We start from the raw sequence: 56,944 nt of genomic DNA on the forward strand, positions 1-56,944 counted from the left end.
GAGACGTACGCCGTACGGTGATCATCGTACGGCGTACGAGCTGTCGCTGCCGCCCGGCACCCGGATCGCCCGGCCACCCGGTCGCCCCGGCGGGCCCGCCGCCGGACGGGCCGGCTCACGGGGGAATCCGGCGCGATACCGTGGCCGGGTGGACAACAGGGAAGCAATCGGGTCATGGCTGTCCGGACCGCGGGCCGCCGCGGAGGAGATGGGCGCCGATTTCGGCCACCGCGGCAAGCGGCTCGGGCTCCCAGCCGAAGGCCCCGGCTCGATCGCGCCGGTCGGGCGGAGGGTCGGTGCGCTCTTCATCGACTGGGCGCTCTCGGCTCTCGTCGCGTTCGGGCTGCTCGCGGGACGCCGCCTGGAGGCCACCAACAACTGGGCGCTCGTCGTCTTCCTCGTCATGAGCCTGCTGACCGTCGGCACGGTCGGCGCCACCCCCGGGAAGCGGCTGCTGGGGCTGCGTGTGGTCGCGCTGGACGGGCTGGAGAGGCTGCCGGTGTGGCGGGCCGCGGTACGCACCGTGCTGCTCGGCCTCGCCCTGCCCGCGCTCGTCTGGGACCGCGACAACCGCGGACTGCACGACCGCCTCTCGGGCTCGGTCCAGGTGCGGGCCTGATCATCCGTCCGTGCCCGTCCGCGGGCCGGGCGTGAGGCCCGCGTCTCTCCTCGTCGCAGCGGGCATGAGGAGGGGGCGGAGCCCCTCCCCGGAGCCCCGCCCCTGCCGCTGCCTCTTCGCTCGCCGTCCCCGTGCGAGTGCGCGGAACGCCGCTAGCGGCCCTGCGGGCCCTTGGGGAGCTTCATGCCCTTGGGCATCGGGCCCTTCGGGATGGGCATGTTGCTCATGAGGTCGCCGAGCGCGCGGAGGCGGTCGTTGATCTGGGTGACCTCGGAGCCCTGGAGCGTGCGGGGCAGCTTCATGATCCTGACCCGGAGCTTCTTCAGCTCGACCTGGCCCTCGTCGTTGCCGACGACGAGGGTGTGGACCGGTACGTCGCCGACGACGCGGCTCATCTTCTTCTTCTCGGACGCCAGCAGGCCACGCAGCCGGTTCGGGTTCCCCTCGCCGACCAGGACGATGCCCGCCTTGCCGACCGCGCGGTGGACCACGTCCTGGCTGCGGTTCATCGCCACGGCCGGGGTGACCTGCCAGCCGCGGCCGATGTTCTCCAGTACGGCGGCCGCCGCTCCCGGCTGGCCCTCCATCTGTCCGAACGCGGCCCGCTCAGCGCGGCGCCCGAAGATGATCGCGCAGGCCAGCAGGCCCAGCAGCACGCCGACGATCCCCAGGTAGACCGGGTGACCGATCAGAAAGCCGACCGCGAGGAGTACACCGAAGGTGACAAGCCCCACGCCGGCCAGGATCCAACCGATCTTCCGGTCCACGCGCCGGGTCATCTTGTACGTCTGGGCGATCTGCTTGAGCCGCCCAGGATTCTCGGTGTTGTCCTTCCTCGCCATGCGGGGAAGTTTACGTGGGAGGGACGGCGAGGTGCTGCGCGGCCGGGGCTACCGGGTCCGGTCGCCGGGACCGGCCCGGTCAGAGCCCGGACGAGAGGCCCGGTCCGCCCCGCGCGGGCCGGCCGCCGCCGGGACGAACCCGCAGGCCGGGACCGCCGGGGCGCATCCGCCGGCCGGCATCGGTGGCCGACCGGGCGAGGCTCAGCCCCGGGACGTCAGCAGTGCCCGGCGGTCCGAGGCCGCCTCCAGCACGGTCTCCGCCTCGTGCCGGGCCCGGGCCCGGCGACGGTCCTCCAGGACCGCCGTCCATGCGTTGCGCCGGGCGACGCGCTGCCCGTTGCCGAAGAAAAGGTGTTCCAGACCTTCCAGTGCCCACAGGGTGGTCCGCACTGTCGTCCCCTCCGTCACATCCGTCTGAACCGGGCGCCTCGCACGGCCGTACGGGCCGTGTGTGCGCGGTACGTGGTTTCAGCGTTACGCATTGGTGTTACCAGGCGATGACCGGAGGGTCAAAGTCCACGAAAGCCTGTGCGGCGAAGCTCACGTCACTGAAGCCCGTATTCCGCTTCGCTGCACGGGTCGAGCCGCCCGGATCCGGCCACCCGGGGACGGCTCCGGGGCGGGCCACCCCGGAGCGACCGGAGCGGCCCAGGAGGCCGCTCAGGCGGCCGACGTCGTTCCGGCGCGCCGGGCCTCGACCGCCTGCTGGTAGAGGCGTCCGGCGCGGTAGGAGGAGCGGACGAGCGGTCCGGACATGACGCCCGCGTACCCGATGGCGTCGGCCTCGTCCTTCAGCTCGACGAACTCCTGCGGCTTGACCCAGCGCTCGACGGGGTGGTGGCGCGGGGAGGGGCGCAGGTACTGGGTGATGGTGATCAGCTCCGTACCGGCCTCGTGCAGGTCCCGCAGGGCCTCGCTGATCTCCTCGCGGGTCTCGCCCAGGCCCAGGATCAGGTTGGACTTGACGACCAGCCCGGCCTCGCGGGCGCGGGTGAGGACCTCCAGGGACCGCTCGTAGCGGAAGCCGGGGCGGATGCGCTTGAAGATCCGCGGCACCGTCTCGACGTTGTGCGCCAGCACCTCGGGGCGGGAGGAGAAGACCTCGGCCAGCTGGTCGGGTTCGGCGTTGAAATCGGGGATCAGCAGTTCGACACCGGTGTCGGGCATCATCCCGTGGATCTGCCGCACGGTCTCGGCGTAGAGCCAGGCGCCGCCGTCGTCGAGGTCGTCGCGGGCCACGCCGGTGATCGTCGCGTAGCGGAGCTCCATGGTGCGGACCGACTCGGCGACCCGGCGGGGCTCGTCCCGGTCGAGCTCGGCGGGCTTGCCGGTGTCGATCTGGCAGAAGTCGCAGCGGCGGGTGCACTGCTCGCCGCCGATCAGGAAGGTCGCCTCGCGGTCCTCCCAGCACTCGAAGATGTTGGGACAGCCCGCCTCCTGGCAGACCGTGTGCAGCCCCTCGCTCTTGACCAGGCTCTGGAGGGCGTTGTACTCGGGGCCCATTTTCGCCCGGGTCTTGATCCACTCGGGCTTGCGCTCGATGGGGGTCTGGCTGTTGCGGACCTCCAGGCGGAGCATCTTGCGACCGTCGGGTGCGACAGCGGACACGTCCGGCTCCCTACGTACTTTCGATTCAGCGGCGGCTATCAGCCTACGCCTGCGGTTCACTGCTTGCGCACGGGCCGGAGCCCGGGAAATCTCACCGCCCGCACGCCCGGCCGGTGGACTCGGCCCGGGCTCCGAACGGGCTCAGACCGCGCGGGGCATCGGGGTGTCGGACTCCAGCACCTCGCGCAGGTGCTTCTCCATGAGAGGAAGCACTTCGGCGACCGGGACATTCCTGCCCAGCTCCTGGGAGAGCGAGGAGACGCCCGCGTCGCGGATACCGCAGGGGACGATCCGGTCGAAACCGGTCGTGTCCGGGTCGCAGTTCAGGGCGAAGCCGTGCATGGTCACGCCCTTGGCGACCCGGATGCCGATCTGCGCCAGCTTCCGGTCCTCACCCCGCTGGCCCGCGTTGGAGGGCGCGTACTCGGGGCCCATCAGGCGCGGGTCGTAATCCTCCGGAACCGGCGGCCCGCCGTCCTGGCCGAGCCGCGGATCGAAGTCCAGGGCCAGGCCGGGGGCGGCGGGCGGCCCCGCAGACCGGCCGAGGTCCTCGCCCAGCACCCACACGCCGCTGCGGCCCTCCACGCGCGTGGTCTCCAGGCCGAGCTCGGCGCAGGCGCGGATCATGGCCTCCTCGAGGCGGCGCACATGCGCGACGACGTCGACGGGGCGCGGCAGCTTCAGGATCGGGTAGCCGACCAGCTGACCGGGGCCGTGCCAGGTGATCTTGCCGCCGCGGTCGACGTCCACCACCGGGGTGCCGTCGAGCGGACGCTCGCTGTCCTCGGTACGCCGTCCGGCCGTGTAGACCGGGGGGTGCTCCAGCATCAGACAGGTGTCGGGCACCTCGTCGGCGAAGCGCGCGGCGTGCACCCGCTTCTGCTCCTGCCACGCGTCCAGGTAGTCGACGGCGTTCTCGCCGAATCCGAGGTGGACGAAGCGCAGTTCGCCGTCCGCCGGACCCGCCGGCCGGGAATCTCCCATGCCTCTCTCCTTCGTAAGCCCGCTGCGCGCACCCGGGGTGGCGGGCTGCTCCACACGCGCGCCCCCCGCCACTCTACGGCTGCCGGGGACCGTCCCCGCAGGTGGTCGCCTACTCACACGTACGGATGAATGCACGACGAAGGGGGCGAACGCCAAACGGGGGGCCGTTACATTCGCGCCGTTCCAGCAGGGCGCCCCGGCGTCTGATCCAAGCCGTGAGGGCAGGAGACCGCATACCTGATGACGATGGAACGACCTGGGGAAACCGTGGCCGACCCGGCCCCGTCCTCCCAGCAGCGCATCCCCAACCGCCAGCTCGCCGCGCTGATCGCGGAGGCCGGGTTCTCCAACGCGGGTCTGGCCAGGCGGGTGGACCAGCTCGGCCTCGAACACGGCCTCGACCTGCGCTACGACAAGACATCGGTGACCCGGTGGCTGCGGGGCCAGCAGCCCAGGGGCACCACGCCCGCGCTGATCGCCGAGGTCTTCACCAGGCGCCTGGGGCGGCGGCTGACGGCGCAGGATCTCGGGCTCGACGCGTGTGCACCCGTGTACGCGGGGTTGGAGTTCGCGGCGTCCCCCGCCGAGGCGGTGGACATCGTCAGCGGGCTGTGGCGCAAGGACTCCGGCAGCCACGCCGAGCTGCGCAAGATCGCGTTCACCCCGGCAGGGCTCGTGGTGCCGAGCCGGGACTGGCTGATCGGCCGCGCCGACGAGCGGGTGGCCCGCGGGCCGGAGCCGGAGAGCTCGGGCGGTTCCGGCGGCCCGCCCGGACCGGGCGGCGGCGGTACCGGCGGCGGACCGGCCGGCCCGCCCGCTTCCGGGACCGGCGCGTCCGGGGTGGGCGCCGTCGTGGGCGCGTCCCGCGGGCAGGTCCCCGGAAACGGACTCGGCGCCGCGACTGCCAGGCCGGGAGGCGCGGGTCCCGGTGGCGGCCTGCGGGTTCCGGCCCAGACCCGGGTGGGCGGCGGCATCGGGGTGGCGGGCAGAGCCCCGTCGCTGGCGGCCGCCCGGCTGGAACGGGTGGAGCGCGGTCCGGGACAGCGGGTCTCGGGAGGTGATGTGGCGGCGCTGCGTTCGGTGTGCGAACTCTTCCGGGCCCTGGACCACGCCTACGGCGGCGGGCACGCGCGGCAGGCCCTGGTGCGGTATCTGGAGCACGAGGCGGAGCCGATGCTGCGCGGCGTCTACGGCGAACAGCTCGGCAGGCGGCTCTTCGGCGCCGCGGCCGACCTGACCCGGCTGGCGGGCTGGACCTCCTACGACATCGCCGCGCACGGGCTGGCGCAGCGCTACTTCGTGCAGGCGCTGCGGCTGACGCAGGCGGCGGGCGACCGCGCGTTCGGCAGCTATGTGCTGGTGACGATGAGCAGGCAGGCCGTCTATCTGGGGCACGGGCGCGAGGCGGTGCAACTGGCCCGGGTGGCGCAGCAGGGCGTGGGGACCTCGGTGCCGCCGGTGGTCCAGGCGCTGCTGCACGCGGCCGAGGCGCGCGGGCACGGGGTGCTGGGCGAGGTGCGGGCCTGCACGGCGTCGCTGGCCCGCGCCGAGCGGGCGCTGGACGCGGCCCGACCGAGCGAGGAGGTACCCGGCTGGGCGCGGTTCTTCGACGAGGCGCAGCTCGCCGACGAGTTCGGGCACTGCCATCGCGACCTGCAGCAGTACCGTGCCGCGGCGCAGCACGCCGAGCGGTCGCTCCAGTTGCGCGGCGCCGGGTTCGCCCGCAGCCGGCTGTTCTGCCGGGTGGTGCTGGCCTCGGCGCGACTGGGTCTGGGTGAGATCGAGCAGGCGTGCGGGCTGGCCGCCGAGGCCGCGCACCAGGCCGCGGAGATGCGGTCGGTGCGGGCGCACGAGTATGTACGGGACTTCGAGCGGCGGCTGGAGCCCTACCGGGACGCGGCGGCGGTTCGGCAGTACCGGGAGAAGGTCTCAGCCCTGGTGTGAGGGCCGGAGCCGGAGCGCGGCCGCCACGGGCAGTACGGCGGCCGTCAGGACGGCGAGGACTCCGAAGGCCGCGGGCAGGCTGAGGGAGAAGGTCTGGGCCACGGCGCCGGTCAGCAGTGCACCGGCGCCGTAGGCCGAGTCGAAGGTCATGTTCCAGGCTGCGCTGATCGCTGCGTGGCGCTCGGGTCCGGTCCGGTGGAACATCGCCACGAGCGTGTCGTTCTGCAGCGCGCCCATCCCCAGTCCGAACACGAGGGCCGCCGCCACCGCCGCGACCGTGCCTGCGGCGCCGCCGCCCTCCGGCGCCGCGGGGCCGCCTCCGACGAGGGCGAACGCCGCGGTCGCCAGAGCGCACAGGGCCGCGCAGGGTGCCATGAAGCGCCCGGTGCCGCCGCGCCGGTCGCTCCACTCCCCCGCGGCCCAGCGGCCGACGGTCAGCGCGGCGGAGAGCGTGAGCAGCGCGACCGGCGCTGCCTGGGGCGCGAGCGCGAGCGGCAGGAAGGACATCAGGCTGCCCAGCGCGCACACCGGCGCGAGGAGCAGGAGAACGGGCGCCGCCAGCAGGCGCACGGGCAGTCCGCGCACCGGGACGGGGCCGCCGGAGGTGCCCGGCGCCGAGTCGGTACGGACCGGCGCGGTGCGGGCGCCGGGGGCGTCCGGGCCGACGGGGCCCGGCCCCGAAGCGACCGGCCCGGAGGTGCGCGTCCGGGGGCGGCCGCGGGAGGGGTCGCGGCCGGCGAGGACCGCGGCGCCGAGCGGGACGCCGAGCATTCCCAGCGCGGCGGAGACCGAGAAGACCGGGACGAAGCCGACCTCCGCCACCGCCCACACCGCCGCGGGCACCAGCACCGCCGCCGGGAGCCCCACGGCGACGCCGTACCAGCCCAGCGCCCTGCCGCGCTGGCCCGGACCCGCCAGGCGGGCGGCGAGTGCGCTGCCCGCGACGGTGACCAGGCCGAAGCCCGTCCCGCGGAGGGCCGAGACCGCCACCGTCCAGGGGAGCGCCGCGGTGAGCGCGTATCCCAGGCAGGGCAGGCCGATCAGCAGCGCGCCCCCGCCCAGCACCCAGGACGCCGGTATGCGGCGCAGGATGCGGCCCGTGGCGATCTGCGTCGCCACCGTCGTCGCCATGTGTACGGCAGTCGTCGCACCCGCTCCGCCGTGCCCGCTTCCGCCGTGCTCGGCCCACAGCGGGACGACCGAGAGCATCGGTGTGGCACTGCCGAAGACGGCGAAGGTGGCGGCGAGCAGGAGGAGGAAGTCGCGGCTCGCCAGCCCGGGCGCGGCGACGCCCCCGGGAGTGGCGGCAGTCCCGGACGCGGGCTCGGACCGGCCTTCGAGTGCGACTGCGGCCGCAGCGGACGGCTGGTCGGGGGAGGTTGACCGCGTCGGGTGGGGACGGCGGGTGGGGAATGTGCTCATGCACGAGTTGTAGAACGCCGAGTGTCATCGAGTCCAACGAACGTTCCCGATCAGACTCATCGGTATCGCCGATCCATGGAGTTAGCCTCGACGACCATGGAGCTGAAGCATCTGGAGACCTTCCTGGTCGTGGCCCGCCACCTGCACTTCACCCGGGCGGCTCGGGAGTTGGGATATGTCCAGTCGAGCGTCACCGCGCATGTGCAAACGCTGGAGGCGGAGTTGGGGGTGGCGCTGTTCGAGCGTCCGGGGCGGCGGGTGACGCTGACCGAGTCGGGCCGGGAGCTGTGCGGGCACGCGCGGGTGCTGCTCGGCCAGGCCGAGCAGGCGCGGGATGCCGTGCGCGGCGCGGGCGAGGACCCGGACCAGATGCGGGGCACGCTGCGGTTGGCGGCGCCGGAGAGCCTGTGCGCGCACCATCTGCCGACGGTGCTGAGCGCCATGCGGACCCGCTTTCCCCGGCTGCATCTGGCCTTCCGGCCCGCGGGACGCGGCCCCTTGCTCGACGCGCTGGCCGAGGGGACGATCGACGCGGGCTTCCTCCAGGAGGAGGCGGTCAACGCGCCCGGGGTGGTGGCCGAGCGGATGCGGCGCGAGCCCCTCCGACTGGTGGCACGGCCGGAGCATCCGCTGGCCCGAAAGCGGCGGGTCGCGACGGAGGAGCTGGCCGGCGAGACCGTGCTGCTGCTGGAGCCCGGATGCGTGCAGCGGGTGGTGATGGAGCGCGAACTGAGCCGGGCGGGATTGTGCCCGCCCACGGTCGAGTTCTTCAGTCTGGAGGCGCTGCGGCGCTGCGCGGCGGCGGGGCTGGGGGTGGGGGCCGCGCCGGCCTCCTCGGTGGACGGGGAGATCGCCCGCGGCGAACTGACTGCCCTGGCCTGGGAACACCGGCCGGTGCTGGACGTCTTCTTCGTCCGGCACGCGGCCCGCTCGGTGCCGCCGGCCGTCCGGGAGCTGGCGGCGCTGGCCCGCGAACTGTGGTCCGCCCCGGAGCCCCCGGCCTGAACGCCGAGCCCGAGCACCGGGTTCAGGCCCGGGGCACCGGGCGGCAGGGGATCTCGAGGGTGACCATGGTGGGGCCACCGGGCGGGCTGCTGACGGCCACGATGCCGTCGAAGGGGCCCAGTCGGCGCTCGATGCCGGCGATCCCCGACCCCTTCGAGGCGTCGGCGCCGCCCGCTCCGTCGTCGGTGACGGAGATCCGCAGCATGCCGCCCGCTCCGTAGGAGTAGTGGATGTCCAGCCAGATGTGGTCGGCTTCCGCATGCTTGACCGCGTTGGTGAGGACCTCGCTGACCGCGAAGTACGCCGCCGACTCGACCGGTTCGGCGAACCGGCCGGGCAGCTCGATGTCGGTCTCGACCGGCACCTGCGTGCGCAGCGCGAGGGCTTCGGCCGCGTCGCCCAGTCCTCGTTCGGCGAGCACCGGGGGGTGGATGCCCCGCACCAGGTCGCGCAGTTCGGTCAGCGCCTCCGCCGAGGAGGCACGGGCCTGGCCGAGGAGTCGTTTGGCCTTCCCGGGGTCCTGCTCGACGAGCGCCTCGATGGTGCCCAGGCTCATGCCCATGGCGACCAGCCGGGCCTGCGCACCGTCGTGCAGGTCCCGCTCGATACGGCGCAGCTCGGCCGCCGAGGTGTCCACCGCGTCGTGCCGCGTCTCGTACAGCTGCTCGACGCGCCGGGAGAGCCGGGCACCGCGGGTGGGCGCCAGCAGCCCCCCGGCCAGCAGGAAGTGCGCGGTGATCAGGTGCGGGTTGACGAAGCGGGCCAGCACCAGCAGGGCGCTGCCGAGGACCGCGCACAGCGCCGCGTCGCCGAAGGTCTCCAGGTGGATGAAGCCGTACCAGTAGTCGCCGGCGACGGCTTGCCACACGCCCGCGAACATCACCCAGCCCTCCAGGCCGTAGCCGATCAGCGCGGTCGGCAGCAGGGCGAGGACGAAGCCGGCGACGGCGTCGGTGAGCAGCCAGCACAGGTCCCGCCAGGTGGCGGGGTCCTTGAGCATCAGCACGCAGCGCTCGACGTGTCCGGTGAGGCCGTGCAGGCCGGGCGGCAGCGGCCGGTAGGGGGTGGGGATGTCCAGGCCCGCCCACTCCCGGGCGAGCACTCGGCGCTGGTCGGCGTGCACCCGCACGACGTGCAGAAGCCACGGGGTGCCGGCGGCTCCGATGCCGAGCAGCGTCAGCACCAGCGACACCAGCGTCATCACGAACAGGGCCAGGGAGACGCCGAGGGAGAGCGCCATCAGGACGAAGCCGCGTCCGGCCGCCAGCAGGGCCGCACCCGTCGGACCGCCCGCCCGCCGCCCGGGGGAGGTGGCTCCCGGCCGCCCCTCGTCCATCCGCGCCGCCGCCTCCCGGGCTTCGACCGCCCCGCTCACGTCCATCGTCCGACTCCGGTCATTGCTGGTCCCCGCCCTCCCCGTACATGCCGTGAGCCTCGTACGTCTCGTACGCCAGGTACGCGCCGCCCGCGGAGCGGGCTCGGTGCCGACGTCCGGGCACGGCTCCAGTCTGCGTCCGCCGCGGACCTCAGCGCACGGGCCCGGGCCGCCTTCCCGGGGGTTCACCTAGCACCACCACCGGGGTCTCCTTCCGGCTCCGCGGTACGGGGGCTCGGCGGCTGTGGGCGGCCGCCCGGCGTTCCTAGCGTCGTTCCTGCCCGGTGCGGACAGGTTCGGCGGCCGCTTCGGGGCCCATCGGCGCGGTATCGAGGAGACGGGGAGCACCCATGCGCAGAGCGACCACACCCAGCAGCCCTCCGGGGGGTGCCGGCCGGCCGGCACCGCGCGGAGCGGCCGCGCGGCTCGCGGACTGGAGCGTGCGGCACCGCAGATCGGCGGTGATCGGCTGGCTGCTCTTCGTCGTACTCGCCACCGCGCTCGGCGGGATGGCCGGGCTAACCGAACCGACCGACAGCGAGCAGTCCGTGCGGGACTCGGCGCGGGCGACCGCCATCCTGGAGGACGCCGGGATCGACGAGCCGCCGGCCGAGTCGGTGATGGTCACCAGCCCGGACAAGGGCGGGTGGCGGGCGGCCGCTGACGAAGTCGTCCGGGCCGTCCGCGCGACCGGCGAGGTCGAGCACGTCCGGGAGCCCGTACCGGCCGCGGACGACCGCGCCGGCCTGATCGGATTCCGGATGCGGGAGGAGACGGACGGCGCCGACGAGGGGCCGATCGACAAGGTGCTCGGCGCCGTGGACCGGGTCCGCGACGCGCACGCGGGCGAGGGCGTCGAGATCCGCCAGTACGGCGAGGCCAGCGCCATGAAGTGGCTGAACGGGATCCTGGGCGACGACTTCGCCAAGGCCGAGTGGACGGCCGTCCCGCTGGCCCTGGGCATCCTGCTGGTGGCCTTCGGGGCGCTGGTGGCCGCGCTGCTGCCGGTGGCGCTCGCGCTGACGGCGTTCCTCGCCGCGAACGGCATCCTGGCGCTCGTCTCCGGCGCGCTGCACATCGACGAGACGACCAACTCGGTGATGCTGCTGATGGGTCTCGCGGTCGGGGTCGACTACTGCCTCTTCTACCTGCGGCGGGAGCGGGACGAGCGGGCCGCCGGACGGGACCCGGAGAGCGCGCTGCGGATCGCCGCCGCCACCAGCGGCCGCGCCGTGCTGGTGTCCGGCCTGACGGTGATGGTGGCGATGGCGGGCATGTTCTTCTCCGGACTGCTGCTGTTCAAGGGCTTCGCCGTGGCCACGATCCTCGTCGTCTGCATCGCGATGCTGGGCTCCGTGACGATCCTGCCCGCGCTGCTGTCCTGGCTGGGCGACCGCGTCGAGAAGGGCAAGGTCCCCTTCCTGGGCGGCCGCAGGCGGGACCGGGCGGCCGGGCGGCGGAAGCCGGCGGGCCGGATCTCCGGTGCGCTGCTGCGCCCGGTGCTGGCGGCCCCCGGGGTGTGCGCGGTGCTCGCCGCCGTGGCGATGCTGGCACTGGCGGCCCCCGCGCTGGGGATGAAGACCGAGCAGCTCTCGCTGGACAAGCAGATGCCGAAGGACGCCGGGCTGCGGATCGACGCGGAGAAGATCGGCGAGCGGTTCCCCGGCGGTCCGGCCCCGGCCCGGGTCGTGCTCAAGGCCGACGACGTGCGCGCCCCGGAGACCCGTGCGGCGCTGGCGGAGTTCACCGAGACGGTCCGCGGCGACAGCGGCCACTTCGGACGCGGTGTGGAGACGGCGGTGCACGCCGGGCAGGACGTCGCCGTCATCGACGTCCCGCTGGCGGGCGACGGCACCGACGCGACGTCGCTGGCCGCGCTGAAGGTGCTGCGCGAGCGGATCGTCCCGGACACGCTGGGCCCGGTCGCCGCCGACGGGCAGGTCTACACGACCGGGGAGCTGGCCGGATCGGAGGACTTCAAGGACCAGTTGAAGGAGGGCATCGTGCCGGTGCTGGTCTTCATCACCACCGTCACGTTCCTGCTGATGCTGGTCTGCTTCCGCTCGGTGCCCGTCGCGCTCGCCTCGATCGTCCTCAACCTGCTGTCGGTGGGGGCCGCCTACGGGGTGATGACGGCGGTCTTCCAGCACGGCTGGGGGGCCTCGCTGTTCGGCACCGAGGCGGTGGGCGCCATCGAGTCGTGGATGCCGCTGTTCGTGCTGGTCGTCCTCTTCGGCCTGTCGATGGACTACCACGTCTTCGTGGTATCCCGGATCCGCGAGGCCAGGGACCGGGGCATGAGCACCCGCGAGGCCATCGGCGACGGGATCCGGGCCACGGCCTCGGCGGTGACCGGTGCGGCGCTCATCATGGTCGCGGTCTTCGCGGTCTTCGCGACGCTGTCGATGCAGGACATGAAGCAGATGGGCGTCGGGCTCTCGGTGGCCGTGCTGCTGGACGCGACCGTCGTGCGGATGGTGCTGCTGCCGGCGGTGCTGATGCTGCTGGGCGAGCGCAGTTGGTATCTGCCGCGCGCACTGCGCGGGCTGCCGCACCTGGCGCACGGGGACGCCGGGGGCGAGGAGACCGTCGGGCCCGACGGGTTCGACGTCGCCGACGGATCCGGCCGAAGGACGTCCGGTCAGGGCGCGGGCGCCGCGCCGCGGGACGCCTGGGGTACCGGGCCGGGCGGACACGCCGGGCCACGCTCCGGCGAGCGGCCTCCCGAGCGCATCGGATAGTCGGCCCGGACCGGCGGCGGCGCCCCGCGGAGATCCGCGGGGCGCCGCCGCCGTGCTCAGCGCGCCGCGTGCCGGGGCTGGGGGACCGCGTCGCCCGACGGGGCGTCGCCGCGCCCGTAGTGGTGGGTGGTGAACATGTACACCAGCCCGGCGGCGACGACGACTCCGCCGCTGAGCAGCACGATGTAGTTGGAGTACCAGGGCTCCTCGGGGGTGCGGGCCCAGCAGATGTTGACGATGGCGAAGATGCCGTAGGCCAGCGCCGCGCCGTTGACCAGCAGGCCCCAGCGGCCGAGGGTGAACTCGCCGGTGGCGCGCCAGCCCTTGAGCCGGGCCCGCAGTGCGGCGAGGACGACCATCTGGAAGGAGCCGTAGATGCCGAGGATCGCGAACGACACGATCTTGGTGAGGGCGTTCTCGGAGATCAGCGAGCCGAAGGCGATCAGTCCGGGGATGACGGCGGCAACCAGCAGCGCCACCTCGGGTACCGCCCGCTTGTGCGAGAAGCGCCGCAGCAGCTTGTGACCGACGACCATCCGGTCCCGGGCGTAGGAGTAGATGAGGCGGCCCGCCGCGGCCTGCAGGCTGATGGTGCAGGAGAGGAAGGAGATGAGGACGACGGCCATCACCAGGCGCGCCCCGACCTCTCCCATGGCGTCGAAGAGGACGTTGACCACCGGGTCGGAGTCCTCGCCGGAGATCACCGCACCGTAGTCGGTGACGGACAGCAGCAGCGAGCCGCAGGTGAAGGTGGCCGCGGCGCCGCCGACGTAGATGGTGCGGCGCATCGCCTTGGGGATGACCAGGCCCGGGTGGGCGACCTCCTCGGCGGTGTCACCGCACGCCTCGAACCCGTAGTACTGGTAGAAGCCGATGATGGCGGCGGCCAGGAAGACCGGCGCGTAGGAGCCGTCGCCCTGCGTGCCGTAGGTGTCGAAGATGACGCCGAGGCCGTGTTCGCGGTGGGTGACCAGCAGGTAGACGCCGACGATGAGCGCGCCGATCAGCTCTGCGCTGAAGCCGATCAGCGCCGCCAGCGACAGCGCCTTGGTGCCCGCGTAGTTGATGAGCGCCGCGACGACGATGAGGATGACGGTGCAGATCACCGTGTTGTGCACGCTGGCGCCGAAGCCGAACAGGATCGCGATGTAGGGGCCGGCGCCGTAGGCCACGCTGGTGATCGTCACCAGCAGCGCCCACATGTAGACCCAGCCGGTCATCCACGCCCAGCGCATCCCCCACAGCCGCCGCGCCCACGGGTAGACGCCGCCCGCGATGGGGAACTGGGCGACGATCTCGCCGAAGACCAGCGACACCAGGAACTGTCCGCAGCCGGCCAGCAGAAACGCCCAGATCATCGGCGGCCCGCCCTCGGCGAGGGCCGAGCCGAAGAGGGTGTAGGTGCTCACCACGGGTGACAGGTAGGTGAAGCCGAGGGCGAAGTTCGCCCAGGGGCCCATCTCCTTGCGGAACTCCGAGCCGGGGGCGCCGTTCTCGCCCGCTGCGGCGGCCGCGGGCTGCGATGCTCCGCTCATCGGCGCTCGCCCCCCTCGGGCTGCGGGCCGGGCCGCCCGGTGATCAGGTCGGCGGCGCGTTCGGCCACCAGCAGCACCGTCACCATGGGGTTGATGCTGGGCATGCTGGGGAAGACGGAGGCGTCGACCACCCGCACTCCTTCCTGGCCGCGCAGCCGCAGCAGCGGGTCGACGACGGCCGTCGGGTCGTCGGCCGCACCCATCCGGCAGGTACCGGCCGGGTGGTAGACGGTGTGGGCGACCCGCCGCCCGTACTCCGACAGCTCCGCGTCCGAGGTCACGCCGGGTCCGGGCGCGATCTCGCGCTTGAGCCAGCCGCGCAGCGGTGCGGTGTTCGCCACTTCACGGGCCAGCCGCAGCCCGTCGACGACGGTCTGCTCGTCGTAGCCCTCGGGGTCGGTGAAGTAGCGGAAGTCCAGCGCGGGGTGGGTCGCCGGATCGGCGCTGCGCAGCCACAGCCGGCCGACGGAGCGGGCCCGCGGCACGTTCGGCGTCATGCACACGCCGTGCGGAGGGGTCGGGTAGCCGAGGCGTTCGGTGTTGACGGTGAAGGGCACCTGGTAGAAGTGCCACATCAGGTCGGGCCGGGACTGGGCCGGGTCGCGGCGGACGAACAGCCCGGCATCGGAGTCCATCGCCGAGTTCGGCGGCAGCGGTTCGTGCGTCTCCCAGACGATCACCGATTCGGGGTGGTCGAGCAGGTTCTCACCCACCCCCGGCAGATCGGCGCGCACCTCGATGCCGAGCGCGCCCAGTTCGTCGGCGGGGCCGATCCCGGAGAGCAGCAGCAGCCGCGGGGTGTCCACGGCTCCGGCGCACAGCAGCATCTCCCGCTCGGCGCCGATCATGCCGGTGGTGCCGTCGGCGTACCGCACCCGGACGCGGGTGAGCCGCCCCGCGTCGTCGGGCTCCAGGCGGTAGGCCCAGGTCCGCAGCTTCAGCGTGAGGTTGGGCCGCTTGTCCATGATCGGGTGGAGGTAGGCGACGGACGCGGAGGAGCGGGTGTTGGTGGCCGGATCGTAGGCGAGCGAGAAGAACCCGGCACCGTCCGCGAAGGGGCGGCGGTTGAAGTCCTCGACGACGGGCACGTGCAGCGCCTCGGCGGCGGCGGTCACGAAGTCCCGCGCGATCGGATTGCGGTCCTCCTCGCCTACGGGGACGATGGTGTTCCGCAGCCGCCTGCGGTAGGGCAGCACGGTCATCGGGTCCCAGCCGGCGCAGCCCATCCCCACCCACTCGTCCAGGTCCTGGGGGAAGGGCAGGAAACTGATCAGGGTGTTGTGCGAGGAGCAGCCGCCCAGCACCTTGGCGCGGGAGTGCACGATGTGCGAGTTCCCGCGCGGCTGTTCGGTGGTGGTGTAGCCGTAGTCGTACTCCGACTCCAGCAGGTTGATCCAGTTGCGCAGCCGCAGCACCCGCTCGTCGCCGACGTCGCTGGGGCCGCCCTCGATGACGCACACCCGGCAGTCCGGGTCCTCGCTCAGCCGGGCCGCCAGCACGGAGCCCGCGGTGCCGCCGCCGACGATGACGTAGTCGTAGCTGTTCTCACCCGTGTCCTGGCTGTCCTGGTCCGTCGCGTCCGTCGCGTTCATGCCGGTCCTCTTCTCCCCGTCGTGTTCCGCAGCTTCGTCAGCCCTTGAACCAGCCGGAGGGGGCCGGTGAGAGGTTCTGGTAGATGTGCTTGGCCTCCTGGTACTCGCGCAGGCCGGTCGGGCCCAGTTCGCGGCCGATACCCGAGCGGCCGAAGCCGCCCCACTCGGCCTGCGGCACGTAAGGGTGGAAGTCGTTGATCCAGACCGTGCCGTGCCGCAGCCGGTTGGCCACCCGCTGGGCGCGGCTCGCGTCGCTCGTCCACACCCCGCCGGCCAGCCCGTAGCGGGTGTCGTTGGCCAGTTCGACCGCTTCGTCCTCGGTGCGGAACCGCTCGACGGTGACGACCGGGCCGAACACCTCCTCCCGGACGATGCGCATCGAGCGGTCGCAGTCGGCGTAGACGGTCGGCAGCAGGAAGTAGCCGTCGGCCAGTTCGGGGTCGTCGGGCCGCCGCCCGCCGGTGACCAGCCGGGCGCCCTCCTCACGGGCGATCTCCAGGTAGCGCTCCACCTTCGCGCGGTGCTCCGCCGAACTGAGCGGGCCCGACTCGGTCATCGGCTCCAGCCCGCTGCCCAGCCGGATGGCGCTCGCCCGGGCGCCCAGGGCCGCGACGAACTCGTCGTGGATGTCCTGCTGCACCAGCAGCCTCGAGCCGGCCGAGCAGACCTGCCCCGAGTGCAGGAAGGCGGCGTCCAGCGCGTAGTCGACGGCGGCGGCGAAGTCCGCGTCGGCGAAGACCACGTTGGGGTTCTTGCCGCCGAGTTCCAGCGCGAGGTTCTTCACGCCGGGCGCGACACTCTCCATGATCTTCTGTCCGGTCGCCAGTCCGCCGGTGAAGGAGACCAGGTCCACCTCGGGGTGGGTGGTCATGGCGGCGCCGACCGTCGTACCGGAGCCCAGCACCAGGTTGGCGACCCCGGGCGGCGCCCCGGCCTCCGCGATCAGCCGGATCATGGCGAGGGTGGACAGCGGTGTCGTCTCGCTGGGCTTGAGCACGAAGGTGTTGCCCGCCGCCAGCGCGGGGGCGACCTTCCAGGACGCCTGGAGCAGCGGATAGTTCCACGGCGCGATCAGGGCGCAGACGCCGACCGGCTGGTGCACGACGCGGCTGAGCACATCGGGCCCGACGTCGACCACGCGGCCGCCGTCCTTGCCGGCCAGTTCCGCGAAGTAGCGGAAGGCGCCCGCCACGTCCTCGATGTCGACCCGGGCCTCGGTGAGGGTCTTGCCGGTGTCGAGGGTCTCGGTGCGGGCGATCTCCTCCCGGTCGCGCAGCAGCAGTTCGTGCACGCGGTAGAGCACATCGGCGCGGACCCGGGTGGGCGCCGCGGACCAGTCGGACCGCTCGAAGGCTCGTTTGGCGGCGCGTACGGCCAGGTCGACGTCCGTCGCGTCCGCCTCGTCGACGGTGGCGAGCACGGAGGCGTCGAACGGGTTGATCACATCCCGGCGCCCGCCCGCGGTGGCCTGCCGCCACTCCCCGTCGATGAACAGCTCCGCCATCGCCCGTCTCCCTCGCTCGCACCCGACCGGCGTCACGATCGCGCCGCGCGGCACCGCTGGCTACGGGACGCACCGGGCGGCGGCGCCTCCGCGGCGATAATCGGCACCGATGGGGCAATCCGCGCCGCTCCCGAGCCGGCCGCGCGGAGTTCGGGGGCAGGATGCGGCTGTGCCGTCCGGGCGCGGCCCTCCCGGACCGTCCTCGCGCCGGTCCGCGGCGGGCGTGGGACGCAGCAGGCGCGTCCCCCGTACGCTGCTCGGTATGAAGTTCGGACTGCTGGGCACCGGGCCCTGGGCGGAACGCACGCACGGACCCGCGCTCGCCGCGCACGAGGAAGTGGAACTGGTCGGCGTCTGGGGGCGCCGCGCCGAGCCGACCCGGGCACTGGCCGAGCACCTCGCCACCCGGCCGTTCGAGGACGTGGACGCGCTGCTCGGGGCGTGCGACGCGGTGGCGGTGGCCCTGCCGCCGGACGTGCAGGCGCCGCTGGCCCGCCGCGCGGCCGACGCCGGATGCCATCTGCTGCTCGACAAGCCCGTCGCCACTGCGCCCGAAGAGGCGCGCGGCGTCGCCGAGGCGGTGCAGCGGGCCGGAGTGGGGTGCGTCGTCTTCTTCACGCTGCACTTCAGCGAACCGACCGGCGGCTGGCTGCGCGAACAGGCGGCGCACATGGGCGCCGTACCGCAACTGGACCCCGGTGCCGGGGCGCGGTCACCGGCCGGGAACGGCTGGCTGGTCGGGCGCGCCGACTGGCTCTCCCCCGTCTTCGGCGGCGCCGACTCGCCGTACACCGCCTCCCCTTGGCGGCGCGAGAAGGGTGCGCTGTGGGACGTGGGGCCGCACGCCCTGTCCGTGCTGCTGCCGCTGCTGGGGCCGGTCGCAGGGGTGACGGCGTCGCCCGGCGGTTTCGGCGACACCGTGCACCTCGTCCTGCGGCACGCCTCCGGGGCCTCCAGCACCTGCACGCTGAGCCACTCCGTGCCGCCCGCCGCCGCCGGCGTCACGGCCGAGGTGCGGGGCGCCGCGGGCGTGGCGGAGCTGCCCCTGCGGGACGAGGCGCCGGCCGTCTCCTTCGGCCGCGCCGTGGACGCCCTGCTGCGGGAGGTCCGCACCGGCGAGGCGCACCTGTGCGGGGCGCGCTTCGCCGAGACGGTCACCGAGGTGCTGCACTCGGCTCAGCAGCAGTTGCCGGCCCGGTGAGCCCGGTCGGCTGCCGGCCCGTCCGGTCCGGCAGCAGCGCGAGCGAGAACGCGCACAGCAGCAGTGCCGTTGCCGCCACGGGTACGTAGCGGACACCGGCCGCGCCGATCACGGCTCCGCCGAGGGCCCCGGCCACGCCTGTGCCCAGATAGAGGCCGGAGATGTTGAGCGCCAGTGCCGTCATCCCGGCCTCCGGTCCGGCAGCGGCCAGGACGCTGCCCTGCACCGGCGGGTTGAGGCCCCAGGCGAAGACCGCCCAGCAGCCCACGACCAGGGCGAGGGCGGCCGCGCCCGCTCCGCCCGCGAAGGCCGTCACCGCCGCGGCGCCGAGGGTCAGCGCGTGCCCGCCGAGCACCACCAGCAGCCCGCGGCGGGGCCCCCAGGCATCCGTGGCCCGGCCCGCGAGCAGCGCCCCGGCGAGCCCCGCGGCCCCGACGAGCAGCAGCAGGAAGGACAGCAGCCCGTAGGAGCCGGAGGCCACCTCGGCCGTGTAGCTGCCCAGATAGGTGTAGAACATCAGTCCGCCGCTCGCGGCGAGGAACGTCACGCCGACCAGGCGCAGTACGGCCGCCTGCCGCAGCGGCGCGAGCCGGCGGCGCAGCGGGACGGGTGCCGCGCCCGGCACGGCCGGTGCCGTGGCCAGTACGCCGAGGGCGGCGACGGCGCCCACGGCGGCGATCAGCCAGAAGGTGGCCCGCCAGCCGAACGCACCGCCGAGCCAGGAGCCGACGGGGACGCCGGTGAACAGCGCCGTCGTCATACCGGCGGTGACGTAGCCGAGGTAGCGGCCCTGCGCGCCCGGGGGCGCCCCGGCGGCCGCGGTGGCGAACGCGGCGGCGGCGACGACGGCGGCGCACAGCGCCGCGGCCACCCGGGCCGCCAGCAGCCACCAGTAGCCCGGTGCGAGCGCCGCCGCGGCGTTGGCGGCGACGAAGAGGGCGAGCCCGGTCGCCGTCACCGTACGGCGCGCGAAACGCTCGCACAGCACGGCCAGCGTGGGGGCGCCGAGCGCGTAGACGACGGCGAAGACGGTCACCAACTGGCCGGCCGCCGGGACGCCGACGTCCAGGTCGTCGGCGATCCGGGGAAGCAGTCCGGCGATGATGAACTCGTCGGTGGCGGTGGCCACCAGGGTGAGGAAGAGGAGGTGCAGCCAGTTCGGCAGCCGGCCGACGGCTGCTGTCGGGATACTCATGCGGCGCACGGTAGGCAGTGACACCGGTGTCACCTGCAAGCCGGAGAACCGGTACGGGGAGGCGAAGTCCCCGCGCCGGGGAGAGAGGCGAGGCCCCGCGCCCGGGCGGAGAGCGGGGTCCGCGCGCCCTGGGCGGGCGGTGGTCAGGCGTCGGGCTTCCGGACGGCACCGCGGCGGAGGAGCTCGTCCAGCGCTGTACCGGGTTCGTCGGCGCGGAGCTGGGCGATCCGGTGCGCCAGCCGGGTCCGGTACCGGTCGAGTTCGGCCGCCTTCTCCTCCAGTGCGGCCAGCCGCCGCTCGTACATCTCCAGCGTCTCCGCGGGGCTGGCCCGGCAGGTGAGGAACGCCTCGGTCTTCATGTCCAGGCAGGGCGCGACCTGGCGGATGTCCTCGGTGCCGAGGCCCGCGGCGAGCAGTTCCCGCACGTTGCGCACCCGGTTGACCGCGCTGTCCTCGTAGGTCCGCCAGCCCTTGGCCGACCGCCGGGAGGCGAGCAGTCCCTGCTGCTCGTAGTAGCGCAGGGAGCGCTTGCTCACGCCCGTCCGCTCGGCCAGTTCCCCGATCAGAATGGAAGTCGCCATGCCCGGTCCAACGCGGCGGCGGGCCGCGCGCTTCCCGCCCAGCGCCGCGTCTCGGTCCGGGTCCTAGGGCTGCCGGGGGCGGCGGGCCGTCAGGACGGTGGCGGACAGTTCGGGATCGGTGGTGACGGCGGCCTCCAGGCCGGCGTCGGCCAGCAGGCGGGCGGCCGCGGCGGCCTGCCGGGAACTGGTCTCGGTGAGCAGGGTGCCGCCCGGGGCGAGCCAGTCGGGCGCTGCCGCGGCGACCCGCCGCAGCAGGGCGAGGCCGTCGGGTCCGCCGTCCAGTGCGGGCCGCGGTTCGTGGTCGCGGGCCTCGGGCGGCAGGAGGGGTATGTCCGCGGTGGGGACGTAGGGCACGTTGGCCGTCAGCACGTCGATCCGGCCCCGCAGCCGGTCGGGCAGCGCGGCGAACAGGTCGCCACGGTGGACGTGGTCGTCGGGCACCGGGAGGTTTTGCCGGGCGCACCGTACGGCGGCGGGGTCGAGGTCGGCGGCGTGCAGTCGGCCGCGTCCGCCGAGGGCGGCGAGCAGGGCCGCACCGACGGCGCCGGTGCCGCAGCACAGGTCCACGAGGACGGGCTCGCCGGTACCGGGCGCGCCGGCGGCGGCGCACCGCACCAGGAACTCGGTGCGGCGGCGGGGGACGAAGACACCCGGGTCGACGAGGATCCGCAGACCCGCGAACTCGGCCCAGCCCAGTACGTGTTCGAGGGGATGCCCGGCGATCCGGCGGGCGGTCATCTCGGCCAGTGCGGCCGTGTCGCGGGCGGTCTCGGACAGCAGTCGCGCCTCGTCCTCGGCGAAGACGCAGCCGGCCGCGCGCAGCCGCCGGGTGAGTTCGGCCTGCGGGATGGTGTGGTGCATGGAAGCCCTTCCAGTACTGGAGCGCTCCCGTCGCCCGCGGCGGTCTCCGCTAGCTGGTGCGGGGCCGTCCGCCGTGAGGCGAGAGCGCGTGGTCTGCCGGAGCGGAAATGCCTCTCACCTCCCTCTGTCACCGCGTCGAACATCCGTTGCCGGTCGGCCGCACCTTATCCCGAGCAGTGGGCCGGTGCACCCATGGGGGCGTGCGCCGGCGCGTTCGTCGCGGGCCCACCTTGCGGTGGACCGGCTCGGGGAACGCTTGCGCCGGCCCGGGGCGCCTCGAGTGGCGCGGGTCAAAGCCCCATGGACAAAAGGGAGTTGAGAAGATGGGATGGGCTCGTCCGCCGGTGCCGGAGAGGCGTGCGGCCGGTCGGCGGTCGGGGGCGTGCGCCCGCTGACGGGTCGGGAGCGGCAGCAGCCGACCCGCCACGGCGGGCGGGCGGCGACGGTCGCGGCCGCGGCTCCTCGCCGCCTCCCCCGGGGAGGCGCGCGGCCCGGGGATACGCGCCGTATACGCGCGTCATCCGGGGCCGCTCACGCCACCGAGGACGCGGTCGCCCACGTCCGCCCTGCCCGGTCCGGACGGCGGCAGGAGCCCGGCACGGAAGCCCGGGTGCCGAGACGAACGAGAGAAGAGGACATGCTCATCACAACCAGCAAGCGCACTCCGGGAAGCCGTCCGGTGCGGCGCGCCCTCCCCGGCACCGGCAGGGCGGTCCGCGCGCTGTGCGCCTCCGCGCTCGGGCTGGGCCTGGCGATGGCGGGTACGACCGCGCACGCGGCCCAGGACGCGAGCGGCGGCGGGGACGCCGGCGCCGGCCCGACGATCATCGGCGGCGGGGAGTCGACCGAGGAGTACTCCTTCGTCGTCTCCCTGCAGAAGCAGCGCGGCGACGACCCCGACGGCCACTACTGCGGCGGGACGCTGGTCGCTGCCGACTGGGTGCTGACGGCGGCGCACTGCGTCACCACCGCGGACGGGATGAACGACCCGGAGGCGTACCACGTGCGGGTCGGCTCCCTGGACCGCACCGCGGGCGGTGAGGTCGCCGATGTGGCGGAGTTCGTCGTGCACCCGGGCTACACGGCGTACGAGGACGAGGGGAGCGCCCACGACCTGGCGCTCATCAAGCTCTCCTCCGCGGTCTCGAAGAAGCCGGCCCCGCTGGCGACCCGCACCCCCGCCGCCGGGGAGAGCATCAAGGCGACCGGGTGGGGCTACACGAAGGCGACCGGCAACGACCCCTCGCAGCTGCCCGTCGAGCACCGCGAGGTCGACCTGCCGGTACTCGCCCCCGATTCTCCGGAGTGCGTCTCCGGAGAGGCGGACGGGGACGCCTGGGGCATCCGGGAGGGGGACTTCTGCACAGGCAACCCGGACGGCAACGCCGGTACCTGCGGAGGCGACTCGGGCGCGGCGGCGCTGACCGAGGTGAACGGCCGCTGGCAGCTGGCCGGTGTCACCAGCCGGGCCGTGGGTGACTGCGGGTCGACGCCCGACGTCTACCCGAGCGTCGCCGAGCACCGCGACTGGATACGCGGCGTCATCGGCTGAACCGCCGTACGATCCGCGGCGGGAGGGGGCTCCCCGCGCCCGACGGGCCGGAGAGCCCCCTTCGCCGGGGGACGACGTTCGGAAAGGAGGCCGAGGTGACGGGCCGCCCCGCCGGACTCGGAGCGCGTGCCGGACGGAGCGGCCGGGAGGGAGCTGCTCGCCGGCTTCCACCGGGCGATGCTGGAGCGGGACGCGGACTCCGGCCGACCTGTACGCCCTCGACGCGAGGCCGTCGTACACCGGAGCACGGACCCGCGGGTGCTGACCGTCGAGCAGACCGGGGCCGGGACGCTGGTGCCCGAGGGGCGTACGTTCCGCTTCCCGGGGCTGCTGGTGCTGCGGCATGCCGGCGGCCGCCTGGTGCAGGTCCGGGACTACCTGGACGGACTCGGGATGACCCACGTGGGCGTTTCTCCCGGCAGGGGGCCGGAGCGTCTCGATGCGGACGCTGTCGCGCCGCGCGAGGAGCCGGGCCGGTAGATTCACCGATAGATTCTTGACCTCCTGCCGCCATACGGCCCAACCCGCTGCGAATGTGGAGCTTTCCGTGCGTGTCGTGATCGCCGAAGACCTGTTCCTGCTCCGGGACGGACTCGTACGGATGCTGGAGGCGTTCGAGTTCGAGATCGCCGCGGCGGTGGACAACGGGCCGGAGCTGAGCCGGGCACTGCGGGAGCAGGAGCCGGACGTCGCGGTGGTGGACGTCCGGCTGCCGCCCTCGTTCAGCGACGAGGGACTGCAGTGCGCGCTGGAGGCCCGCCGCAGGCGGCCGGGGCTTCCGGTGCTGGTGCTCTCGCAGCACGTCGAGCAGCTGTACGCGCGCGAACTGCTGGCGGACGGCAACGGCGGGGTGGGCTACCTGCTCAAGGACCGGGTGTTCGACGCGGACCAGTTCGTGGACGCCGTCCGCCGCGTCTCCGAGGGCGGTACCGCGATGGACCCGCAGGTCATCCAGCAACTGCTGTCGCGGCGTGCGCAGGACGCGCCGCTGGGGAACCTGACAGCGCGGGAGAAGGAGGTGATGGAGCTGATGGCGCAGGGCAGGTCGAACGCGGCCATCGCGGCACAGCTCTTCGTCACCGAGCGAGCGGTCGCGAAACACACCTCCAACATCTTCGGGAAGCTGGGGCTGCCGCCCTCGGACGACGACAACAGACGCGTACTCGCCGTGCTCGCCTACCTCGACCGGGGCTGACCGCTTCGTTACCGTGCCTCCCCGTACGTGTCTTTGGTCACATACGGCAGGACATCCGCCACTGGAGGCGCCCCCCATGTACGAGCCGATCAATGAGCGTGAAAGATACGACAATAACGATCAGTCCAGTCATACCGGTACGCACTCCGTGCCTCCGGCCCGCTCCGCTCCCGGCAGACGCGCCGTCCTCGGCAGCACCGGAGCGCTCGGCGCGGGTCTCGCGCTGGGAAGCGGGTATGTCCCCGCCATGGCAGCGGACCGGACAGGCACACCTCGCAAGGCGTCCCCCACCGACGCCGCGCAGGCGGCGCTGCGACGGCTGCTCCCCCGGCACGCCGACCAGATCACGCTCCAGCAGATCGGCGGCCCGGAGCGCTTCAAGGTCACCGGCGGCGCGGGCCGGATCCGGGTGGCGGGCACCGGCCCGGTGGCCCTGCTGACCGGGGTGCACTGGTACCTCAAGTACAGCTGCGACGCGCACCTCTCCTGGGCGGGCAGCCGGCTCGACCTCCCCGGAACCCTGCCCGCGCCCCGCGCGCAGCACGCCCGGCGGGCCACCGTGCCCAACCGCTTCGCGCTCAACGACACCCACGACGGGTACACAGCGCCCTACGCCGACTGGGCGCACTGGGAGCGGTTCCTGGACATCCTGGCGCTGCACGGCTTCAACGAGGTGCTGGTCACCGCGGGCCAGGAGGCCGTCTACCACCGCATGCTCCAGGACTTCGGCTACAGCGACCGGGAGGCGCGCTCCTGGATCCCGGCGCCCACCCACCAGCCGTGGTGGCTGCTGCAGAACATGGCCGAGTACGGCGGCCCGATCAGCACCGAGTTGCTGGAGCGGCGCACCGCCCTGGGCAAGCGCATCCTGGACCGGATGCGGGAGCTGGGCATGAAGCCCGTGCTGCCCGGCTACTTCGGCACCGTCCCCACCGACTTCGCCAAGCGCAACAGGGGTGGCCGCACCGTCCCGCAGGGCAAGTGGGCCGGACTGGACCGGCCGCCGTGGCTGGACCCGCGCACGGCGGTCTTCCGCAAGGTGGCGGCCGCCTTCTACCGCCATCAGAAGGAACTGTTCGGCGACGTCGACCACTTCAAGATGGACCTGCTGCACGAGGGCGGCGACCCGGGCGACGTGCCGGTGCCCCAGGCGGCGCGGGCCGTGGAGAAGGCGCTGCACACCGCACGGCCGGGCGCCACCTGGGTGATTCTGGGCTGGCAGGAGAACCCGCGCCGGGACCTGCTCGACGGGCTCGCCGCCAAGGACAGCATGCTGATCGTCGACGGCCTCTCCGACCTGGACCGGGTCACCGACCGCGAGAAGGACTGGGGCGGGGTGCCGTACGCGTTCGGCACCATCCCCAACTTCGGCGGCCGCACCACCATGGGCGCCAAGACCCACATGTGGACCGAGCGCTTCACCACCTGGCGCGACAAGTCGGGCAGCAAGCTGGCCGGCACCTGCTACATGCCCGAGGCCACTCACCGCGACGCCGCGGCGCTGGAGCTGTTCGGCGAGCTGGCCTGGCGGCAGGAGGCCGTCGACCGGGGCGGCTGGTTCGACGACTGGGCGAGGATCCGGTACGGCGCCGCGGACGGCAAGGCGAAGGAGGCCATGACGGCGCTGCGGGAGACGGCGTACCGGATCAGCAGCAAGGACGGACGGCCGCACGACAGCATCTTCGCCGCGCGCCCCAGCCTCTCGGCCCGCTCCGGGGCCTACTACGCCACCCACACCCCCGCTTTCGACCTGCCCGCCTTCGACGCCGCGTTCGACGCGCTGCTGGGCGTCGACAAGGCGCTGCGGGACAGCGACGCCTACCGCTACGACCTCACCGACATCGGCCGCCAGGCGCTGGCCAACCGGTCCTGGTCGCTGATCGGGCAGCTCCAGGACGCCTTCAAACGCAAGGACGCGGCCACCTTCAAGAAGCTGGCGGCGCTGTGGCTGAAGCTGATGGAGCTGGCCGACGACATGTCCGGCGGCCACCGGGCGTTCCTGCTGGGGCCCTGGCTGGCCGCGGCCCGCGGCTCCGCCGCCTCCGCGCGGGAGCGGGCCGATCTGGAGCGCACCGCCCGGGTGCTCGTCACCACCTGGGCGGACCGCCCGACGGCGGACGGCGGCCATCTGGCCAACTACGCCAACCGCGACTGGCAGGGTCTGATCCGGGACTTCCACCTCCCGCAGTGGCGGGCGTTCCTCGACGAGGTGCAGGACGCGCTCGACCAGGGCCGGGCACCGAAGAAGTTCGACTGGTACGCCCGCGAGGAGCCCTGGACCCGGAAGACGGACGAGTACCCCACCAGACCGCTCACCGATCCGTACGCCACCGCCACCCGGGTCCGCGACGTCCTGGCCAAGGCCCCCTACCAGGGCTCGCTGAAGGTCGCCGCCGAGCCGCGCGCGGTGGCGCCGGGTGAGGTGAGCACCGTTCGGGCCGTCTTCCGGAACGAGAACGGGCTGAGCCCCACCGGCGCCGTCGACCTCGGGCTGCGCGGGCTGGACGGCGCCCGGGCCCAGGACCCGACCTCGCACCGGGCCGTCAGCCCCGGCGGTACGGCCACCGTGCGCTGGCGCTTCACCGCGCCCGCCGGACGGCAGACCGAACCGCTGGAGCCGCTGGAGTACACGGTGGAGGCCGAGAACGGCCCCGCGGGCCAGGAGCGGGTCACCCTCGGCCGGGCCGGCCGGATCTACCGCGCGGGCCCGCTCCCCGGCGGAGTACGGACCGCCACGAGCAACGAGGCCGTCTTCGGGCACCTGGACGGGCGCTGGGCGGTCGACGGCGCCGGAGCCGACCTGTGGCGGTCCACCGCCGAGTTCGGCACCGTCTACCGTCCGCAGGCGCTGCGCGACGGCGGCACCGTGACGCTGAAGGTCGTCTCCCAGGAGGACAGCGGCCCATGGGCGCGTGCGGGCATCGTGGTCCGCAACAGCCTCGCCGAGCCGGACGCGGCGGGCTTCCTGAACCTGGCGGTGACCCCGGCCCACGGTGTCGTGCTGTCCTACGACAGCGACGGCGACGGCACCCTGGACACCTACCGGGCCGTCTCCGGTATCAAGGCCCCGGTGCTGCTGCGGCTCTCCCGGTCCGGCACCTCCTACAAGGGAGAGCTCTCGACCGACGGCGGGAAGAGGTGGCGTACCGTCTCAACCGTCGAGGTCCCCGGCGCGTCCGGGAGACAGGACGCCGGGCTGTTCATGTCCGCGACCAACGGCGGCAGCGGTGACCGCGCACTGGTGGAGTTCGCGGACTGGCGGACCGGGTAGCACGGTGCGGACGGGCGGAGAACGGGTGGAGGACACGGAGACGTGACCGAGGAGAGACCGCGGGCCGCGGTGCAGTCGCACGAGCTGATGCTGGCACTCGTGAGGGGGCCCGCGCTCGCGGTCGTCACCCTCCCGCTGTCCATCCTGCTGTTCACCCTCTCCCTCGTCTCGATCGTGCTGCTGCCGATCGGGGTGGGCGTCGTGACCACGCCGCCCACCCAGCAGGCCGTTCGCTGGTACGCCAACCAGCGGCGGCGGCTGGTGCACGCGTGGGCCGGGCTGGAGGTGCCGGAGCCGTACCGGCCCTGGCCGCGGGACCTGCGCAGCGGTGTCGTCGGACAGGTCGAGCGGTGCATCCTGCTGCTCAAGGACCCGGCCACCTGGCGCGACATGGCGTGGCTGTCCGCCGACCTGACGGCCGGATTCGTCACCGCGCTGCTGCCGCCGCTGCTGCCGCTCAACCTCCAGCTCACCAAGGGGATGCTGGAACCCACCCGGGAGATGCTGCTGTCCCGGCGGGTGACGGAACTGTACGAGACGCGGCACGACGCGGTGGACACCTCGGCGGCCGAACTGCGCCGTATCGAGCGGGACCTGCACGACGGCGCGCAGGCCCGGCTGGTCGCCATGGGCATGAGCCTGGGCACCATCGAGGCGCTCGTCGAGCAGGACCCGGCCCGCGCCAAGCAGATGATCGCGCAGGCGCGGGAGAACTCCGCCGAGGCGCTGACCGAACTGCGCGACCTGGTGCGGGGCATCCACCCCCCGGTGCTCGCCGAGCGGGGGCTGCCCGACGCGCTGCGGGCGCTGGCGCTGCGGATGCCGGTGCCCGTCGAGGAGGACATCGAGCTCCCGGGCCGGTTCGAGGAACCCCTGGAGTCGGCGGTCTACTTCGCCGTCAGCGAGCTGCTCACCAACACCGCCAAGCACGCCCGGGCCGCGAAGGTGTGGCTGGACGTGCTGTACGTCGAGCGGCCGGACGGCTCCGCGATCCGGGTGACGGTGACCGACGACGGGCGGGGCGGCGCCGCGCTCGGCTCCGGCTCGGGCCTGCAGGGCGTCCAGCGCCGGCTCGCCCAGTTCGACGGGGTGCTGGCGCTGAGCAGCCCGCCCGGCGGACCCACGATGATCACCCTGGAGGTCCCGGCCGGCCACGCGGCCGAGTGAGGTGACCCCCGGCCCGGACACCTCGTTCAGTGGGTGTGAGTGAGCGGACCGCGACGCTGGACGTCGAGCAGGCCGAACTCGCCCTCGTGCAGCACTACGGGAGGCTGGTCCGGCTCGCGTACTGCGTGCTGGAGGACGGCCCCCGCCGCGCTCCCGCAGCGCATGCGGTGACCTGCGGGGCGCTGCCCCGGCGGTGCACGTCCACGGCGGCGCTCCCCCACCCGCGGGCGGCGGACGAGGACCCCGTCTACGTGTGGCTGCGGCTGCGGGTGCTCCGCGCGGCGCTGGACCGGCCGCGGGGCCCGAGGCTGCCGCGCTCCCTCCCCCGCGGCGGGGCCCCGGCCCGTGCCGCGTACGCACTGCGGCACCTGGAGCGGATGGCCGACCCGGACATCCGGCGACTGCTGCGCGCCGCCCATGTCCGGGACCCGGACGCGGCGCTGGCCCGGGCCGGGACGGCGGCCCCGGCAACGGACCTGCCCCCGGCCCAGGAAGCGCCGCAGGCGCCGGACACACCCGGTGGCCCCGGAGCACCCGCGCCCGCCTCCGGACCCCGCGGCCAGCCGTGCCCCCTGTGCGGGGGCGGGGGCGGGATCCGGCACGCCCTCGACACGGTGCGGCGGCGCCGGCAGCGGCGGAGAGCCGGGGCCGCGGTGCTGGCGGCGCTGGTGTGCTGCGGGCTGCTCGGGGTGCCGGGCGACAGCTGGGGGCCGGACGCCGCAGCCCGGCCACCGCTGGTGCGCGGCTCCGACGCGGAGCACGCCCTCGACCCCGGTGCGCTGGTGCGCGCCCGGGAGGGTGCCTGGCGGCGGTCCTCCCGGACGGACTTCGGGGCGTGGCCTGCGCGCGGTGCGCTCACCCGCGACGAATCGTTGCTGCGCCGGGCGCTGGTCACCTGGGCGCGGCCACGGGCCGACGTCCGGGTCGAAGCCGCTCCCGGCACCCCGAAAGGCCCACCGCCCGGACCGCCGCAGCTGCTGTACGCGGGGCGGCTGGCGGGGACCGCCGTGGTGCTGCTGTACGACGGGTTGCGGGTCGCGAGGTACACCGAGCCGCTGGACCCGGACGCCGGCTCGGCCGCCGCCGAGGACGGGGTCTCACTACAGCTGGCCCGCACCGCGGGAGCGCGGACGGCGGAGTCCGGGGCCCTGGTCGTGACCCGGCGCGGGGGCGAGGTGCGGTTTCTGACGGCACCGTGGATCACCCGCGCGGCCCGGGTGGACCTCCTGGACCCGGCGGACGGGACCGGCCGGACGCTCTCCCGCGGCGCGGACGGGGTGACCGGGCCGCTACCGCTCCCGGTCACCCTGCCGCGGCACTGCGAGAGCTGGCCGGGGCTGGCGCTGCGGGGAAGCCCGGGGGCGGCGCGGCGCCTGCAGCTCTACACGGACCTGGGCGAGTTGGCCCCGGCGCGGCTGACCGACGGCGCCGAGCGGACGCCCGCGACCGACGCAGGGGCCCGCAGGCGGCTGGCGCGTACGGCGTGCCACTTCCCGGCGGTGCTGGACAGGGGGGTCAGGGCGGTCAACTCCTGGCAGTTCGCGCGGCAGCGGCTGCCGGACGGGGACGGCGAGGCGGCGTGGGTGTGCACCAGGGCCGCGACCTGGCGGGGGACCGGGGCCCGGGTGATGACGCAGTTCCAGCCGCCGGCGGGTGCTCCGGGCCGCCCCGGGGCGGTGACCTCCCGGCTGGAGGACAGCCGGGTGTGCGGGCCGCACGCGCGGGCGGTACTGACGGGGCTGCTGTGGCGGTCGACGGAGGGCCGCTGGTATGTGCTGGCCGCCGGGGACGAGGGCGTCAGCCGGCTGCGGGCGCGCGGCGAGGGCCTGCCGGGCGGCCCGGCGGAGGCGGTGGGCAACACGCTGGCGGTGCGCGCCGGGCGGGAGGCGTCGGTCCGGCTCGCGGCGACGCGCGGGAACGGCACCGCCCCGGCGGCCCCACCCGCCCCCGTCGACCCGCCGGACTGACCCGAGACCTGCCGCATCCGGGGCCTCCGGCCCGGTACCACGTCACCGAGCAACGGATCACCAGGCACCGGGCCCCCGGGTACCGGACCGGGTGCTGCGGAAAGTGCGGCGGTAGGTGTCCGGCGGGACGCCGACGGCGCGGTTGAAGTGGCGGCGCAGCGTGGTGGCCGTGCCCATGCCGGTGGCCGCCGCGACGGCGTCGATGCTGTCGGCGGAGGTCTCCAGCAGTTCCTGGGCGCGCCGGATCCGCTGCGTCAGCAGCCACTGCAACGGGGTGGTGCCGGTCGCCGTGCGGAAGTGGCGGCCCAGCTGGCGGGTGCTCAGGTTGGCGCGGCGGGCCAGATCCTCCACGGTCAGCGGCTGGTCGAGCCGTTCGGTCACCCAGGGCAGCAGCTCGGAGAGCGGGTGCGTGTCCTGTTCGGGCACCGGCGCGGTGACGAACTGGGCCTGGCCTCCGGCCCGGTGCGGGGGCACGACCAGGCGGCGGGCGACCGTGTTGGCGAGCGCCGAACCGTGGTCGAGCCGGACCAGGTGCAGGCACAGGTCCATGGCGGCGGCCTTGCCGGCGGAGGTGAGCACGGTGCCGTTGTCCACGTAGAGCACGTCCGGGTCCACCTCGACCCGGGGGTGGCGGGCGGCCAGCGCCCCGGTGTGCGCCCAGTGCGTCGTCGCCCGGCGGCCGTCCAGCAGTCCGGCGGCGGCCAGCACGAACGCGCCCGTGCACAGGGAGGCGACCCGCGCGCCCGCCTCGTGGGCGGCGCGCACCGCGTCCACCAGGTCGGCGGGCGGCTCCACGTCGACGTCGGCCCAGCCGGGGACGATGACGGTGTCGGCCTCCGGGAGCCGGTCGAGGCCGCGGTCGGGCTCCAGCCGGAATCCGCCGAACCGCACGGGGCCCCGGCCGTGGACGCCGAGGCGGTACCAGGAGCCGGCAGCGGCGGGCAGGTCGGTGCCGAACACCTCGTAGGCCACGGACAGTTCGAAATGCAGCATGCCGTCGGTGACGGCCAGCCCGACAGTACCCATGTCCGGAATTGTACGGGGCATGTCGTTCCAGACACTCACTCTTGTGCCTCCGGACCGCACAGGATGACTCCGGTTGCACAGCGAGGACGACAGGAGAATCCGATGGGACCGGGTCAGGCAGTGGCGGTGTTCGGGGCCTACGGGCACACCGGGAAGTTCATGGTGGCGGAGTTGGCGGCCCGGGGATTCGTGCCGGTCCTGTCCGGACGCGACGCGGAGAAGCTGCGGGCGCACGCACCCTCGGCCCCGGAGTGGCAGATCCGGCCCGCCGCGGTGGACGACCCGGCCGCGCTGGACCGCGCCCTGGCCGGGGCGGACGCCGTGATCAACTGTGCCGGGCCGTTCGCCTCGACCGCCGCCCCGGTGATCGAGGCGGCACTGCGCGCCGGAATCCCGTACGTGGACGTGGCCGCCGAGATCGAGGCCAACCTCGACACCTTCGCGCACTTCGCGGAGCGCGCCGCCGCCGCGGGCACCGTGGTGCTCCCGGCCATGGCCTTCTTCGGCGGCCTCGGCGACCTGCTGGTCACCGCGGCGCTGGGCGAGCTGGGCGCGGCCGACGAGGCGCACATCGCCTACGGGCTGAGCGGCTGGCACCCCACGGCCGGGACCCGCGCGGCGGGTGTGGTCTCCCGGGAGCGCAGGGACGGCCGCCGGCTGCGCTACAGCGGCGGACGGCTGGAGTACCGCGAGGACCCCCTGCCGCGGCGTACCTGGCACTTCCCCGAGCCGCTGGGGACCCGGACCGTACTCGGGGAGTTCACCATGGCCGACGTGGTCACCGTTCCCAGCCACCTGGCCGTCCCCGAGGTCTGCACCTACATGAGCACCGAGGCGGCGGGTGACATGGCGGCGGCGGACACCCCGCCGCCGACCGCGGTGGACGCACGGGGCCGGTCCGCGCAGACCTTCCTCGTGGACGTCGTGGTCCGGCACGGGGACACGGAGCGGCGCGCCGTCGCGCGCGGGCGGGACATCTACGCTGTCAGCGCCCCGCTGGCGGTGGAGGCCGTCCGCCGGATCCTCGCCGGGGAGGTCCGGCGGACCGGAGTCGCCTCCGCCGGGGCGCTCTTCGACGCGCCGGACTTCCTGCGCTCCCTCTCCGCGCACCTCGCCCCGGACCTGCCCCAGCCGTCGGGGGCGGGGGCGGGGGCGGGAACCAAGGCGTAGCGGCCGGGCGGCGGACGGTGCGGCGGTTCGCGAGGTGAACCGTCGCACCTCCGTCGCGGGCGGCCACGCATGATCTCCTCCTCGGCATGCGCACCACGGAGGACACGGAGCCGAAGGCGGGGCGGGGGGCGGTCGACCGGCCGGCCACCCTCGCGCCGGGCCGCCGAGCCCGCGGGCCGGCCTCAGGCGTCCCGGCGACGGATCACCACCGCGGCCAGCAGCAGCGCACCCAGCGCCCACACCAGCAGGGCCAGCAGCCCGCCGGGGCGCTCCAGGGTGCCGTTGCCGCCCATCAGCCAGGCTTCGGAGGCGCTCCCCGGCAGCAGGTCGATCACGTTCTCGGCGCCGGGTACCGGGTCCAGCGCCACCGGGAGCAGGAACAGCAGTCCGAACAGTGCCGTGATCGTGCCTGCCGACCGGCGCACCACCACGGCCAGCCCCAGCGTGAGCGCGCCCAGCAGGGCGGCGTGCACCGCGACGGCCAGCAGCTGACCGGTCGTCTCCGCGGCGTCGAACGTGCTGCGGTCCAGGGACAGTGCGCCGCAGACCGCGCCCAGCAGCGCGCACGCCAGCCCGGCGGCGAAGACCGCCGCGCCCAGGGTCAGCGCCTTGGCGGTCAGCAGCCGGATGCGGTCGGGTACGCACAGCAGGGCCGTCGCCGCACCTCCGGTGGCCTGCTCTCCGGTCACCGCGAGCATGGCGAGCGAGGCCAGCACGAGGCAGGTGCCGTTGAGCTCGGCCACCACGGCCGGATCGCCGGGTGAGGCGCCGGGATCGTCGCTGAGCACGCCCGTGGTGGAGGCGACCAGCCCGGTCAGGGTGAGCGCGCCCAGCAGCAGGTACCAGGTCGAGCGCAGGGACACCAGCTTGGTCCACTCGGCGGCCACCGCCCACCGCAGGGCGGTACGGCGCCGGACCGGACGGGAAACCGGTGCCGTGGCGGCGGCGGTCATCGGACCACCTCCGCTTCCCGGGCGGCGGCCCGGCCCCGGCCGGCTGCGCCGGTCTGCGCGTACTCCACGCTGTCCGACGTCAGTCGCATGTATGCCTCCTCCAGTGACGCCTCTTCGGCGCGCAGTTCGTGCAGCCGGACGTGCGCCCGATGGGCGAGGTCGCCCACGTGCTCGACCGACGCTCCGGCGACGGCCAGTGCCTCCGGACCGGTCCACTCCACCTCGGCACCCGCCTCCGCCAGCCGGTCGGCCAGCAGTCGCAGCCCGCCGGGCTCGGGCCCCCGCACCCGCACGGTGCGGCGGGTACCGGCGGCGACCACCTCAGCGACGGTCCCGTCGGCCAGCAGCCGGCCGCGGCCGATCACCACCACCCGGTCGGCGGTCAGCTCCAGTTCGCTCATCAGGTGGCTGGAGAGGAAGACGGTGCGGCCCTCGTCGGCCAAGGAGCGCAGGAACGTGCGCACCCAGCGGACCCCGTCCGGGTCCAGCCCGTTGACCGGCTCGTCCAGCAGCAGCACCGCCGGGTCGCCGAGCAAGGCGGCGGCGATGCCCAGGCGCTGGGACATGCCCAGCGAGAAGGACTCGGCCCGCTTGTCCGCCACGTCGGCCAGTCCGACCGCCTCCAGCACCTCGGGCACCCGGCGTGCGGGGATGCCGTTGCTGCGGGCCATCGCCAGCAGGTGCCGTTGCGCGGTGCGGCGGGGGTGCGCCGCACGGGCGTCGAGCAGCGCGCCGACGGTGCGCAGCGGGCGGTCGAGGCCGGCGTAGGGCCGCCCCTGGATGAGGGCGCTGCCGGAGGTGGGCCGGTCCAGTCCGGTGATCATGCGCATGGTGGTGGACTTGCCGGCGCCGTTGGGGCCCAGGAAGCCGGTGACCTTGCCTGGCGCCACTTCGAGCGTCAGGTCGTCGACGGCGGTCTTCTCGCCGTATCTCTTGGTGAGTCCGCGCAGTGTGAGCATGCCGTGGACGCTATGCGGCGCCCGGAGCGGGGACAGTGCACGCGGGTCAACGGCGCCCCTGCACTTTCGTCAGGTGCCCCGGACACGGCGCACGGGGGTTAGCGTGAGAGCGTCACCACGGGTGAGGACACGGGCGAGAACGGGGAAAGCACCATGATCCGGGTACTGCTGGCGGACGACGAGGCGATGATCCGGGCCGGGGTCCGGGCGATCCTCGCGTCGGCCGGGGACATCGAGGTGGTCGCCGAGGCCGGCGACGGGCGGGAGGCCGTCGCGCTGGCCCAGCGGCACCGTCCGCACGTGTGCCTGCTCGACATCCGGATGCCGCACCTGGACGGTCTGCGGGCCGCGGCCGAACTGCGCCGCACCTGCCCGCAGAGCGCGGTGATGATGCTGACCACCTTCAACGAGGAGGAGTACATCGCCACCGCGCTCGGCTCCGGGGCCGCGGGGTTCGCGCTCAAGTCGGGCGACCCCGGCGAACTGCTGGCCGGGGTGCGCGCGGTGCACGGCGGCGGCGCCTACCTCTCCCCCACCGTGGCCCGGCACGTCATCACGCAGATGGCGGGCGGGCGGCTGGGCCGCCGGGCCGGGGCGCGGGCCCGCACCGCGGCGCTGACCCCGCGCGAGCGCGAGGTGCTGGGCCTGGTCGGCGCGGGACTGTCCAACGCCGAGATCGCGGACCGGCTGCACGTGGTGGAGGGCACGGTGAAGACCTATGTCAGCCAGGTCCTCGCCCGCCTTGAGCTGAAGAACCGCGTCCAGATCGCGGTCCTGGCCCACGAGGCGGGCCTGGTGCCGGACGGTACGGGCGACGACGCGGAGGGCGGCACCGCGGCGGGCTGACCACGAGGGCGGTGGCGCGGCCGGGTCGGCCCCCGGGGCAGGGGGTCGGACGGGCGCAGTGCGCCGGCCACCGGCCGCACCGGTCAGCCGCGGGGTGCGTGCGCCGTCGAGCCCCGGACCACCAGTTCCGGCTGGAAGACGAACTCCGTGTCCGCCATCGGACTGCCGCCCATCGGCTCCAGCAGCGCGTGCACGGCGGCGTTGGCCATCGCCCGGACCGGCTGGCGGACGGTGGTCAGCGGCGGATCGGTGAAGGCGTTGAACTCGGAGTCGTCGTAACCGATCACCGACACCTCCCGCGGCACCGCCAGCCCCCGCTGCCGCGCGGCCCGCACCGCGCCCAGGGCCATCGGGTCGCTTCCGCACACGATGCCCGTACAGCCCTCGTCCAGCAGTGCCCCGGCCGCCGCGTGTCCGCCCTCGACGGTGAAGAGGGTGTGCCGGATCGACGGCACGGCCCCGCAGCGCTCCATGGCGCGGGTGAACCCGGCCACCTTGCGCCGGGTGGGGACGAACCGCTCCGGGCCGACGGCCAGCCCGATGCGCTCGTGGCCCAGTTGGCGCAGATGCTCGACGGCCATCGCCGCGGCCGCCTCGTCATCCGGGGAGACGAACGGCGCGCTGATCTCCTCGTTGTACCCGTTGATCAGCACGAACGGCACCCCACGGGCCGCCAGCCGGGCGTAGCGGGAAGGATCGGCCGTCAGATCGGCGTGCAGTCCGGAGAGGAAGATGATCCCGGAGACGTCCCGCTCCACGAGCTGACCGACCAACTCGTCCTCGGTGGCGCCGCCCAGCATCCGGGTCCCCAGCACCGGCGTGAACCCGTAGCCGGACAGGGACTGCTCGATGACCTGGGCGAACGCGGGGAAGATCGGGTTGGTCAGCTCCGGGATGACCAGCCCCACCAGGCCCGCGCTGCGCTGCCGGGCCCGCGCCGGGCGCTCGTAGCCGAGCACGTCGACGGCGGCCAGTACCCGCTGCCGGGTCGCCGCGGCCACCCCCGGCCTGCCGTTCAGCACCCGGCTGGCAGTGGCCTCGCTGACCTCGGCCTGCACGGCGATGTCGGCCAGCCGCGCGGTGAGCGCCGTGGTCATCGCTCGGCCCACCAGGCGGTCGTGTCGCCGGGCAGTACGGTTCTGCCGGACTCCGCCGCGGGCAGCGGACCGCTGGCGAGGAGCAGTGCGCCGGTGCGGAAGTCCAGCGCGGCCGACCCGGGTCCGGTGTTGGCCGCGCACACGAACGCGCCGCGGCGGAAGGCCAGCACCCCCTCGGGCGCGGTGAGCCACTCCAGCGGTTCGCCGTCGCCCAACTCGGGGCGCTCGCGGCGCAGCCGCAGCGCGGTCCGGTACAGCTCCAGGGTGGAGTCCGGGTCGCCGGTCTGCGCCGCGACGGACAGCGCGCCCCACTCGGGCGGCTGCGGCAGCCAACTGCCGCCGCCGCCGAAGCCGAAGGAGGTGCCGCCGTCCGCGGTCCGCTCCTCGGCCCAGGGCAGCGGAACACGGCAGCCGTCGCGGAGGCCGTCCTGCCCGTTGTCCCGGAAGAACGAGGGGTCCTGGCGGGCCTCGTCGGGCAGTTCCGTCACCTCCGGGAGGCCCAGCTCCTCGCCCTGGTAGACATAGGCGGAGCCGGGCAGCGCCAGCATCAGCAGCGAGGCGGCGCGGGCGCGGGGCGCACCACCGCCGAGCCGGGTGCGGTGGCGGACCACGTCGTGGTTGGAGAGCACCCAGGTCGCGGGCGCCCCGACGGCGCCGAGCGAGGTGAGCGACGCGTCGATGACCTCGCGGAGGGCCGGCGCGTCCCAGTCGGTGCCCAGATAGTGGAAGTTGAACGCCTGGTGCAGCTCGTCCGCACGGACGTACAGCGCGGTGCGCTCGGCGCTGGGCGCCCACGCCTCGGCGACGCCGATGCGCTCCCCGGGGTACTCGTCCAGCACCTGCCGCCAGGAGCGGTAGATCTCGTGCACCCCGTCCTGGTCGAAGAACGGCAGCTCGGCGGTGCCCAGCAGGCGCAACTGCTCGCCGCTGCCCATGTCGGGCAGTCCGGCCGCCTTGACCAGGCCGTGGGCCACATCGACCCGGAAGCCGTCCACGCCCAGGTCCAGCCAGAACCGCAGCACGGAACGGAATTCGTCGCGGACCGCGGGATGCTCCCAGTTGAAGTCGGGCTGCTCCGGCGCGAAAAGGTGCAAATACCATAGTCCGGGCTCGTCCGGCACCCGGCTCCAGGCGGGGCCGCCGAACACCGACTCCCAGTCGTTGGGCGGCAGCTCGCCCCGCTCCCCGCGGCCCGCGCGGAAGTGGTAGCGCTCGCGGGCCGCCGGATCGCCCGCCAGCGCACGGGTGAACCACTCGTGCCGGTCGGAGGAGTGGTTGGGGACGATGTCGATGATGACGCGCAGCCCGAGCGCGTGCGCGTCCCGGATGAGCGCGTCCGCGTCGTGCAGCGTGCCGAACATCGGGTCGATGGCACGGTAGTCGGCGACGTCGTACCCCGCGTCGGCCTGCGGTGAGGCGTAGAAGGGGCTGAGCCAGACGGCGTCCACCCCGAGCGCGGCCAGATGCGGCAGCCGCTGCCGGACACCGGGCAGATCGCCCATGCCGTCCCCGTCGCCGTCGGCGAACGAGCGCGGATACACCTGGTAGATCACCGCGTCCCGCCACCAGCCGGACGCGCCGGACCGCGCCGAGGGGGCGGCGTCCGGACGCGCGGCCCTGACGCGCGGGCCCACGGCGCCGTCGGCCTGCGGTGCGCTGCTGTGCTGAGTCATGTCGTCCCTGAGGGGTTGGTGGTCCCGCCGCGGTGGTCGACGGGATGCGGATCGGGGTTCGCCGCGAGGGCGTGGGCCTAGGTCTTCGTGGCGCCGGCCGTCAGGCCGCCGACCAGATGGCGCTGCGCGAAGCCGAAGACCACGGCGGCCGGTACGGCGATGACGACGGCCGCCGCCGTCATGGCGCCCCAGTCGGCGCCGTAGCGGTTGACGAAGGTCTGCAGGCCGCCCGCCAGGGTCAGGTTCTCCTCGCCGGTCATGAAGGCCGTCGCGTAGGCGACCTCCGCCCACGCGGTCACGAAGGTGTAGAAGCCGGTGACGGCGATCCCGGGCTTGGCCAGCGGCAGGATCAGCCGCCAGAACGTACCGAAGGGGTTGAGTCCGTCGACCCGGCCCGACTCGTCGATGTCGACGGGGATGGTGTCGAAGAACCCCTTCATCATCCACGCACAGAACGGCACGGCGATCGTCAGGTAGGTGATGATCAGCCCCAGCGGCTGGTTGAGCAGGCCCAGCTTCGCCATCGTGTTGTAGAGCGGGACGATCAGCACGGCCATCGGGAACATCTGGGTGATCAGCAGTACCCACATCAGCGGCCGCATCCCGGGGAAGCGGAACCGGCTGAGCGCATAGCCGGTGGTGGCCGCGATGAGCACGCCGACCACCGTGGTGCCGACCACGACGACCAGCGAGTTGCCGAACCAGGTGAGGAAGTGCGTGTCGGCGATGACATGCCGGTAGTTGGTGAAGGTGAAGTCCCGCACCAGAGCGGTGGTGAACGACTCGCTCTCCGGCTTGAAGGAGGTCACCAGCAGCCACAGCGGCGGGAACAGGGCGCACACCGTGCCCAGCAGCAGGCCCGCGTGCAGTCCGGCGGAGGCGAGCGGGGTTCTCTTCGTCGTTCTCATGGTTGTCACCACGCCTCTCCCTGGCGGCGCAGCGCCCGCCGGTAGACGACCGTGAACAGGGACAGCAGCAGCAGGATGAGCACGCCCCAGGCCGCCGACGTGGCGAAGTCCCGCGGGCTGTTGACGAACGAGAGCCGGAAGGCGTAGGTCACCAGGATCTCCGTCGAGTCCTCGGGCCCGCCCCGGGTGAGCAGGAAGATCACCGGGAACATGTTGAACGTCCAGATGGTGCTGAGCAGGACCACCGTGCTGCTGACCGAGCGCACCCCCGGCAGCGTGATGTTGCGGAACCGCTGCCAGGGACCGGCGCCGTCCATCTCGGCCGCCTCGTACAGCTCGCCGGGTATCGCCTGCAGCGCACCCAGCATCGCGACGATCATGAACGGTACGCCCAGCCACACGTTCACCGCGATGACCGACACCTTGGCCCACACCGGGTCGCCCAGCCACGGAACGCCGTCGATGCCGCCGCCGGAGAGGACCTTGTTGAGCAGCCCGTGCTTCTCGTTGAACAGCATCTTCCAGGCGAACACCGAGACGAACGCCGGAATGCCCCACGGCACGATCATCGCGACCCGGTAGAAGGAGCGCCCGCGCACCCGGCGGTTGAGCATGACCGCCAGCGTCAGCCCGAGTGTGAACGTGACACCGACGCAACCCGTGGTCCACAGCGCCGTCCAGCCCAGACGGTCCCAGAAGACACTGTCCGAGAGGATCGCCCGGTAGTTGTCCAGCCCCGTGAACTCATAGGTGGCCGGGATGTGGTTGACGCCGATGGTGCGCTCGACGTTCGCCTCGTCGGCGTCGGTGAGCGACAGGTAGACGCCGCGGCCGAGGGGGTACCCGATGATCAGCCCGATCACCAGGACCACCGGGGCCACCATCGTCCAGGCGTACCAGTGCCGCGCCGCCCAGCTTCTGACCTTCCTCATCCGACCTTCCCATGTCCTCGGCCGCCCCCTTCGCGGGGTGCGGCCCCCTGCGCGGGGCGTTGCGTTGTGGGGTGCGTTGCGTTGTGGGGGCACGCCGCGGAAGTCGGGGCGAAGCCCCGACAGGCGGCGCCCCCGCGAGGGGGCGCCGGGGTCAGTGATAGTCCTTCAGGAGTTTGCGGAACTTGTCGCCGGTCCCCTCCGCGGCCGCCTTCGGCGACTTGCCGCCGGCGAGGACCCCGTCGACGCCGACCCGGATCGGTTCGAAGAGCGAGTTGCCTTCGGCGATCCAGGGCCGCTGGACGGCCTTGGCGACGGCTGGGCGGAAGAACTGCACCATCTCGTTCTTCTTGACGGCGTCCTTCTCGTACACGGACTTGCGGGTGGGCAGGAGCGACAGCTCCTCCGTGGTGCGGGCCTGCACCTCGGCGCTGCTCATGTACTTGGCGAACTCCTGCGCGGCGCGCATGTTCTTCGTTCCGGCGTACACGGACAGGTTCCAGCCGCCCTGCGGGGAGCCCTGGGCCTTGCTGCCCGCGGGGACGGGGGCGACGCCGAGGTTGTTCTCGTCCTTGAATTCCTTGCCCTCGCGGGCGAGGGCGATGTCCCAGGGACCGTCGATGATCATGGCGACGTCGCCGTCCTGGAACGCCTTGATGCCGTTCTCCTGGCCGTCGCTGGAGTCGGTGACCGCCGCTTTGGAGTCGACGAGGTCCTTCATGGTGGCGAGGGCCCGCACGCCGGGCTTGTCGTCGACGGTGACCTTCTTGTGCTCGGCGTCGATCAGGTCGCCGCCCTCGCCGTAGAGGTAGGGCAGGAACCAGTAGGGGTCGTCGCCGCGCAGGTAGAGCGCGGTGGCGCCGGTCTTGTCCTTGATCTTCGCGGCGTTCTTCTTCAGCTCGGCGAAGGAGGTGGGCACCTCGACACCGGCCTTCTTCAGCAGCCGCTTGTTGTAGAACAGCCCGAGCGTGTCGGTGACCTGCGGTACGGCGTAGGTCTTGCCTTCGAAGCGGGTGGAGCCGGCGGCCGTCTCCAGGTAGTCGGAGGCGTTGTCGAGTGCGGGGGTGCCGTCCAACGGGGCGAGGTAGCCGAGGTTGGCGAAGTCGGCGACCCAGGCGACCTCGGTGCGCATCACGTCGGGCGCCCCGGAGTTGCCGCCGGCGGCGTTCTTGAACTTCTGGTTGGCGTCGCCGAAGTTGACGTGCACGTACTTGACGTCGACTTCGGGGTGTTTCTTCTCGAAGTCCTCGGCGATCTTCTTGTAGGTCGCCTTCTCTCCGTCGTTCGAGGTGTCCCAGTAGGTGACGGTTCCCTCGATCTTCCCGTCGGCGCCACTTCGGGCGTCGTCCGAGTCGCTGCCGCAAGCTGTTGCCGCAAGTGCCAGCCCCGCTATCAGCGCGGTGGCGCCTATGCCACGCCGCATGTCCGATCCCTCCGCAAGGTGAAAGAGGCGCGCGCCCGGGCTTCTGCCGGTATGTGGCGGCGCCCGGCTGCGGAGGAACGTAACAGTGCTGACATCACGAAGAAAGACCTTGCCGCAAATTTCTGCAAGACGACGGACGGCAGTCTCGCCGGACGTAACTCCGCACTCCTGTCCGCGTTGTCACCCTTGACACTGGCTTGCCGCACTTCGCGATCCGTACCGGTCCCGAGCCCGACGGGGAAGACTTGTGACCCAGCACGCCACCACCCGCGCCACCGTCCCCGCGCCTGCGGGCCGTCGACCGCGGTCCGCCCCGGGCTGGTGGCGGGACGCGGTGATCTACCAGGTCTACGTCCGTTCCTTCGCCGACGGCGACGGCGACGGCATGGTGATCTGCCCGGCGTCCGGCAGCGACGGGTCTGGTCTGCCTGCTCAACACCCGGGACGAGGCGGTGCGCACGCGGGGGCCCCGGGCGAGCTGCTGCTCTGCTCCGCGCCGGAGGAGTCCCGGGACGCGATGGAGGCCGGAGGGCCGGCGGACCAGTTGCGCATTCCGGCCAATTCCTGCACCTGGTGGGCAGCGTGATGATCGGCCGGTAAGGTCCACTCCTGTGACCGCGCGGCTGGCTGACATCGCAGTACAAGCGGGGGTCAGCGAAGCCACGGTCAGCCGGGTGCTGAACGGCAAGCCGGGCGTGGCCGCGACCACCCGCGAATCCGTGCTGGCCGCGCTCGACGTGCTCGGGTACGAGCGCCCCGTCAAGCTGCGCCGCCGCAGCGAGGGTCTGGTGGGGCTGATCACGCCCGAGCTGGAGAATCCGATATTCCCGGCCTTCGCGCAGGTCATCGCGCAGGGCCTCACCCGGCAGGGCTACACCCCGGTGCTCGCCACCCAGACCCCCGGGGGCTCCACCGAGGACGAGCTGACGGAGATGCTGGTGGACCGGGGCGTCGCCGGGATCATCTTCGTCTCCGGCCTGCACGCCGACACCACGGCCGACACCGGCCGGTATGAGCGGCTGCACGGCCAGGGTGTCCCTTTCGTCCTCGTGAACGGCTTCTCCGAGGGGGTGCGGGCGCCGTTCGTCTCCCCCGACGACCGGGCGGCCATGCGGCTGGCCGTCACCCATCTGGTCTCGCTCGGCCATGAGCGGATCGGCCTCGCCCTCGGGCCCGAGCGCTTCGTGCCCGTCCAGCGTAAGATCGAGGGCTTCACCCGGACCGTGCGGGAGCACTTCGGCACCGACGGCCGCGATCCCGCCGAGTTCGTCCAGCACTCCCTGTACACCCTGGAGGGCGGGCAGGCCGCCGCCGCCGCGCTGCTGGAGCGGGACTGCACCGCCATGGTGTGCGCCAGCGACATGATGGCGCTGGGCGCGATCCGCGCGGCCCGGCAGCGGGGTCTGGCCGTGCCCGGCGACGTCTCGGTCATCGGTTTCGACGACTCCCCGCTCATCGCCTTCACCGATCCGCCGCTGACCACGATCCGGCAGCCGGTCACCGCGATGGGGCAAGCCGCCGTACGGACTCTGCTGGAGGAGATCGGCGGCACCCCGGCGCCGCACAGCGAGTTCGTCTTCCTGCCCGAGTTGGTGGTGCGCGGGTCCACCGCGTCCCGTAGGAGGAGCGGCCCGGCGGCCTCCGCCGAGCGGACGACGGCGGGAGTCCAAGACCCGACCGCAGGATGATCGGCCCCTGCCCCCCGTCTGGCAGACTGTCGGTCTATGGGGGCACCGACCACGAGGACCGAAGACAGCAGCCGGCAGGACTCCACCGAAGCCCCGGCGGAGCAGAGCGCTGCGCGCACCGAAGCCGATGCGGCGCAGGCCCCTGCGGAACGCGACGCCGCCGCCGACGTCCGCTCCGGGGGAGGCGGACTCCTGGCGCGGTGGCGCTCGCCGCGGCATCCCCGGCTGTGGTTCGAGATCGTCCTGATCGCGGTCAGCTACTGGACGTATTCGCTGATCCGCAACGCGGTTCCCGAGCAGCGCGCCGAGGCGCTGCACAACGCGGACTGGATCTGGCGGACCGAGCACACGCTCGGTATCGCCGTCGAGCAGTCGATCAACCACGCGATCGGCGGGGTGACCTGGCTGATCGTCTCGATGAACTACTACTACGCCACGCTGCACTTCATCGTGACGATCGGCGTACTGGTGTGGCTCTACCGGGCGCATCCGGGGCGGTACGCGGCCACCCGGCTGGTGCTCTTCGCCACGACCGGCAGCGCGCTGCTGGGCTACTACCTCTTCCCCCTGGCGCCACCCCGGCTGATGGCCGGCGGGGACTTCATCGACACCGTGCAGGTGCACCAGACATGGGGGTCGATGGCGTCGGGGAACCTGGCGCAGATGTCCAACCAGTACGCGGCCATGCCGTCGATGCACATAGGGTGGTCCGTCTGGTGCGGCATCACCATCGCGATGCTGGCGCGCCCGCTGTGGGGGAAGATCCTCGGGGTGCTGTACCCGGTGGCGACCCTCACCGTCATCGTGAGTACCGCCAACCACTTCTGGCTCGACGCCGTCGGGGGGCTGCTGTGCCTCGCTCTGGGCTACGGCCTCGCCTGCGCCTGGTACCGGCGGCTGCCCTACCGGCTGCCGCGGCTGGCCGCAGCGCCGGTCTGAGCGGGCCCCCGCCACCCGGCGGGGGCCGCCCCGCGGAAGAGCCCGGCCGGTGTGCGGCGGCCCTTCACTCCGCGTCGTAGAAGAGGCGGTCGACGACAGCGCGGGCCCGCCTGGTGACCCGGCGGTAGTCGTCGAGCATCTCGCCGACGTGCCCCGGCTCGTAGCCGAGGTAGCGGCCGACGGCCCCCAGTTCCCGGGACTCTGAGGGGAAGGTGTCCCCCGGCCGGCCCCGCACCAGCATCACCGCGTTGCGCACCCGCGAAGCGAGCACCCACGCCTCGTCCAGCACCTCGGCGTCGTCGGAGTCGATCAGTCCGGCCTCCCGGGCGGCGGCGAGCGCGACCCGGGTGCGGGTGGTCCGCAGCGCGGGCAGCTCGGCGGCGTGCCGCAACTGGGTCAGCTGCACCGTCCACTCGACGTCGGTCAGTCCGCCGCGGCCCAGCTTGGCGTGGGTCGTCGGGTCCGCGCCGCGCGGCAGCCGCTCGCCCTCCATCCGGGCCTTGAGCCGCCGGATCTCCCGCTCGGCGTCCTCGCCAGGGCCGCCCCGCGGATAGCGCAGCGGGTCGATCAGTTCGATGAACCGCTCCCCCAGGCCCGCGTCGCCCGCGACGAACTCGGCCCGCAGCAGCGCCTGGCTCTCCCACACCACGGACCAGCGGTCGTAGTAGGCCGCGTAGGAGCTCAGCGACCGCGCCAGCGCCCCGGACTTGCCCTCGGGGCGCAGATCGGCGTCTATCAGCAGCGGCGGGTCGGACGTGGGGAGCTGCAACAGCCGCCGCATCTCGGTGGCGACGGCGAAGGCCGCCTTGCCCGCCTCGTGCTCGCTGACCCCGTCCCGGGGCTCGTGCACGAACAGGACGTCCGCATCCGAGCCGTAGCCCATCTCGTGGCCGCCGAACCGGCCGACACCGATGACGGCGAACCGGGTGGGCAGCTCGTCGCCCCACTGCTGGCGGACGGCAGCCCGCAGGGCTCCGGCGAGGGTGGCGGCGTTGAGGTCGGTGAGCGCGTCGCCCACCCGGTCCAGGGCCTCGGCGGGCTCCTGCTGGGCGACGTCCTCGGTGCCGTACGCGCCGATCAGGTCTCCGGCGGCGGTGCGGAACAGCTCCCGGCGCCGCACCCCGCGCGCCGCTGCGACGGCCGCCTCGGCGCCCTCCGCGCGGCCGACGGCGGCCAGCGTCTCCTGGGTGAGCGCGACCCGCGACCGGGGGCGCAGCCCGTGCTCGTCGCCGAGCAGGGCGACCGCCTCGGGTGCGCGCAGCAGCAGGTCGGGCGCGAACCGGCCGGCGGACAGGACGCGAGCGAGGTTCTCGGCGGCGGCCCCCTCGTCGCGCAGCAGCCGCAGGTACCAGGGCGACTTGCCCAGCGCGTCGGAGACCTTGCGGAAGCCGAGGAGCCCGGCGTCCGGGTCGGAGGAGTCGGCGAACCAGCCCAGCAGCACCGGGAGCAGGGTGCGCTGGATGGCGGCCTTGCGGGTGACGCCGGAGGCCAGCGCCTCCAGATGGCGCAGCGCGGCGGCCGGGTCGGCGTAGCCGAGGGCTTCCAGCCGCTGTCGGGCCGCCTGCGGCGAGAGGCGTTCGTGTCCGGCCTCCAGCTGCGCCACGGCGTCCAGCAGCGGCCGGTAGAACAGCTTCTCGTGGAGCCGGCGGACCGCGGCGGCGTGCCGCCGCCAGGCCTTGTGGAGTTCGGTGACCGGCTCGCTGCGGTAGCCCAGCGAGCGGCCGAGGCGCCGCTGGTCGGCCTCCGACTCGGGCATCAGGTGGGTGCGGCGCAGTTGGTGGAGCTGGATGCGGTGCTCCATGGTGCGCAGGAACCGGTAGGCCGCGTCCAGTGCGGCGGCGTCCTGGCGGCCCACGTAGCCGCCCGCGGCCAGCGCGTCGAGCGCCTCCAGCGTGGTGGGGCTGCGCAGCGAGGTGTCGCTGCGGCCGTGCACCAGTTGCAGGAGCTGGACGGCGAACTCCACGTCCCGCAGTCCGCCGGGCCCCAGCTTCAGCTCCCGGTCGAGCTGGGCCGCGGGGATGCTGGCGACCACCCGGCGGCGCATCTGCTGGACGTCGGTGACGAAGTTGTCCCGTTCGGCAGCCTGCCAGACCATCGGGGTGACGGCGTCCACGTACTCGTAGCCGAGCTGCGCGTCGCCCGCCATCGGCCGGGCCTTGAGCAGCGCCTGGAACTCCCAGGTCTTGGCCCAGCGCTGGTAGTAGGCCAGATGGCTGCTGAGGGTGCGGACGAGGGGGCCGTTGCGGCCCTCGGGACGCAGGTTGGCGTCGACCGGCCAGATGGTTCCCTCGCCGGTGGTGTCCGAGCAGATCCGCATCATGTGGGCGGCCAGCCGGGTGGCGGCCTTGAGCGCCCGCTCGCCGTCCTGGGCGGCGTCCGCGCCCCGCCCCCCGGTGGCGCCGCCGGGCGGTTCGGCGACGAAGATGACGTCGACGTCGGAGACGTAGTTGAGTTCGTGCCCGCCCGCCTTGCCCATGGCCACGACCGCCAGCCGGCAGGCGGCCGCGTCCTCGGGCGCCGCCGCCTCGGCGAGCGCGAGCGCCCGGCGCAGGGTGGCGGTGGCCAGGTCGGCGAGCTCGGCCGCGGTCTGTGCGAGGTCGCTGGTGCCGCACACGTCGCGCGCGGCGATCGACAGCAGGGCCCGGCGGTAGCCGACCCGCAGCTCGTCGGGCCCCTCGACGTCCCCCAGCGCCGTCTCGAACTCGGCGATGCCCGGGTTGAGGTCGGCCGACTCGTAGGTGACCAGCGCCTTCCAGTCGTGCGGGTGGGCGGCGAGGTGGTCGCCCAGCGCGTCGGAGGAGCCGAGCACGCCGAGCAGCCGGTCGCGCAGCGGCTTGGCGGTCAGCAGGGTGTCCAGAAGGGGCTGCGCGTCCTTGTCGACGGCCTCCAGCGCCTCGATGAGGCGGACGAGGCCGACGAGCGCGAGGTCCGGGTCGGCGGTGGCGCCGAGCGCGTCCAGGAAGAGCGCGTCGTCGCGGACCGTGGCCAGGGTGGGGGCTTCGAGCAGCCGGGTGGCGGACTCCGGGTCCGTGAAGCCGTGCCGCAGCAGCCGTCCGTACCGGCTTCCCCGGCGCCCCTCTGGTGTCACGCTCACTCCCTGCCGTCCTCTCCCAGCCCCTCCCCGGCCCTCGGCCGGGGGTACCCGCCCCCGCTGCGCGCTCCCGCGGAGGGCGCAGCGGGCGCTCCCGCGCGGGACGTCCTCCCGGCCGCGGCGCGAGCCGCCCCTCCGGTCGCCGCGCGAACCGCCCTCCCCGCGGCCGCGCCGAGCGCTGTCCGCGGCGTTCGGAGCACTCCGGGCCCGGCGCCGCGACCGGTCCCGCGGGCCGGTCGCCTCACAGCACGGGAAGGGATTTGCGCAGCTCGAAGGCGGTGACCTCGCTACGGTACTCCTCCCACTCCTGCTTCTTGTTCCGCAGGAAGAAGTCGAAAACATGCTCACCGAGCGTCTGCGCGACCAGTTCGCTGCGCTCCATCAGGCTGATCGCCTCGCCGAGGTTCTGCGGCAGCGGTTCGATGCCCATGGCGCGCCGTTCCGCGTCCGAGAGCGCCCACACGTCGTCGTCGGCGCCCGCGGGGAGCTCGTACCCCTCCTCGATGCCCTTCAGGCCGGCGGCGAGCAGTACGGCGTAGGCGAGGTAGGGGTTGGCGCCCGAGTCGAGGGAGCGCATCTCGATTCGCGTCGAACCGGTCTTGCCGGGCTTGTACATCGGGACGCGGACCAGCGCGGAGCGGTTGTTGTGGCCCCAGCAGATGTAGGAGGGGGACTCGCCGCCCTCGCCCGCGGTGCGGTTGGCTCCGCCCCAGATGCGCTTGTAGGAGTTGACCCACTGGTTGGTGACGACGGAGATCTCACCCGCGTGCGTGAGCAGCCCGGCGATGAAGGAGCGGCCCACCTTGGAGAGCTGGTACTCGGCGCCGGACTCGTAGAACGCGTTCCGGTCGCCTTCGAACAGCGACAGGTGGGTGTGCATGCCGGAGCCGGGGTACTCCGAGAACGGCTTGGGCATGAACGTGGCCTGGACGCCCTGTTCGAGGGCGACCTGCTTCATGACGAGGCGGAACGTCATGATGTTGTCGGCGGTGGAGAGCGCGTCGGCGTAGCGCAGGTCGATCTCCTGCTGGCCGGGGGCGCCCTCGTGGTGGGAGAACTCGACGGAGATGCCCATCGACTCCAGCATGGTGATGGCCTGGCGGCGGAAGTCCATGCCGACGTTCTGCGGGGTGTGGTCGAAGTACCCGGAGGAGTCGGCGGGAACGGGGCGGGTGCCGTCCACCGGCTTGTTCTTGAGCAGGTAGAACTCGATCTCCGGGTGGGTGTAGAAGGTGAACCCGAGGTCCGACGCCTTGGCCAGCGCGCGCTTGAGCACGTAGCGCGGGTCGGCGTAGGAGGGGGAGCCGTCCGGCATGAGAATGTCGCAGAACATCCGCGCGGTACCGGGAGCCTCGGCCCGCCACGGCAGTATCTGGAAGGTGCCGGGGTCGGGCTTGGCGATCATGTCGGACTCGTAGACGCGGGCGAATCCCTCGATGGCCGAGCCGTCGAAGCCGATCCCCTCATCGAATGCCTGTTCGAGTTCAGCGGGGGCCACCGCGACCGATTTCAGGAAGCCGAGGACGTCGGTGAACCAGAGTCGGACGAACCGGATGTCGCGCTCCTCCAGGGTGCGGAGGACGAATTCCTGCTGCTTGTCCATGAGCCTATCCTTGCAGGTCGGAGAGGTTCGCTCAGATCCCCCGGCGCACGGGGCCGTCTCAGCATTCCACCACGGGGTTTCCACGGGGTTGCGCGCCCCGATCCGATCGTTTCACAGCGGGTACCGACGAGCACCGCGCACCCGCCCGGGCACGCAGCGCGACCGGCCACCGGGGCACCCGGCACACCGGCCGACGGGACCGGTCACCGGGATCGGCCGGCGGGAATTTCCGGGCACCCGTGTGCATTGAGACGGGCAGAGATAGTTCAATGGTCAACCAGTTCATCCCGCACCCCAAGCTCAGCAGCAGCCCACAGCCACACGGAGGACGGCGAGCACCATGACGGCCACCCCCATCCAGTTCGGGATCTTCACCGTCGGCGACGTGACGCCCGACCCCACCACCGGGCGGACGCCGACCGAGCACGAGCGGATCAAGGCGATGCTGGCCATCGCCCTCAAGGCCGAGGAGGTCGGGCTCGACGTCTTCGCCACGGGCGAGCACCACAACCCGCCGTTCGTGCCCTCCTCGCCGACGACCATGCTCGGCTACCTGGCGGCCCGCACCGAGCGGCTGATCCTCTCCACCTCCACCACGCTGATCACCACCAACGACCCGGTGAAGATCGCCGAGGACTTCGCGATGCTCCAGCACATCGCCGAGGGCCGCGCGGACGTGATGATGGGCCGCGGCAACACCGGCCCCGTCTACCCCTGGTTCGGCCAGGACATCCGGCAGGGCATCCCGCTGGCGATCGAGAACTACGCGCTGCTGCGCAAACTGTGGACCGAGGACGTGGTCGACTGGCAGGGCCGCTTCCGCACCCCGCTGCAGGGCTTCACCTCCACCCCGCGCCCGCTGGACGGCGTACCGCCGTTCGTGTGGCACGGCTCCATCCGCAGCCCGGAGATCGCCGAGCAGGCCGCCTACTACGGCGACGGCTTCTTCGCCAACAACATCTTCTGGCCCAACGAGCACTTCAAGCGCCTCATCAACCTCTACCGCGACCGCTTCGAGCACTACGGCCACGGCACCCGGGAGCAGGCCCTGGTCGGCCTGGGCGGCCAGGTGTTCATGCGGCGCAGCTCCCAGGACGCGGTGCGCGAGTTCCGCCCCTACTTCGACAACGCGCCCGTCTACGGGCACGGCCCCAGCCTGGAGGAGTTCACCGACCAGACGCCGCTGACCGTCGGCAGCCCGCAGGAGGTGATCGAGAAGACGCTGACCTTCCGCGAGTCCTTCGGCGACTACCAGCGCCAGCTCTTCCTGATGGACCACGCGGGCCTGCCCCTGAAGACCGTGCTGGAGCAGTTGGACATGCTCGGCGAGGAGGTCGTGCCGGTGCTGCGGAAGGAGATGGCCGCCCGGCGCCCGGCGGGCACGGCGGACGCGCCCACGCACGCGGCACGGGTCGCCGCGGAGCGCTCCGCGCAGGCCGCCGAGCAGGCAGCAGAACAGCAGAACGAGAAGGGAGCCTCCGTATGACGTCCACCGACAGCACCCGGGCGGTCCGGCTGGCCGTCGTCTCCGCCGGGCTGAGCGAGCCCTCCGCCACCCGGCTGCTGGCCGACCGGCTGGCCGAGGCGACGCGGGTCGCGCTGCGCACCGACGCCGACGTGGACACCGATGTGGACGTCGAGGTCACGACGGTCGAACTGCGGGACGTGGCGACGGAGATCGCGCACAACTTCACCACCGGCTTCGCCGGCGGGTCGCTGCGCGAGGCGATCGGGAAGGTGACGGAGGCGGACGGGCTGATCGCCGTCACCCCCGTCTTCTCCGCGTCCTACAGCGGGCTGTTCAAGTCGTTCTTCGACGTCCTGGAGAAGGACGCTCTCGCGGGCAAGCCGGTACTGCTGGGCGCCACCGGCGGCACCCCGCGCCACTCGCTGGTCCTGGAGCACGCCATGCGGCCGCTGTTCAGCTACCTGCGGGCGGTGGCCGTACCGACGGCCGTGTACGCGGCGACCGACGACTGGGCCGCCCCCGACGACGGCGTCACCCCCTCGCTCCCCCGCCGTATCGCCCGCGCGGGCGGCGAACTGGCGGGCCTGATCGCGCCCCGCGCCGCCACCCGGGACGCACGCCCGGAAGAGCCGGACGTGGTGCCGTTCGAGCAGCAGTTGGCCGCGCTGCGGGTCGAGGACTGAGCCGGGACGAGGTGGAGAGGCCCCTGCCCCTCGGAGCGGCCCCCGTGATTCCGTCGCTCCCGGCGCGGGCCGGGGAGGCCGCCTCATCGCCCGGGGGGGGCGGCGGGCCGGCGGGCCCGACCTCCCGGTTGAGTTCGCCGCAAGGCGCCGAGCCGGTCTGTCAGCTTCCGCTGTCCTCACCGAGTGCCGAGCCGCCACCCACACTGCTGGACTTGCCGGGTTGCCCGCCCTCGGGAGGCCGGAGCTTGGGTTCCCCGGTGTCGGGGGAGCTGATCTGGTCGCTGAAGGCGAGACGGCCTCCACCGTGATCGATGACGACCGTGTCGCCGTCCCTGACGGCCTTCTCGACCAGATCGGCGAGTTCTTCCTCGCTCGCGTCGGAGTGCTCCTGGGTGATGCGTCTGCCGACCTCGTTGTTGTGGAGATCCATGGCTTCGCGCTCGGGTTGGTTACCGGGCCTGGCTTCATGGGTGGTGGCGTATTTCTCGGTCCACTGGGCGCCGTACTTCTTCGTCATCAGCGCGTTCCAGTAAGTGTGGCGGAAGGCGTCGTTGTGATTGTCGTTGCGGTCCGGCCTGCCGTGTCGCACGTCGGGCGGGAACCGGTCGTCGGCGGTGTCGAACGCCTTGCCCTGTACGTCCTTGAAGTCCTTCAGGCCGTCGAGTCCCAGACCGTCGAGCATGTCCGCCTCCTGCGCGGTGACACTCTCGTCCATCCCCATGAGCAGAGCGCCCGCGTGCAGAACCCAGTTGCGGGGGTATGCGACGAGGCCGTCCGGGTCGGGGGCGACCTGGTAGTCGCGGAGGATCCGATCCAGGTCCTGCGCGGTTCCGGGGGGTGTGTACTCGACCTTCTCGGGGTTGAATCCGTGTGCTCCGGCCTCGCGACTGTCGGGTGGTTCGACGGCGGTGGCGAGAGTCTTCCTGATTGCGGCGTCCGTGTCGTTGACGGCTTCGACGGCCGCGTCGATGCGGGCCTGCCATTTCGCGACGTCTTCGTCGAGGGCCTGCGCGAAGGTGTAATCGTGGCCTCTGGCCAGGCGTTCGCCTTCGTTGAGTTTGGTGGTGTCGAGCGTGACCCGACCGTCGCCGTCCACGCTCATCCTGTCCTCCTCGGCGGCCTTCACCTCCTTGCCGAGGGTCCGCTTCCGGTCCGCCAGGTCGTCGTGGGCCTTGGTCAGCAGCGTGGCGATGTTCTGGGCCTGTTGCTTGGCATCGCCGAACTGGCCCGAGGAGATACGGGCCACCTCGTCGTAGCCCACCCGCGCCAGACCCTCCCAGGAGCTTCTGGAGACCTGGCCACGGACGCGTGTGTCGTAGTCGGTGTGGAGGTCACCGAAGCGCTTGCCCATCCGTCGGAACGCCTCTGCGGCGTCCTCCAGTTCAGCCGCATCTGCGGACACGATGTCGCGAAACGTGAGCGTCATCGCCCGGCCCCTTCTGCCTTACCGGGCCGGACGTAGCCCGGTGGGCTCGTTCCCGGGGAGGGTGGGCTGGTAAGGATCCATACCGGTCAGAATGGAGTTGTGCACCAGGCCGTCCCTCGACTGCAGGAGCACCCGCACTCCGCGCAGTGCGTCCCGTTCCCCCTGGAGGCGTTGTTCGAGGTTGCGAACCTGCTTGCTCCACTGCCGCAGCACGTGCTCGACGCCCTGCCACGCCTCCCAGGTCTGCATCGTGCCGCCGGGCCGGGCTCGCTCGCTGCCCAGCATCCCCGGCTGGTGCTCCTCGGCGGGCTGTCCGGCCATGCGGCCCGCGCTGCGCAGGTGCGGCAGCAGTTCCTCGTCGACGTACTTCGCCGTCGCCTTCTTCGCCGCCGGGTCCGACGCCAACCGGTCGGCTCCGCCGGGGCCGGTGCTCCCGCCGCCCTCCGGGGCCGCGGAGTCGAGCCGCATCCGCGCGTCGTGCGCCTCCTGCGCCCGCGAGACCAGCGCACCCCACTCCGCCTTGAACGCGTCCACCGTAAATCCCCCAGCTCACCATCCGTGACATGCTGTGATGCGGGCATCGTAACCCCGCGTCGGCGGAGCGGATCGAACGCGTGCATCGCGCTGAGCGTCAGCGGGCATCTCGCGTGTGGGGGGAGCCTGCCGCACCGATCGTTTGCCGCATCCGCTGCGAAGCCGGCCGTCCAGGGGGCCGACTCCAGGGGTGGGACAGGTGCACATCGCTTCCGGCGGGCGGGAGCGTCAGCGGGGAGGAACAGGGGCAGTGGCCAGGGCCGGAGCAGCCGGAGCAGGAGGAATGCCGCAGGGGTGGAAGCGGCGGACGGTGAATCTCGCGCTGTGGTCCCTCCCGGCGCTGCTGCTCTTGGCCGCCGCCGCCGTGGTGCTGGTGCCGTTCCGCGCGAACGAGGACCCTGCCGACCCGACCGCGACGGTGCGGGAGGAATGCGGATCGCTCCTCTCGCCCCGCCCGTTCGAATCCTCCTCGGCAGAGCCCTATCTCACGCGCGTGTGCGGCCACGCTCGGAGTACCCGGTGGAGCGGAGCAGGACAACTCCTGGCCTGGGGGGCCGGAACCGCCGCGTTGGGCGGCGCCGTACACATCCACCGCCGAAAGCGTCGCCGGGCCGAACCGGCGGCGGCGCCGCGGCAGTTCCGCAGGAGCTGAAGCATTCACCGCCGCCGCCGGGGCAGCCGGGTCAGGCTCCCGGCCCGCCGCGTGGCGCGCTGGTCGCCAAACCCCGCACGAACGCCCGCCAAGCGGCCGGCGGGAACGACAGCGTCCCGCGCTCGACGGCCTTACTGTCCCGCACCGGAACCACGCCGACGCCGGACACGAGACCCGGCGCCCACTCGACGCAGTTGCCGCCTTGCGGGTCGCTGTAGCTGCTCCTGATCCACTGTCCTTCGCTCATGCTCGTCCCTTACTTCGCTGATGAAGGCAACCGAGTCGCGGGGACTCAACGAACTGGCTCGAATATGATCGTATAGGTCAGCCGAGTTGGTGACGGTCTCCGGACCATCATGCCGTCGCCCGCTGCCGGGACCTTCCACGAAGACACTCGCGCTGCCGTCGGGTGCATCCAGGAGTACGAACGGCGTTCCGATCGCCGCCTCCGCCGCCGAGTACGGCAGGACTTGAACAGTGAGCGACCGATACCGCCTCACCTGCCCCAGAAGGTGATCCATCTGCTCTGACATCACCTGGGGAGATCCGATCCGGGCACGCAGGCACGCCTCGTAGAGGACAACCCACACGCGAGGCGGCTCCGATTTCTCAAGAAGCTCTCGGCGGCGCAGGCGACTTGCCACCTTCGCATCGATGTCGCGGCTCGCGACACAAGGGCGACCGTTCGGCAACGACAGACGCGCGTACGCCTCGGTCTGGAGCAAGCCCATGATGAAGATGGTGGAGAAGTCGCGGATGGCGGTCGCTTCGCGCTCCGCATCGATGTACGGGGCGAACCACGCCGGGTACTCCCCTTCGATCACGCGCCGCAACTGTCCGACGAACAGATCCCCCGTGCCGAATGTCCGGTCGCACGCCTCGGCGAACTTCAGAGAAGGCATGAACTCGCCCGACTCCACGCGGCTCACATAGCTCTGGGTGTAGCCGGTGGCGGAGGCGAACGCCGTCTGGGAGATACGGCGGGCTCGTCTGACGCGGCGGACGTCCTCACCAAGACTCGGCGGAATACTCATCCCCACTGGCCACTTGCGCGTCCCACCCATGCCGACCTGCCCTTACGTACCCCAGTACAAGTCCGTTGCCGAGCAACCTCATGAGAAGAGGTGCTCATAACGCACCATCCTAGCCGTTTGCGTGTTGTTCTCACCACAGAAAGTGACCAGCGGACGGCAGGGCAGGCACCATGGAGCGAAGCGAACCCCCCGGCGGCCACCGGGAAGAGAACTCCCCGCAGGAGGAGGCGCGGCCCTGCGAGGACTGCGCCTGGTTCCGCACGATGATCAATCGGGCGGCGGGGGATCCGGAGCCGCGGGCGGATCTGGAGGCGCTCTTCGGCGCGCATCTGCGCCGCAAGCACCTGCCGACTGTGCCCGGTGCCGGCCGGCGCCTGCGGAGCGTGTGACATGTGGGCGGTCGGCGAGGTGGCGCAGGACCGGAAGAGCGGGAAGACCGGCGAGATCATCCAGGCGACGGGGCCCGCACCGGTCATCTACCGGCTGATGCTGCACGAGGGCACCCCGCCCATCGTCGTCTACCGGTACGGCGACCAGTTGCGGCGCGTGCCGGCTTCCGCGCGTCCGCCGGAGGAACGAACGTTTCCTCCCCCCGCACCGTCCTCGTCCTGAGCCAGGTCGGTCCGGGCCTCGGCGGCCCGTGCGCACCGCGCGTCATACCCGAGAGGGACACCGCGAGTGCGCTCCGCGGAGGGACGTGCGTGCGGGGGCAGGATTCCTAGCGTCGGCCGGGCATCCGGTCCCCGCACGGAAGGCCCCCGGTCATGGCGATGCGTACTCCTCTCGCGGCGCAGGGCACGCGCGTGCCGTTCGCCCACCGCATCGGCGCCGCCTCGCCGCCCGGGCGCGACCGGGGCACCGGCTGGGCGGCATCGAGGCGACGCGCCGCATCACCGAGGCGCGCACCGGCGCCGCCGCGGATCCGAAGGTCCTGGTCCTGACCACGTTCGACCTGGGCGAGTACGTCTTCGAGGCGCTGCGCGCCGGGGCCTCCGGGCTCCTGCTCAAGGACGCCTCGGCCGCCGAACTCGCCGACGCGGTCCGGGTGGTGGCCCGCGGAGAGGCGCTGCTCGCGCCGAACCTGACCAAGCTGCTGATCGAGAAGTTCGCCGGGATGCCGGACGGGCCGGGCGGGGCCCGGCTCAAGGAGCGGGTCGCCGATCTCACCGAGCGCGAGACGGAGGTGCTCGCGCTCGTCGCGCGCGGGCTGTCGAACCTGGAGATCGCCGGGGAGCTCGTGGTCGCCGAGCAGACGGTCAAGACCCATGTCAGCCGCATCCTGGTGAAACTGGGGCTGCGGGACCGCACGCAGGCCGCGGTCTTCGCCTACGAGACGGGGCTGGTGCGGCCGGGCCGCCGTTGAGGGGGCGCCCCGCGGCACGCGACCGCGGCCCGGTGTGTGGGGCACCGGGCCGCGGAAGGTGGGGGGGTGTGCCGGGTGTCGTCGTCACCCGGCCGTGTTGCGGGGTGTCACTCGACGATGTTCAGCAGCAGGTTCGGCGAGCCCTGCCCGGGGTTGCCGACGACGTCCTCGGAGGCGCCGTCGGTCAGCGCCTTGGAGACGGCCTCGGGGGTGGCCTCCTTGTGGCCCGAGAGGTAGACCGCCGCGGCGCCGGCGACGTGCGGGGAGGCCATCGAGGTGCCGGAGATGGTGTCGGTGGCGTCGTCGCCGGTGTTCCAGGCTCCGGTGATGTCGACGCCGGGTGCGTACAGGTCGAGTGCGTCGCCGTAGTTGGAGAAGCTCGCCTGTGCGTCCTTGTTGTCGGTCGCGCCGACGGTGAGGGCTTCCTTCACCCGGGCGGGAGAGCTGTTCCCGGCGTCCGAGGACTCGTTGCCGGCCGCCACGGCGAAGGTGACGCCCGCCTTGATGGAGTTCTGCACGGCCGTGTCCAGCGCCTGGTCCGCGCCGCCGCCCAGCGACATGTTGGCGACCGAGGGCGACTCGGCGTTCTTGGTGACCCAGTCGATGCCGGCCACGACCTGTTCGGTGGTGCCGGAGCCCTGGTCGTCCAGGACCCGGACGGCCACCACGTCGGCCTTCTTCGCCACGCCGTGCGCCTCGCCCGCCACGGTGCTGGCGACGTGGGTGCCGTGGCCGTTGCCGTCCGAGGCGTCGTCGTCGCCGTCGACGGCGTCGAAGCCGCTGGTGGCGCGGCCGCCGAAGTCCTTGTGGGTGGTGCGGACGCCGGTGTCGATGATGTAGGCGGTGACGCCCTCGCCCGCGCTGTCCGGGTAGACGTACGTGTCGTCCAGGTTCAGCTCGGGGGTGTCGATGCGGTCCAGGCCCCAGGAGGGCGGGTTGGCCTGCTCGCCGGTGACGGTGTGCTTCTGGTTGGCGTACACCTTGTCCACCGCCGGGTCGGCGGCCAGCTCAGCTGCCTCGCTCGCCGACATCTTCGCGGAGTAGCCGTTGAGGGCCTTGGTGAAGGTCCTGCGGACCTTGCCGCCGTGCTCGGAGATGACCGTACGGCCCTTCGCGGCGGCCGATGTGGTGCGCACGGCCGACTTCTTCATGGTGACGATGTAGCTGCCCTTGACGGCCTGCGCCGAGTGCGCGCCGAGGACGGTGCCGTGCGCCGGGGCCTCGGGGGACGCGTTCGCGGGGAGCGCTGTGACGGTGCCGACGGCTGCCGCGGCCACCGCGGCCGAGATACCGAGGGCGACTTTCCTGCGCGTCACTG

Annotated in this window: 47 protein-coding genes and 2 pseudogenes (1 of these 49 cut by a window edge); 22 read left to right on the forward strand and 27 right to left on the reverse strand. The window is 73.1% G+C overall.

Going from position 1 to position 56,944, the window contains the following annotated elements:
- Positions 1-148 precede the first annotated feature (148 nt).
- Positions 149-619, forward strand: a complete 471-nt coding sequence (locus P2424_RS07715; protein WP_276475034.1) for an RDD family protein — start codon at positions 149-151, stop codon at positions 617-619.
- A gap of 152 nt (positions 620-771) precedes the next feature.
- Here P2424_RS07715 and P2424_RS07720 read toward each other — a convergent pair whose 3' ends face one another.
- The 4 genes from P2424_RS07720 to lipB form a co-directional block, all read right to left on the reverse strand.
- Entirely contained in the window at positions 772-1,461 is a 690-nt protein-coding gene (locus P2424_RS07720; RefSeq protein ID WP_074998397.1) for a DUF4191 domain-containing protein, read from the reverse strand.
- Positions 1,462-1,662: 201 nt separating this feature from the next.
- Complete coding sequence (locus P2424_RS07725; protein WP_019358756.1) at positions 1,663-1,851, reverse strand: hypothetical protein; 189 nt, start codon at positions 1,849-1,851, stop codon at positions 1,663-1,665.
- A 270-nt stretch (positions 1,852-2,121) separates the two neighbouring features.
- Positions 2,122-3,069 (reverse strand): lipoyl synthase, encoded by a 948-nt coding sequence (gene lipA / locus P2424_RS07730; RefSeq protein ID WP_019358757.1) that lies wholly within the window; start codon positions 3,067-3,069, stop codon positions 2,122-2,124.
- Positions 3,070-3,210: 141 nt separating this feature from the next.
- Positions 3,211-4,053 carry a lipoyl(octanoyl) transferase LipB gene (gene lipB / locus P2424_RS07735; protein WP_276475035.1) on the reverse strand — a complete coding sequence of 281 codons (843 nt, stop codon included), beginning with the start codon at positions 4,051-4,053 and terminating at the stop codon, positions 3,211-3,213.
- A gap of 240 nt (positions 4,054-4,293) precedes the next feature.
- Between lipB and P2424_RS07740 the strand changes: the two genes are divergently transcribed.
- A complete protein-coding gene (locus P2424_RS07740; protein WP_276475036.1) occupies positions 4,294-5,997 on the forward strand; it encodes a regulator in 1,704 nt (567 codons plus the stop codon).
- Here the strand turns inward: P2424_RS07740 and P2424_RS07745 are convergent.
- Positions 5,983-7,419, reverse strand: coding sequence for an MFS transporter (locus P2424_RS07745; protein WP_276475037.1), 1,437 nt, complete (start codon positions 7,417-7,419; stop codon positions 5,983-5,985). The genes P2424_RS07740 and P2424_RS07745 overlap by 15 nt on opposite strands.
- A gap of 96 nt (positions 7,420-7,515) precedes the next feature.
- On the opposite strand from P2424_RS07745, the gene P2424_RS07750 reads away from it, so the two are divergent.
- Complete coding sequence (locus tag P2424_RS07750) at positions 7,516-8,424, forward strand: LysR family transcriptional regulator (RefSeq protein WP_276475038.1); 909 nt, start codon at positions 7,516-7,518, stop codon at positions 8,422-8,424.
- A 22-nt stretch (positions 8,425-8,446) separates the two neighbouring features.
- Here P2424_RS07750 and P2424_RS07755 read toward each other — a convergent pair whose 3' ends face one another.
- A complete protein-coding gene (locus P2424_RS07755) occupies positions 8,447-9,805 on the reverse strand; it encodes a sensor histidine kinase (protein WP_276475039.1) in 1,359 nt (452 codons plus the stop codon).
- A gap of 344 nt (positions 9,806-10,149) precedes the next feature.
- Between P2424_RS07755 and P2424_RS07760 the strand changes: the two genes are divergently transcribed.
- Entirely contained in the window at positions 10,150-12,540 is a 2,391-nt protein-coding gene (locus P2424_RS07760; RefSeq protein ID WP_276475040.1) for an MMPL family transporter, read from the forward strand.
- Positions 12,541-12,596: 56 nt separating this feature from the next.
- On the opposite strand, the gene P2424_RS07765 is transcribed toward P2424_RS07760, so the two are convergent.
- From P2424_RS07765 to P2424_RS07775, 3 genes are read right to left on the reverse strand one after another with little or no spacing between them, the layout of a single operon-like run.
- A complete protein-coding gene (locus P2424_RS07765) occupies positions 12,597-14,075 on the reverse strand; it encodes an APC family permease (protein WP_276475041.1) in 1,479 nt (492 codons plus the stop codon).
- Entirely contained in the window at positions 14,072-15,667 is a 1,596-nt protein-coding gene (locus P2424_RS07770; protein ID WP_276475042.1) for a GMC oxidoreductase, read from the reverse strand. Before P2424_RS07770 ends, P2424_RS07765 begins: the two co-directional genes overlap by 4 nt.
- A 37-nt stretch (positions 15,668-15,704) precedes the next feature.
- A complete protein-coding gene (locus P2424_RS07775) occupies positions 15,705-17,171 on the reverse strand; it encodes an aldehyde dehydrogenase family protein (RefSeq protein WP_276475043.1) in 1,467 nt (488 codons plus the stop codon).
- 262 nt (positions 17,172-17,433) lie between these two features.
- Here P2424_RS07775 and P2424_RS07780 point away from each other — a divergent pair, with 262 nt between their 5' ends.
- Positions 17,434-18,372, forward strand: a complete 939-nt coding sequence (locus tag P2424_RS07780; RefSeq protein WP_276475044.1) for a Gfo/Idh/MocA family oxidoreductase — start codon at positions 17,434-17,436, stop codon at positions 18,370-18,372.
- On the opposite strand, the gene P2424_RS07785 is transcribed toward P2424_RS07780, so the two are convergent.
- The 3 genes from P2424_RS07785 to P2424_RS07795 all read right to left on the reverse strand — a co-directional run bounded on the left by P2424_RS07785 (position 18,326) and on the right by P2424_RS07795 (position 21,009).
- The gene (locus tag P2424_RS07785) at positions 18,326-19,567 is read right to left on the reverse strand and encodes an MFS transporter (RefSeq protein ID WP_276475045.1); all 1,242 of its coding nucleotides are present in this window, start codon (positions 19,565-19,567) and stop codon (positions 18,326-18,328) included. The genes P2424_RS07780 and P2424_RS07785 overlap by 47 nt on opposite strands.
- 143 nt (positions 19,568-19,710) lie before the next feature.
- Positions 19,711-20,148: a MerR family transcriptional regulator gene (locus P2424_RS07790; protein WP_276475046.1), complete on the reverse strand. Its 438-nt coding sequence runs from the start codon at positions 20,146-20,148 to the stop codon at positions 19,711-19,713.
- A 63-nt stretch (positions 20,149-20,211) separates the two neighbouring features.
- Entirely contained in the window at positions 20,212-21,009 is a 798-nt protein-coding gene (locus tag P2424_RS07795) for a putative protein N(5)-glutamine methyltransferase (protein WP_276475047.1), read from the reverse strand.
- A 637-nt stretch (positions 21,010-21,646) separates the two neighbouring features.
- On the opposite strand from P2424_RS07795, the gene P2424_RS07800 reads away from it, so the two are divergent.
- From P2424_RS07800 to P2424_RS07825, 6 genes are all read left to right on the forward strand, one after another.
- On the forward strand, positions 21,647-22,561 hold the full coding sequence (locus P2424_RS07800) for a serine protease (protein WP_276475048.1): 915 nt from the start codon (positions 21,647-21,649) through the stop codon (positions 22,559-22,561).
- Positions 22,562-22,687: 126 nt separating this feature from the next.
- Complete coding sequence (locus tag P2424_RS07805) at positions 22,688-23,041, forward strand: hypothetical protein (RefSeq protein ID WP_276475049.1); 354 nt, start codon at positions 22,688-22,690, stop codon at positions 23,039-23,041.
- 67 nt (positions 23,042-23,108) lie between these two features.
- On the forward strand, positions 23,109-23,756 hold the full coding sequence (locus tag P2424_RS07810) for a response regulator transcription factor (protein ID WP_276475050.1): 648 nt from the start codon (positions 23,109-23,111) through the stop codon (positions 23,754-23,756).
- Positions 23,757-24,003: 247 nt separating this feature from the next.
- Positions 24,004-27,027: an alpha-N-acetylglucosaminidase TIM-barrel domain-containing protein gene (locus tag P2424_RS07815; RefSeq protein ID WP_276475051.1), complete on the forward strand. Its 3,024-nt coding sequence runs from the start codon at positions 24,004-24,006 to the stop codon at positions 27,025-27,027.
- Between the two features lie 87 nt (positions 27,028-27,114).
- Complete coding sequence (locus tag P2424_RS07820; RefSeq protein WP_276478871.1) at positions 27,115-28,194, forward strand: histidine kinase; 1,080 nt, start codon at positions 27,115-27,117, stop codon at positions 28,192-28,194.
- Between the two features lie 35 nt (positions 28,195-28,229).
- Complete coding sequence (locus P2424_RS07825; RefSeq protein WP_276475052.1) at positions 28,230-30,161, forward strand: hypothetical protein; 1,932 nt, start codon at positions 28,230-28,232, stop codon at positions 30,159-30,161.
- A 57-nt stretch (positions 30,162-30,218) separates the two neighbouring features.
- On the opposite strand, the gene P2424_RS07830 is transcribed toward P2424_RS07825, so the two are convergent.
- On the reverse strand, positions 30,219-31,187 hold the full coding sequence (locus P2424_RS07830) for a helix-turn-helix domain-containing protein (protein ID WP_276475053.1): 969 nt from the start codon (positions 31,185-31,187) through the stop codon (positions 30,219-30,221).
- 102 nt (positions 31,188-31,289) lie between these two features.
- On the opposite strand from P2424_RS07830, the gene P2424_RS07835 reads away from it, so the two are divergent.
- Positions 31,290-32,357 carry a saccharopine dehydrogenase NADP-binding domain-containing protein gene (locus P2424_RS07835; RefSeq protein ID WP_276475054.1) on the forward strand — a complete coding sequence of 356 codons (1,068 nt, stop codon included), beginning with the start codon at positions 31,290-31,292 and terminating at the stop codon, positions 32,355-32,357.
- Between the two features lie 182 nt (positions 32,358-32,539).
- On the opposite strand, the gene P2424_RS07840 is transcribed toward P2424_RS07835, so the two are convergent.
- Entirely contained in the window at positions 32,540-33,310 is a 771-nt protein-coding gene (locus P2424_RS07840; RefSeq protein ID WP_276475055.1) for an ABC transporter permease, read from the reverse strand.
- The gene (locus P2424_RS07845) at positions 33,307-34,269 is read right to left on the reverse strand and encodes an ABC transporter ATP-binding protein (RefSeq protein ID WP_276475056.1); all 963 of its coding nucleotides are present in this window, start codon (positions 34,267-34,269) and stop codon (positions 33,307-33,309) included. The genes P2424_RS07840 and P2424_RS07845 overlap by 4 nt, the downstream gene beginning before the upstream one ends.
- A 153-nt stretch (positions 34,270-34,422) precedes the next feature.
- On the opposite strand from P2424_RS07845, the gene P2424_RS07850 reads away from it, so the two are divergent.
- Positions 34,423-35,115 (forward strand): response regulator transcription factor, encoded by a 693-nt coding sequence (locus tag P2424_RS07850; protein ID WP_276475057.1) that lies wholly within the window; start codon positions 34,423-34,425, stop codon positions 35,113-35,115.
- Between the two features lie 83 nt (positions 35,116-35,198).
- Here P2424_RS07850 and P2424_RS07855 read toward each other — a convergent pair whose 3' ends face one another.
- From P2424_RS07855 to P2424_RS07875, 5 genes are all read right to left on the reverse strand, one after another.
- Positions 35,199-36,212: a LacI family DNA-binding transcriptional regulator gene (locus P2424_RS07855; RefSeq protein ID WP_276475058.1), complete on the reverse strand. Its 1,014-nt coding sequence runs from the start codon at positions 36,210-36,212 to the stop codon at positions 35,199-35,201.
- Complete coding sequence (locus P2424_RS07860) at positions 36,209-37,885, reverse strand: glycoside hydrolase family 13 protein (RefSeq protein WP_276475059.1); 1,677 nt, start codon at positions 37,883-37,885, stop codon at positions 36,209-36,211. The genes P2424_RS07855 and P2424_RS07860 overlap by 4 nt, the downstream gene beginning before the upstream one ends.
- Positions 37,886-37,962: 77 nt before the next feature.
- Entirely contained in the window at positions 37,963-38,793 is an 831-nt protein-coding gene (locus tag P2424_RS07865) for a carbohydrate ABC transporter permease (RefSeq protein ID WP_276475060.1), read from the reverse strand.
- A 5-nt stretch (positions 38,794-38,798) separates the two neighbouring features.
- Positions 38,799-39,725 (reverse strand): sugar ABC transporter permease, encoded by a 927-nt coding sequence (locus tag P2424_RS07870; protein WP_276475061.1) that lies wholly within the window; start codon positions 39,723-39,725, stop codon positions 38,799-38,801.
- Positions 39,726-39,876: 151 nt separating this feature from the next.
- Positions 39,877-41,145: an extracellular solute-binding protein gene (locus tag P2424_RS07875; protein ID WP_276475062.1), complete on the reverse strand. Its 1,269-nt coding sequence runs from the start codon at positions 41,143-41,145 to the stop codon at positions 39,877-39,879.
- Between the two features lie 247 nt (positions 41,146-41,392).
- On the opposite strand from P2424_RS07875, the pseudogene P2424_RS30960 reads away from it, so the two are divergent.
- The 3 genes and pseudogenes from P2424_RS30960 to P2424_RS07890 all read left to right on the forward strand — a co-directional run.
- Positions 41,393-41,559: pseudogene (locus tag P2424_RS30960) on the forward strand (alpha-glucosidase); the annotation flags it as partial.
- Between the two features lie 197 nt (positions 41,560-41,756).
- On the forward strand, positions 41,757-42,833 hold the full coding sequence (locus P2424_RS07885) for a LacI family DNA-binding transcriptional regulator (protein ID WP_276475064.1): 1,077 nt from the start codon (positions 41,757-41,759) through the stop codon (positions 42,831-42,833).
- Between the two features lie 36 nt (positions 42,834-42,869).
- A complete protein-coding gene (locus P2424_RS07890) occupies positions 42,870-43,772 on the forward strand; it encodes a phosphatase PAP2 family protein (protein ID WP_276475065.1) in 903 nt (300 codons plus the stop codon).
- A 64-nt stretch (positions 43,773-43,836) separates the two neighbouring features.
- On the opposite strand, the gene P2424_RS07895 is transcribed toward P2424_RS07890, so the two are convergent.
- On the reverse strand, positions 43,837-46,860 hold the full coding sequence (locus P2424_RS07895) for a bifunctional [glutamine synthetase] adenylyltransferase/[glutamine synthetase]-adenylyl-L-tyrosine phosphorylase (protein ID WP_276478872.1): 3,024 nt from the start codon (positions 46,858-46,860) through the stop codon (positions 43,837-43,839).
- 244 nt (positions 46,861-47,104) lie between these two features.
- Positions 47,105-48,466 carry a glutamine synthetase family protein gene (locus P2424_RS07900; RefSeq protein WP_019358688.1) on the reverse strand — a complete coding sequence of 454 codons (1,362 nt, stop codon included), beginning with the start codon at positions 48,464-48,466 and terminating at the stop codon, positions 47,105-47,107.
- Between the two features lie 355 nt (positions 48,467-48,821).
- On the opposite strand from P2424_RS07900, the gene P2424_RS07905 reads away from it, so the two are divergent.
- Both P2424_RS07905 and P2424_RS07910 read left to right on the forward strand, forming a co-directional pair.
- Entirely contained in the window at positions 48,822-49,952 is a 1,131-nt protein-coding gene (locus P2424_RS07905) for an LLM class flavin-dependent oxidoreductase (RefSeq protein WP_276478873.1), read from the forward strand.
- A complete protein-coding gene (locus P2424_RS07910) occupies positions 49,949-50,617 on the forward strand; it encodes an FMN reductase (protein WP_276475066.1) in 669 nt (222 codons plus the stop codon). The genes P2424_RS07905 and P2424_RS07910 overlap by 4 nt, the downstream gene beginning before the upstream one ends.
- A gap of 160 nt (positions 50,618-50,777) precedes the next feature.
- Here P2424_RS07910 and P2424_RS07915 read toward each other — a convergent pair whose 3' ends face one another.
- Entirely contained in the window at positions 50,778-52,043 is a 1,266-nt protein-coding gene (locus P2424_RS07915; protein ID WP_276475067.1) for a hypothetical protein, read from the reverse strand.
- Between the two features lie 18 nt (positions 52,044-52,061).
- Entirely contained in the window at positions 52,062-52,577 is a 516-nt protein-coding gene (locus P2424_RS07920; RefSeq protein ID WP_276475068.1) for a hypothetical protein, read from the reverse strand.
- 283 nt (positions 52,578-52,860) lie between these two features.
- On the opposite strand from P2424_RS07920, the gene P2424_RS07925 reads away from it, so the two are divergent.
- Complete coding sequence (locus P2424_RS07925) at positions 52,861-53,229, forward strand: hypothetical protein (RefSeq protein WP_276475069.1); 369 nt, start codon at positions 52,861-52,863, stop codon at positions 53,227-53,229.
- Between the two features lie 31 nt (positions 53,230-53,260).
- Here the strand turns inward: P2424_RS07925 and P2424_RS07930 are convergent.
- Together P2424_RS07930 and P2424_RS07935 are read right to left on the reverse strand one after the other, a co-directional pair.
- Positions 53,261-53,404 (reverse strand): annotated as a pseudogene (locus P2424_RS07930) (DUF397 domain-containing protein); the annotation flags it as partial.
- On the reverse strand, positions 53,361-54,263 hold the full coding sequence (locus P2424_RS07935) for a helix-turn-helix transcriptional regulator (protein ID WP_346660070.1): 903 nt from the start codon (positions 54,261-54,263) through the stop codon (positions 53,361-53,363). The gene P2424_RS07935 and the pseudogene P2424_RS07930, both read right to left, overlap by 44 nt.
- A gap of 170 nt (positions 54,264-54,433) precedes the next feature.
- Here P2424_RS07935 and P2424_RS07940 point away from each other — a divergent pair, with 170 nt between their 5' ends.
- The 3 genes from P2424_RS07940 (at position 54,434) to P2424_RS07950 (ending at position 55,626) form a co-directional block, all read left to right on the forward strand.
- On the forward strand, positions 54,434-54,652 hold the full coding sequence (locus P2424_RS07940) for a hypothetical protein (protein WP_276475071.1): 219 nt from the start codon (positions 54,434-54,436) through the stop codon (positions 54,650-54,652).
- A 1-nt stretch (position 54,653) separates the two neighbouring features.
- Positions 54,654-54,875, forward strand: a complete 222-nt coding sequence (locus tag P2424_RS07945; RefSeq protein ID WP_276475072.1) for a hypothetical protein — start codon at positions 54,654-54,656, stop codon at positions 54,873-54,875.
- Between the two features lie 85 nt (positions 54,876-54,960).
- Entirely contained in the window at positions 54,961-55,626 is a 666-nt protein-coding gene (locus tag P2424_RS07950) for a response regulator transcription factor (protein WP_276475073.1), read from the forward strand.
- 107 nt (positions 55,627-55,733) lie between these two features.
- Here P2424_RS07950 and P2424_RS07955 read toward each other — a convergent pair whose 3' ends face one another.
- Positions 55,734-56,944: the 3' portion of a S8 family peptidase gene (locus P2424_RS07955; RefSeq protein WP_276475074.1), read on the reverse strand. Its footprint extends 4 nt past the window's final position; the window shows 1,211 of its 1,215 coding nt (coding positions 5-1,215); its start codon lies off the right edge, out of view; the stop codon is at positions 55,734-55,736.

Origin of the sequence: Streptomyces sp. WMMB303, from assembly GCF_029351045.1 — a bacterium.
In the GTDB taxonomy this organism is placed as follows: domain Bacteria; phylum Actinomycetota; class Actinomycetes; order Streptomycetales; family Streptomycetaceae; genus Streptomyces.

Bases quoted from the DNA above. Each gene is read 5' to 3' on its own strand.
- P2424_RS07780 (WP_276475044.1), top strand. From the start codon at position 17,434: ATGAAGTTCGGACTGCTGGGCACCGGGCCCTGGGCGGAACGCACGCAC.
- P2424_RS07870 (WP_276475061.1), bottom strand. From the start codon at position 39,725: ATGAGGAAGGTCAGAAGCTGGGCGGCGCGGCACTGGTACGCCTGGACG.
- P2424_RS07835 (WP_276475054.1), top strand. From the start codon at position 31,290: ATGGGACCGGGTCAGGCAGTGGCGGTGTTCGGGGCCTACGGGCACACC.
- P2424_RS07765 (WP_276475041.1), bottom strand. From the start codon at position 14,075: ATGAGCGGAGCATCGCAGCCCGCGGCCGCCGCAGCGGGCGAGAACGGC.
- P2424_RS07745 (WP_276475037.1), bottom strand. From the start codon at position 7,419: ATGAGCACATTCCCCACCCGCCGTCCCCACCCGACGCGGTCAACCTCC.
- P2424_RS07865 (WP_276475060.1), bottom strand. From the start codon at position 38,793: ATGAGAACGACGAAGAGAACCCCGCTCGCCTCCGCCGGACTGCACGCG.
- P2424_RS07775 (WP_276475043.1), bottom strand. From the start codon at position 17,171: ATGGCGGAGCTGTTCATCGACGGGGAGTGGCGGCAGGCCACCGCGGGC.
- lipB (WP_276475035.1), bottom strand. From the start codon at position 4,053: ATGGGAGATTCCCGGCCGGCGGGTCCGGCGGACGGCGAACTGCGCTTC.
- P2424_RS07740 (WP_276475036.1), top strand. From the start codon at position 4,294: ATGACGATGGAACGACCTGGGGAAACCGTGGCCGACCCGGCCCCGTCC.
- P2424_RS07720 (WP_074998397.1), bottom strand. From the start codon at position 1,461: ATGGCGAGGAAGGACAACACCGAGAATCCTGGGCGGCTCAAGCAGATC.
- P2424_RS07860 (WP_276475059.1), bottom strand. From the start codon at position 37,885: ATGACTCAGCACAGCAGCGCACCGCAGGCCGACGGCGCCGTGGGCCCG.
- P2424_RS07760 (WP_276475040.1), top strand. From the start codon at position 10,150: ATGCGCAGAGCGACCACACCCAGCAGCCCTCCGGGGGGTGCCGGCCGG.
- P2424_RS07840 (WP_276475055.1), bottom strand. From the start codon at position 33,310: ATGACCGCCGCCGCCACGGCACCGGTTTCCCGTCCGGTCCGGCGCCGT.
- P2424_RS07900 (WP_019358688.1), bottom strand. From the start codon at position 48,466: ATGGACAAGCAGCAGGAATTCGTCCTCCGCACCCTGGAGGAGCGCGAC.
- P2424_RS07785 (WP_276475045.1), bottom strand. From the start codon at position 19,567: ATGAGTATCCCGACAGCAGCCGTCGGCCGGCTGCCGAACTGGCTGCAC.
- P2424_RS07945 (WP_276475072.1), top strand. From the start codon at position 54,654: ATGTGGGCGGTCGGCGAGGTGGCGCAGGACCGGAAGAGCGGGAAGACC.
- P2424_RS07755 (WP_276475039.1), bottom strand. From the start codon at position 9,805: ATGGACGTGAGCGGGGCGGTCGAAGCCCGGGAGGCGGCGGCGCGGATG.
- P2424_RS07925 (WP_276475069.1), top strand. From the start codon at position 52,861: ATGCCGCAGGGGTGGAAGCGGCGGACGGTGAATCTCGCGCTGTGGTCC.
- P2424_RS07820 (WP_276478871.1), top strand. From the start codon at position 27,115: ATGCTGGCACTCGTGAGGGGGCCCGCGCTCGCGGTCGTCACCCTCCCG.
- P2424_RS07940 (WP_276475071.1), top strand. From the start codon at position 54,434: ATGGAGCGAAGCGAACCCCCCGGCGGCCACCGGGAAGAGAACTCCCCG.
- P2424_RS07915 (WP_276475067.1), bottom strand. From the start codon at position 52,043: ATGACGCTCACGTTTCGCGACATCGTGTCCGCAGATGCGGCTGAACTG.
- P2424_RS07910 (WP_276475066.1), top strand. From the start codon at position 49,949: ATGACGTCCACCGACAGCACCCGGGCGGTCCGGCTGGCCGTCGTCTCC.
- P2424_RS07875 (WP_276475062.1), bottom strand. From the start codon at position 41,145: ATGCGGCGTGGCATAGGCGCCACCGCGCTGATAGCGGGGCTGGCACTT.
- P2424_RS07770 (WP_276475042.1), bottom strand. From the start codon at position 15,667: ATGAACGCGACGGACGCGACGGACCAGGACAGCCAGGACACGGGTGAG.
- P2424_RS07795 (WP_276475047.1), bottom strand. From the start codon at position 21,009: ATGCACCACACCATCCCGCAGGCCGAACTCACCCGGCGGCTGCGCGCG.
- P2424_RS07850 (WP_276475057.1), top strand. From the start codon at position 34,423: ATGATCCGGGTACTGCTGGCGGACGACGAGGCGATGATCCGGGCCGGG.
- P2424_RS07855 (WP_276475058.1), bottom strand. From the start codon at position 36,212: ATGACCACGGCGCTCACCGCGCGGCTGGCCGACATCGCCGTGCAGGCC.
- P2424_RS07890 (WP_276475065.1), top strand. From the start codon at position 42,870: ATGGGGGCACCGACCACGAGGACCGAAGACAGCAGCCGGCAGGACTCC.
- P2424_RS07830 (WP_276475053.1), bottom strand. From the start codon at position 31,187: ATGGGTACTGTCGGGCTGGCCGTCACCGACGGCATGCTGCATTTCGAA.
- P2424_RS07845 (WP_276475056.1), bottom strand. From the start codon at position 34,269: ATGCTCACACTGCGCGGACTCACCAAGAGATACGGCGAGAAGACCGCC.
- P2424_RS07800 (WP_276475048.1), top strand. From the start codon at position 21,647: ATGCTCATCACAACCAGCAAGCGCACTCCGGGAAGCCGTCCGGTGCGG.
- P2424_RS07815 (WP_276475051.1), top strand. From the start codon at position 24,004: ATGGCAGCGGACCGGACAGGCACACCTCGCAAGGCGTCCCCCACCGAC.
- P2424_RS07935 (WP_346660070.1), bottom strand. From the start codon at position 54,263: ATGAGTATTCCGCCGAGTCTTGGTGAGGACGTCCGCCGCGTCAGACGA.
- P2424_RS07750 (WP_276475038.1), top strand. From the start codon at position 7,516: ATGGAGCTGAAGCATCTGGAGACCTTCCTGGTCGTGGCCCGCCACCTG.
- P2424_RS07790 (WP_276475046.1), bottom strand. From the start codon at position 20,148: ATGGCGACTTCCATTCTGATCGGGGAACTGGCCGAGCGGACGGGCGTG.